This is a genomic window from Streptomyces sp. PH9007, assembly GCF_059813725.1.
Genome location: NZ_CM187440.1, coordinates 6,135,166 through 6,191,940 on the forward strand (window position 1 = coordinate 6,135,166; position 56,775 = coordinate 6,191,940).

49 protein-coding genes (2 of these 49 cut by a window edge) are annotated in these 56,775 nt (G+C 73.4%); 21 read left to right on the forward strand and 28 right to left on the reverse strand.

The annotated features are described in order from the left end of the window. On the forward strand, positions 1–69 hold the 3' portion of the coding sequence (locus ACTFAP_RS28020) for a heparinase II/III domain-containing protein (RefSeq protein WP_500467759.1). 1,896 nt of this gene lie to the left of the window's left edge; 69 of the gene's 1,965 nt are visible here — the last part of the coding sequence; its start codon lies off the left edge, out of view; it ends in the stop codon at positions 67–69. Between the two features lie 130 nt (positions 70–199). Here the strand turns inward: ACTFAP_RS28020 and rocD are convergent, their stop codons facing one another. The 4 genes from rocD to ACTFAP_RS28040 form a co-directional block, all read right to left on the reverse strand. Further along, the gene (gene rocD, locus ACTFAP_RS28025) at positions 200–1,435 is read right to left on the reverse strand and encodes an ornithine--oxo-acid transaminase (RefSeq protein ID WP_500467760.1); all 1,236 of its coding nucleotides are present in this window, start codon (positions 1,433–1,435) and stop codon (positions 200–202) included. Continuing rightward, the gene (gene ddaH, locus ACTFAP_RS28030) at positions 1,432–2,247 is read right to left on the reverse strand and encodes a dimethylargininase (protein WP_046725275.1); all 816 of its coding nucleotides are present in this window, start codon (positions 2,245–2,247) and stop codon (positions 1,432–1,434) included. The genes rocD and ddaH overlap by 4 nt, the downstream gene beginning before the upstream one ends. Positions 2,248–2,351: 104 nt before the next feature. Continuing rightward, on the reverse strand, positions 2,352–2,867 hold the full coding sequence (locus ACTFAP_RS28035; protein WP_030737728.1) for an Lrp/AsnC family transcriptional regulator: 516 nt from the start codon (positions 2,865–2,867) through the stop codon (positions 2,352–2,354). A 58-nt stretch (positions 2,868–2,925) separates the two neighbouring features. Continuing rightward, positions 2,926–3,441, reverse strand: a complete 516-nt coding sequence (locus ACTFAP_RS28040) for a DUF1990 domain-containing protein (RefSeq protein WP_500467761.1) — start codon at positions 3,439–3,441, stop codon at positions 2,926–2,928. Positions 3,442–3,553: 112 nt separating this feature from the next. On the opposite strand from ACTFAP_RS28040, the gene ACTFAP_RS28045 reads away from it, so the two are divergent. From ACTFAP_RS28045 to rhaS, 4 genes are read left to right on the forward strand one after another with little or no spacing between them, the layout of a single operon-like run. Further along, complete coding sequence (locus ACTFAP_RS28045; RefSeq protein ID WP_500467762.1) at positions 3,554–5,074, forward strand: sugar ABC transporter ATP-binding protein; 1,521 nt, start codon at positions 3,554–3,556, stop codon at positions 5,072–5,074. Further along, positions 5,071–6,075: an ABC transporter permease gene (locus ACTFAP_RS28050; protein WP_500467763.1), complete on the forward strand. Its 1,005-nt coding sequence runs from the start codon at positions 5,071–5,073 to the stop codon at positions 6,073–6,075. Before ACTFAP_RS28045 ends, ACTFAP_RS28050 begins: the two co-directional genes overlap by 4 nt. Beyond that, the gene (locus ACTFAP_RS28055; protein ID WP_495682901.1) at positions 6,065–7,057 is read left to right on the forward strand and encodes an ABC transporter permease subunit; all 993 of its coding nucleotides are present in this window, start codon (positions 6,065–6,067) and stop codon (positions 7,055–7,057) included. Before ACTFAP_RS28050 ends, ACTFAP_RS28055 begins: the two co-directional genes overlap by 11 nt. Before the next feature lie 60 nt (positions 7,058–7,117). Continuing rightward, the gene (gene rhaS / locus ACTFAP_RS28060; protein WP_500467764.1) at positions 7,118–8,206 is read left to right on the forward strand and encodes a rhamnose ABC transporter substrate-binding protein; all 1,089 of its coding nucleotides are present in this window, start codon (positions 7,118–7,120) and stop codon (positions 8,204–8,206) included. 52 nt (positions 8,207–8,258) lie between these two features. Here the strand turns inward: rhaS and ACTFAP_RS28065 are convergent, their stop codons facing one another. Then, positions 8,259–8,990 (reverse strand): GntR family transcriptional regulator, encoded by a 732-nt coding sequence (locus ACTFAP_RS28065; protein ID WP_495682903.1) that lies wholly within the window; start codon positions 8,988–8,990, stop codon positions 8,259–8,261. A gap of 203 nt (positions 8,991–9,193) precedes the next feature. Between ACTFAP_RS28065 and manD the strand changes: the two genes are divergently transcribed. The 7 genes from manD to ACTFAP_RS28100 all read left to right on the forward strand — a co-directional run bounded on the left by manD (position 9,194) and on the right by ACTFAP_RS28100 (position 17,238). Continuing rightward, a complete protein-coding gene (gene manD, locus ACTFAP_RS28070; RefSeq protein WP_390124703.1) occupies positions 9,194–10,402 on the forward strand; it encodes a D-mannonate dehydratase ManD in 1,209 nt (402 codons plus the stop codon). Then, positions 10,399–11,862, forward strand: a complete 1,464-nt coding sequence (locus tag ACTFAP_RS28075; protein WP_500467765.1) for a mannitol dehydrogenase family protein — start codon at positions 10,399–10,401, stop codon at positions 11,860–11,862. The genes manD and ACTFAP_RS28075 overlap by 4 nt, the downstream gene beginning before the upstream one ends. 71 nt (positions 11,863–11,933) lie before the next feature. Next, entirely contained in the window at positions 11,934–13,331 is a 1,398-nt protein-coding gene (locus tag ACTFAP_RS28080; RefSeq protein ID WP_495682905.1) for an MFS transporter, read from the forward strand. Continuing rightward, entirely contained in the window at positions 13,328–14,365 is a 1,038-nt protein-coding gene (locus ACTFAP_RS28085) for an L-idonate 5-dehydrogenase (RefSeq protein WP_500467766.1), read from the forward strand. The genes ACTFAP_RS28080 and ACTFAP_RS28085 overlap by 4 nt, the downstream gene beginning before the upstream one ends. Next, complete coding sequence (locus ACTFAP_RS28090; protein ID WP_500467767.1) at positions 14,362–15,351, forward strand: sugar kinase; 990 nt, start codon at positions 14,362–14,364, stop codon at positions 15,349–15,351. The genes ACTFAP_RS28085 and ACTFAP_RS28090 overlap by 4 nt, the downstream gene beginning before the upstream one ends. Beyond that, on the forward strand, positions 15,338–15,964 hold the full coding sequence (locus ACTFAP_RS28095; RefSeq protein ID WP_495682908.1) for a bifunctional 4-hydroxy-2-oxoglutarate aldolase/2-dehydro-3-deoxy-phosphogluconate aldolase: 627 nt from the start codon (positions 15,338–15,340) through the stop codon (positions 15,962–15,964). The genes ACTFAP_RS28090 and ACTFAP_RS28095 overlap by 14 nt, the downstream gene beginning before the upstream one ends. A gap of 146 nt (positions 15,965–16,110) precedes the next feature. Next, a complete protein-coding gene (locus tag ACTFAP_RS28100) occupies positions 16,111–17,238 on the forward strand; it encodes an NAD(P)-dependent alcohol dehydrogenase (protein ID WP_500467768.1) in 1,128 nt (375 codons plus the stop codon). Positions 17,239–17,247: 9 nt separating this feature from the next. On the opposite strand, the gene ACTFAP_RS28105 is transcribed toward ACTFAP_RS28100, so the two are convergent. Genes ACTFAP_RS28105 through ACTFAP_RS28115 form a run of 3 tightly spaced genes read right to left on the reverse strand, consistent with a single transcriptional unit; the run spans position 17,248 to position 20,338 of the window. Further along, positions 17,248–18,840, reverse strand: a complete 1,593-nt coding sequence (locus tag ACTFAP_RS28105) for a Na+/H+ antiporter (RefSeq protein ID WP_500467769.1) — start codon at positions 18,838–18,840, stop codon at positions 17,248–17,250. A 53-nt stretch (positions 18,841–18,893) separates the two neighbouring features. Further along, positions 18,894–19,937, reverse strand: coding sequence for an alcohol dehydrogenase catalytic domain-containing protein (locus ACTFAP_RS28110; RefSeq protein ID WP_495682911.1), 1,044 nt, complete (start codon positions 19,935–19,937; stop codon positions 18,894–18,896). Positions 19,938–19,960: 23 nt separating this feature from the next. Next, positions 19,961–20,338 (reverse strand): DUF2255 family protein, encoded by a 378-nt coding sequence (locus tag ACTFAP_RS28115; RefSeq protein WP_495682912.1) that lies wholly within the window; start codon positions 20,336–20,338, stop codon positions 19,961–19,963. Positions 20,339–20,593: 255 nt separating this feature from the next. On the opposite strand from ACTFAP_RS28115, the gene ACTFAP_RS28120 reads away from it, so the two are divergent. Next, positions 20,594–21,481 carry an MmyB family transcriptional regulator gene (locus ACTFAP_RS28120; protein ID WP_495682913.1) on the forward strand — a complete coding sequence of 296 codons (888 nt, stop codon included), beginning with the start codon at positions 20,594–20,596 and terminating at the stop codon, positions 21,479–21,481. Here the strand turns inward: ACTFAP_RS28120 and ACTFAP_RS28125 are convergent. The 4 genes from ACTFAP_RS28125 to ACTFAP_RS28140 form a co-directional block, all read right to left on the reverse strand. After that, positions 21,478–21,702, reverse strand: a complete 225-nt coding sequence (locus ACTFAP_RS28125) for a hypothetical protein (protein WP_386539094.1) — start codon at positions 21,700–21,702, stop codon at positions 21,478–21,480. The genes ACTFAP_RS28120 and ACTFAP_RS28125 overlap by 4 nt on opposite strands. A gap of 14 nt (positions 21,703–21,716) precedes the next feature. After that, a complete protein-coding gene (locus tag ACTFAP_RS28130) occupies positions 21,717–22,199 on the reverse strand; it encodes an ECF-type sigma factor (RefSeq protein WP_500467770.1) in 483 nt (160 codons plus the stop codon). A 206-nt stretch (positions 22,200–22,405) separates the two neighbouring features. Continuing rightward, entirely contained in the window at positions 22,406–22,558 is a 153-nt protein-coding gene (locus ACTFAP_RS28135) for a hypothetical protein (protein WP_386539098.1), read from the reverse strand. 538 nt (positions 22,559–23,096) lie between these two features. Further along, positions 23,097–24,293, reverse strand: a complete 1,197-nt coding sequence (locus tag ACTFAP_RS28140) for an RNA-guided endonuclease InsQ/TnpB family protein (protein ID WP_500467771.1) — start codon at positions 24,291–24,293, stop codon at positions 23,097–23,099. Positions 24,294–24,346: 53 nt separating this feature from the next. Here ACTFAP_RS28140 and tnpA point away from each other — a divergent pair, with 53 nt between their 5' ends. The 4 genes from tnpA to ACTFAP_RS28160 all read left to right on the forward strand — a co-directional run bounded on the left by tnpA (position 24,347) and on the right by ACTFAP_RS28160 (position 26,995). After that, positions 24,347–24,775, forward strand: a complete 429-nt coding sequence (gene tnpA, locus ACTFAP_RS28145; protein WP_500467772.1) for an IS200/IS605 family transposase — start codon at positions 24,347–24,349, stop codon at positions 24,773–24,775. A 21-nt stretch (positions 24,776–24,796) separates the two neighbouring features. After that, positions 24,797–25,432 carry an NACHT N-terminal Helical domain 1-containing protein gene (locus tag ACTFAP_RS28150; protein WP_500467773.1) on the forward strand — a complete coding sequence of 212 codons (636 nt, stop codon included), beginning with the start codon at positions 24,797–24,799 and terminating at the stop codon, positions 25,430–25,432. After that, positions 25,323–25,592, forward strand: coding sequence for a hypothetical protein (locus ACTFAP_RS28155; RefSeq protein ID WP_500469602.1), 270 nt, complete (start codon positions 25,323–25,325; stop codon positions 25,590–25,592). The genes ACTFAP_RS28150 and ACTFAP_RS28155 overlap by 110 nt, the downstream gene beginning before the upstream one ends. A 104-nt stretch (positions 25,593–25,696) precedes the next feature. Next, a complete protein-coding gene (locus ACTFAP_RS28160) occupies positions 25,697–26,995 on the forward strand; it encodes a glycosyltransferase 87 family protein (protein ID WP_500467774.1) in 1,299 nt (432 codons plus the stop codon). Here ACTFAP_RS28160 and ACTFAP_RS28165 read toward each other — a convergent pair. The 13 genes from ACTFAP_RS28165 to ACTFAP_RS28225 form a co-directional block, all read right to left on the reverse strand. Next, complete coding sequence (locus tag ACTFAP_RS28165; protein WP_500467775.1) at positions 26,928–28,196, reverse strand: acyltransferase family protein; 1,269 nt, start codon at positions 28,194–28,196, stop codon at positions 26,928–26,930. The genes ACTFAP_RS28160 and ACTFAP_RS28165 overlap by 68 nt on opposite strands. Positions 28,197–28,270: 74 nt before the next feature. Further along, positions 28,271–29,572, reverse strand: coding sequence for an SGNH/GDSL hydrolase family protein (locus ACTFAP_RS28170; RefSeq protein ID WP_500467776.1), 1,302 nt, complete (start codon positions 29,570–29,572; stop codon positions 28,271–28,273). Beyond that, the gene (locus tag ACTFAP_RS28175) at positions 29,569–30,906 is read right to left on the reverse strand and encodes an SGNH/GDSL hydrolase family protein (RefSeq protein ID WP_500467777.1); all 1,338 of its coding nucleotides are present in this window, start codon (positions 30,904–30,906) and stop codon (positions 29,569–29,571) included. Before ACTFAP_RS28175 ends, ACTFAP_RS28170 begins: the two co-directional genes overlap by 4 nt. Further along, positions 30,903–32,510 (reverse strand): GMC family oxidoreductase, encoded by a 1,608-nt coding sequence (locus ACTFAP_RS28180; protein WP_500467778.1) that lies wholly within the window; start codon positions 32,508–32,510, stop codon positions 30,903–30,905. The genes ACTFAP_RS28175 and ACTFAP_RS28180 overlap by 4 nt, the downstream gene beginning before the upstream one ends. After that, positions 32,503–33,294, reverse strand: coding sequence for a 4'-phosphopantetheinyl transferase family protein (locus ACTFAP_RS28185; RefSeq protein WP_500467779.1), 792 nt, complete (start codon positions 33,292–33,294; stop codon positions 32,503–32,505). The genes ACTFAP_RS28180 and ACTFAP_RS28185 overlap by 8 nt, the downstream gene beginning before the upstream one ends. Then, a complete protein-coding gene (locus ACTFAP_RS28190; protein WP_495682922.1) occupies positions 33,291–34,055 on the reverse strand; it encodes a thioesterase domain-containing protein in 765 nt (254 codons plus the stop codon). Before ACTFAP_RS28190 ends, ACTFAP_RS28185 begins: the two co-directional genes overlap by 4 nt. Position 34,056: 1 nt before the next feature. Then, entirely contained in the window at positions 34,057–35,082 is a 1,026-nt protein-coding gene (locus ACTFAP_RS28195) for a R2-like ligand-binding oxidase (RefSeq protein ID WP_500467780.1), read from the reverse strand. Between the two features lie 32 nt (positions 35,083–35,114). Continuing rightward, on the reverse strand, positions 35,115–36,155 hold the full coding sequence (locus ACTFAP_RS28200; RefSeq protein ID WP_495682924.1) for an HAD-IIIC family phosphatase: 1,041 nt from the start codon (positions 36,153–36,155) through the stop codon (positions 35,115–35,117). Beyond that, the gene (locus ACTFAP_RS28205) at positions 36,152–37,315 is read right to left on the reverse strand and encodes an acyl-CoA dehydrogenase family protein (protein ID WP_500467781.1); all 1,164 of its coding nucleotides are present in this window, start codon (positions 37,313–37,315) and stop codon (positions 36,152–36,154) included. The genes ACTFAP_RS28200 and ACTFAP_RS28205 overlap by 4 nt, the downstream gene beginning before the upstream one ends. Next, on the reverse strand, positions 37,312–37,578 hold the full coding sequence (locus ACTFAP_RS28210) for an acyl carrier protein (protein ID WP_364243013.1): 267 nt from the start codon (positions 37,576–37,578) through the stop codon (positions 37,312–37,314). Before ACTFAP_RS28210 ends, ACTFAP_RS28205 begins: the two co-directional genes overlap by 4 nt. 88 nt (positions 37,579–37,666) lie before the next feature. Further along, on the reverse strand, positions 37,667–38,518 hold the full coding sequence (locus tag ACTFAP_RS28215; RefSeq protein ID WP_500467782.1) for a 3-hydroxyacyl-CoA dehydrogenase family protein: 852 nt from the start codon (positions 38,516–38,518) through the stop codon (positions 37,667–37,669). After that, complete coding sequence (locus ACTFAP_RS28220; RefSeq protein ID WP_500467783.1) at positions 38,515–47,877, reverse strand: SDR family oxidoreductase; 9,363 nt, start codon at positions 47,875–47,877, stop codon at positions 38,515–38,517. Before ACTFAP_RS28220 ends, ACTFAP_RS28215 begins: the two co-directional genes overlap by 4 nt. A gap of 16 nt (positions 47,878–47,893) precedes the next feature. Continuing rightward, positions 47,894–49,732: an AMP-binding protein gene (locus ACTFAP_RS28225; RefSeq protein WP_495682928.1), complete on the reverse strand. Its 1,839-nt coding sequence runs from the start codon at positions 49,730–49,732 to the stop codon at positions 47,894–47,896. Between the two features lie 261 nt (positions 49,733–49,993). Here ACTFAP_RS28225 and ACTFAP_RS28230 point away from each other — a divergent pair, with 261 nt between their 5' ends. The 4 genes from ACTFAP_RS28230 to ACTFAP_RS28245 all read left to right on the forward strand — a co-directional run bounded on the left by ACTFAP_RS28230 (position 49,994) and on the right by ACTFAP_RS28245 (position 53,249). Then, a complete protein-coding gene (locus ACTFAP_RS28230; RefSeq protein ID WP_495682929.1) occupies positions 49,994–51,229 on the forward strand; it encodes a beta-ketoacyl-ACP synthase II in 1,236 nt (411 codons plus the stop codon). Further along, on the forward strand, positions 51,226–52,140 hold the full coding sequence (locus ACTFAP_RS28235; protein WP_495682930.1) for an acyl-ACP desaturase: 915 nt from the start codon (positions 51,226–51,228) through the stop codon (positions 52,138–52,140). Before ACTFAP_RS28230 ends, ACTFAP_RS28235 begins: the two co-directional genes overlap by 4 nt. A 33-nt stretch (positions 52,141–52,173) precedes the next feature. Beyond that, positions 52,174–52,422: an acyl carrier protein gene (locus ACTFAP_RS28240; RefSeq protein WP_200362399.1), complete on the forward strand. Its 249-nt coding sequence runs from the start codon at positions 52,174–52,176 to the stop codon at positions 52,420–52,422. Between the two features lie 227 nt (positions 52,423–52,649). Then, the gene (locus ACTFAP_RS28245; protein WP_495682931.1) at positions 52,650–53,249 is read left to right on the forward strand and encodes a VTT domain-containing protein; all 600 of its coding nucleotides are present in this window, start codon (positions 52,650–52,652) and stop codon (positions 53,247–53,249) included. Between the two features lie 54 nt (positions 53,250–53,303). Here the strand turns inward: ACTFAP_RS28245 and ACTFAP_RS28250 are convergent, their stop codons facing one another. The 3 genes from ACTFAP_RS28250 to ACTFAP_RS28260 form a co-directional block, all read right to left on the reverse strand. After that, a complete protein-coding gene (locus tag ACTFAP_RS28250; RefSeq protein WP_500467784.1) occupies positions 53,304–54,548 on the reverse strand; it encodes an Nramp family divalent metal transporter in 1,245 nt (414 codons plus the stop codon). Between the two features lie 19 nt (positions 54,549–54,567). Further along, positions 54,568–55,557, reverse strand: coding sequence for a phosphotriesterase family protein (locus ACTFAP_RS28255; protein WP_500467785.1), 990 nt, complete (start codon positions 55,555–55,557; stop codon positions 54,568–54,570). Between the two features lie 80 nt (positions 55,558–55,637). Then, positions 55,638–56,775, reverse strand: the 3' portion of a protein-coding gene (locus ACTFAP_RS28260) for an MDR family MFS transporter (protein ID WP_390124766.1). 404 nt of this gene lie beyond the right edge of the window; the window shows 1,138 of its 1,542 coding nt (coding positions 405–1,542); the start codon falls outside the window, past its right edge — the gene reads right to left on this strand; the stop codon is at positions 55,638–55,640.

Genomic DNA, 56,775 nt, shown 5'->3' on the forward strand with positions numbered 1-56,775 from the left:
CTGACCCGCCTCACCCTGACGGTGCGCGGCACGGGGGCGGCGACCGTCCGCTTCGAGCGGGCGGACTGACCGGGCGGCGCGCGGCGGCATACGGACCGGGGCGGCGGCCACGGCCCCGTGCGCCCGTGTCACCGCAGCCCACCGCCCGGTGCCACCCCTGGCCGACCGCCCCGGGCGGCGGGAGGGGGCCGCTCCTGGTTCAGCGCGGAGCGGCCAGCACCCCGGCCAGGGTGTCCAGCGCCCCGGTCAGTTCGTCCTCCTCGATGGTCAGCGGCGGTGCGATCCGGATCGTCGAGCCGTGTGTGTCCTTCACCAGCAGGCCCCGCTCCATCAGCCGTTCGCTCAGCTCGCGGCCGGTGCCGATCTCCGGGTCGATGTCGATCCCGGCCCACAGACCGCGGCTGCGGTGCCGCAGCACCCCGTGCCCGGTCAGCCGGTCCAGGCCCGCCGCCAGCACCTTGCCGAGCCGCTCGGCCCGCGCCTGGAACTCCCCGGTGGCCAGCAGCTCCACGACCGCGGAACCGATGGCCGCCGACAGCGGATTGCCGCCGAAGGTCGAGCCGTGCTCGCCCGGGCGCAGCACCCCCATCACCTCCCGGGTGCCGACCACCGCCGAGACCGGGACCAGGCCGCCGCCCAGCGCCTTGCCCAGCAGCAGCAGATCGGGGCGTACCGCCTCGTGGTCCAGGGCCAGGGTGCGCCCGGTGCGCCCCAGGCCCGACTGGATCTCGTCGGCGATGAACAGCACCCCGGCCCGCGCGGTCGCCGCGCGCACCCCGCGCAGATAGCCGTCGTCCGGGATGATGACGCCCGCCTCGCCCTGGATGGGCTCGATCAGCACGGCCGCCGTGTCGGCGTCGATCGCCGCCTCCAGCGCCGGCAGATCGTTGAAGGGCACCACCGTGAACCCGGGGGCGTACGGGCCGAAGCCCTCCCGTGCCACCGGATCGCTGGAGAAGCCGACGACGGTGGTCGTGCGGCCGTGGAAGTTGTTGGCGGCCACCACGATCCGGGCCCGGTCCCGCGCCACGCCCTTGACCTCGTACGCCCATTTGCGGGCGATTTTGATGGCGCTCTCCACCGCCTCCGCGCCGGTGTTCATCGGCAGGGTGACATCGAGTCCGGTCAGTTCGGCGAGGCCGGCGGCGAACGGTGCCAGCCGGTCGTTGTGGAAGGCGCGGGAGGTGAGGGTGAGGGTGTCCAGCTGGCGGTGGGCCGCGGCGACCAGCGCGGGGTGCCGGTGCCCGAAGTTGAGCGCCGAGTAGCCGGCCAGCAGATCCAGATAGCGCCTGCCGCGGGTGTCCTCCACCCAGGCGCCCTCGCCGCGGGCGATGACCACGGGCAGCGGGCGGTAGTTGCGGGCCACCAGCCGTTCCTCGGCGGCGATGGCGGCCGCCGGGTCGACGGCGTCGTCGGTGATCGGGGAGGTGGTCATGGGTGTCGGATCTCCTGTGTGCAGCACTTGATGCCGCCGCCGGCCTTCAGCAGCTCGGAGGTGTCGACCGGTACGGGGGTGTAGCCCCGTTCGGTCAGCCGGTCGATGAGCCCGGTGGCCCCGGGGGAGATGAGGACGTGGTGTCCGTCGGAGACCGAGTTGAGGCCGAAGGCCATCGCGTCCGCGCGGGTGGCGATCACCGCGTCGGGGTAGCGGCGGCGCAGCGCGGCGCGGCTGCCCGGGGAGAACGCCTCCGGGTAATAGGCGATGGTGGTGTCGTCCAGCGCGAACAGCGCGGTGTCGAGGTGGTAGAAGAGCGGATCCACCAGCCGCAGACTGATGACGGCGCTGCCGAAATACTCTTGTGCGGCGATATGCGCGCCGGTCGAGGTGCGGAATCCGTACCCGGCGAGAATGTCCCCGCCGACCGGCACCAGATCACCCTCTCCTTCGCACACGTCTTCGGGTTCCACGACGGGAAATCCGTTTTCCTTGAACCATCGGGTGAATTCGGCCGCCTCCGGCTGCCGCTGCGCGGCGCGGAACCGTGAGCCGAGCACCTTCCCGTCCAGGACCAGCGCCCCGTTGGCGGCGAACACCATGTCGGGCAGACCGGGTACCGGCTCCAGAAGTTCCACCGTGTGGCCGAGCTCCCGGTAGGTGCGCACAAGCGTGTGCCACTGTTCGAGAGCCCGTTCCCTGTCCACCCGGGAATCTTGTCGCATCCACGGATTAATGGCGTACGCCAGCTCGAAATAACGTGGCTCGCACAGCAGATATCGGCGTTCTCGGCCGACCGTGACAGGCGCCATCGAGGCACTTTTCCTTTCGCCGGAGAAGACGACTCCACGCTAAGGACAAAAGCACCGCGCGGACAAGCGTCAGTCCTTGCACGCCGTGCGCACAACGTTGCGTGTCAGCCCGGCTCCGCGGCGTTTTCCACCGCCCGGCTCAGCAGCGGGCGCAGCGCCGTGCCGCCACCGCCGCCCGGCAGCAGCTGGGTGAGGACGATGCGGCTGTCCGTGCGCCGCACGAACGGCTCCGCCCTGATCCGCTCCAGCACCCGCTCGAAGTGCTCGATGCCCCGGGCCCTGATGTGCAGCAGCGCGTCCGCGTCCCCGGTGACGGTCATCGCCGCCACGATCTCGGGATGGTTGCGCGCCACCTCCGACATCCGGCTCGGCGGCGCCGCGCTGTCGCAGTACACCTCGACGTACGCCTCCATGCCCCAGCCCATCGCGTCCGCCCGGACGGTGGTGGTGAAGCCGGTGATCACCCCGGTGGCGCGCAACCGGTCGACCCGGCGCTTGACGGCGGGCGCGGAGAGCCCCACCCGTTGACCGATGTGCACGAAGCTCGCCCGGGCGTTGGCGGTCAGCAACGCCAGAATGGTGCGGTCCAGCTCATCGACGACCGGCGGCAGATGCGTCATGGGGCGGCTCCGGTTCTCGTGATTCCTCACGGCGGGAACGGTGGTTCACCGCCAATGATCACTGCTCGGGGCGCCCCTGCGCACCGTCCAGTGCCCGGCGGACCGCCCGGCCGTAGCGGCGCGCGATCCACCGCTGTGCCGCGCGTCCCAGGGGACCCGCCGCCCGCGCGTACCAGGCGGCCGGCCGGCTCAGCGCCCGTACGGTGAAGGTGACGGCGCCGTCGGCCGACCGCTCGACGACGAACGCCTCCTCGCCGCACTGCGGATGCCCCGGCAGGGTGCCGTAGGCGAACCCGATCCGGTTCCGCTCGTGGACCGTCCACACCACCTCGCACGGCGCGCGCAGCGGCCCCACGCCGACCGTCACCCGGACCCCGGGGGCGGCGAACGGTGCCTTCGTGCGCACGGTGAACCCGGCGCCGCGGTGCGCGCCCCAGTGCAGTACGGCCGCGCCGGCGGCTTCCAGGGCGGCCGGGCCGTGGCCGAGCGGGGTCCGCGCCACCAGCTCCCGGAAACCGTCCGGCGCGGGACCGTCGTTCCGGGTCATCCCGGGGGTGGGGTAACTGAGCGTCATCCGGCGGAGTATAGGGAACGGACCATGCCACAGGAGCCCTTGACGCGTTCATGGCTTGCCTCTAGTCTCTTCAGTCTCCTCTTGAATCGATTCATCTGGAGAAGGGAGTGCCGTGCCCGGTCCCACCGAAGCCCCGCCCCCAGCCCTGCGACTGCGCGGCGTCGCCAAATCCTTCGGCGCCGTGACCGCCGTCCGCGACGTGTCCCTGGACCTGCGTCCCGGCCGCGTGCACGCCCTCGCCGGAGAGAACGGCGCCGGAAAATCCACCCTGGTCCGCATGCTGGCCGGCGCCCACCGCCCCGACCGGGGCACCGTGGAACTCGACGGCCGGCCCACCGTCCTGCGCGACCCGGCCGCCGCCCGCGCCGCCGGCATCGCCGTCATCCACCAGGAACCCACCCTCTTCCCCGACCTCTCCCTGGCCGAGAACCTCTACATGAGCCGCCAGCCCACCGGCCGGCTCGGACGCATCGACCACCGCGCCCTGCGCGCCGCCACCACCGCCCAACTCGCCCGGCTCGGCGTCACCCTCGACCCCGACCGGCCCGCCCGCGGCCTGTCCATCGCCGAACAGCAACTCGTCGAGATCGCCCGCGCGCTCTCCCTCGACGCCCGGATCTTCGTCATGGACGAGCCCACCGCCGCCCTGTCGGGCACCGAGGTCGAGCGCCTGTTCACCGTGGTGCGCGGACTGTGCGCACGCGGCGCCGCCGTCCTGTTCATCTCGCACCGCTTCGAGGAGATCTTCGCCCTCGCCGACGACATCACCGTGCTCCGCGACGGACAGTGGGTCTCCACCGACCCCGCCCACCGCCTCAGCCCCGACACCGTGGTGCGCCGCATGGTCGGCCGGGACATCGGCGCCCTCTTCCCCAAGACGCCGACCACCCCGGGCGAGACCGTGCTCGCCGTCGAGGGCCTCACCCGGCACGGCGCCTTCACGGACATCTCCTTCGCCGTCCGGCGCGGCGAGATCCTGGCCCTCGCCGGGCTGGTGGGCGCCGGCCGCAGCGAGGTGGTGCGCGCCGTCTTCGGCGTCGACCGGTACGACGCCGGTACCGTCACCGTGGCCGGGAAAGCGCTGCGCCCGGGCTCCCCGGCCGCCGCCATGGCCGCCGGGCTCGCCCTCGTCCCCGAGGACCGCCGCCAGCAGGGCCTGGTCCTCGAACTGTCCATCGAACGCAATACGGCGCTCACCCGGCTGCGCCGCCTCGCCCGCCGCGGCATCCTCACCACCCGCCGCGAACGCGCCGAGGCGCTCCACTGGAGCGAACGGTTACGCGTGCGGCACAGCGGTACGCACGCCCCGGCCGGCACCCTCTCCGGCGGCAACCAGCAGAAGATCGTGCTGGCCAAATGGCTGGCCACCGCACCCGCCGTCCTCATCCTCGACGAACCCACCCGCGGCATCGACGTGGGCACCAAGGCCGAGGTGCACCGGATGATGTCCGAACTGGCCGACCGGGGCATGGCCATCGTGATGGTCTCCTCCGAACTCCCCGAGGTCCTCGCCATGGCCGACCGCATCCTGGTGCTCCACGAGGGCCGCGCCACCGCCACCCTGCCCGGCCCCACCGCCACCGCCGAATCCGTCATGGCCGCCGCCACCGGCACCCCGGGGGAGGGGCCGTGAGCAGAGCCCACCCCCGCGAACTGGGCGTGCTGGCCGCCCTGTTGCTGCTGGTCGCCGTCACCGCCGCCGCCAACTCCCGCTTCCTGTCCGGCCAGAGCATCCGTGACCTGCTGCTGTCCGCCGCCGTCCTCACCGTCCTCGCGGCCGGCCAGACCATCGTCGTCCTCACCCGCAACATCGACCTGTCCGTCGGCTCCGTGCTGGGCCTGTCCGCCTTCGGCACCGCCGACCTGCTCTCCGCCGCCCCCGGCACCCCGCTGCCGCTGGCCGCCCTCGCCGGGATCGCCCTCGGGGCACTGTGCGGGGCCCTCAACGGCGCCCTGATCAGCTACGGCGGTGTCCCCGCCCTCGTCATCACCCTCGGCACGCTGTACGTCTTCCGGGGGATCGCGCACTCCTGGGCGGCCGGCCGGCAGATCAACGCCGCCGACCTGCCCCGCCCCTTCCTGGACCTGGGCACCGCCACCGTCGCCGGCATCCCCGTCCTGGCCCTGCTCGCCACCGCCGTGGTGCTCGCCGTCGCCGGGTGGCTGCACAGCTACCGCAGCGGACGCGAGCTGTACGCGATCGGCTCCGAGCCGGCCGCCGCCGAACGCGCCGGCATCCCGGCCGGCCGCCGGGTCCGTACCGCCTTCCTGCTCAGCGGCTCGCTCGCCGGGCTCGCCGGAGTGCTGTACGCCGCCCGCTACGGCACCGTCGACGCCACCGCCGGGCAGGGCCTGGAACTCCAGGTGGTCGCCGCCGTCGTGGTCGGCGGCGTCGCCATCTTCGGCGGCAGCGGCACCGTGCTCGGCGCCGCCCTCGGCGCGCTCCTGCTCACCTGCATCGGCAGCTCGCTGGCCGTGCTGCGGGTGGACCCGTTCTGGCAGCAGGCCGTCGTCGGCGCCCTGATCCTGGCCGCCATCGGACTGGACCGGCTGCTGACCGCCCGACTCGCGGCCCGCGCGGCCCGTACCGCGGGCACCGCCCGTTCCACTCCGGAGGTGTCCCGTGGCAGCTGATCCCCGCTCGGCGATACCGGGTGCCCTGCGCCGCTGGGACACCGCCCTGATCGCCACCCTCCTGCTCGTGACGCTCGCCGCCGCCCTGCTCGTCGACGGCTTCGCCACCGGCCGCAACACCCAGTTCCTGCTGCTGGACGCCGTCGCCGTCGGCCTGGTCGCCCTCCCGGTCACCCTGATCATCGTCACCGGCGAGATCGATCTGTCGGTGGCCAGCACCCTGGGCCTGTGCAGCGCCGTGATGGGCCAGCTGTGGCTGTCCGGCTGGCCGCTGGAACTGGTGGTCCTCGCCGTCGTCGCGCTCGGCGCGGTGCTCGGCGCCGTCAACGGCCTGTTCGTCACCGGCTTCGGACTCCCCGCGCTCGCCGTCACCATCGGCACCCTCGCCGCCTACCGGGGCCTGGCGTTCGTGGTGCTCGGCGATCGCGCCGTCGCCGACTTCCCCCGGGAGTGGACGGACGCGGCCGGCGGTACGGCGCTGGCCGGCGCCATCCCCGCCGCCATGCTCCTCACCGCGCTCGCCGCGGCCGGCTGCGCCGTGCTGCTGCACGCCACCCCCCTGGGCCGGGCCCTGTTCGCCATCGGCAACAACGCCGAGGCCGCCCGCTTCTCCGGCATCGCCGTGGCCAGGACCAAGTTCTGGCTCTTCGTCGGCTGCGGCGCCGTCTCGGGGCTGGCCGGGGTGTTCTGGACGCTGCGCTACGCCAGCGCCCGGGCCGACAACGGCCAGGGCCTGGAACTCGCCGTGGTCGCCGCCGTCCTGCTGGGCGGGGTGTCCATCTTCGGCGGCCGGGGCACCCTCGCCGGGGTGTGCGCCGGGGTGCTGCTGCTCGTCACCTTGCGCAACGCCCTCCAGCTCGCCGATGTGCCCGCCGACACGCTCGACATCGTGACCGGCTCCCTGCTGATCGTCTCGGTGATCGCCCCCCGGGTGCTCTCCGGACTGCGGCAGCGCCGGCGTTCCCGCGCCACCCGCACCTGACGCCCGCCTGACGCCCGGCGCCCCCGACACCGGGGCGCGAAGAGACGAAGGGAACCGGACATGCCCGTACCCACCCGCCGGTCACTCACCGGTACGGCGGCCACCGCCCTCGCGGCGCTGCTGTTGCTCACCGCCTGCTCGGGAACCACCCGCGGCGACGACGACGGCACCCCCGAACCGGGCGGCGCCGCCGCGCCCACCGGGAACGCCGACCCCGACGCGCCCCTGGTCGAGGGCCTGGCGGTGGCGTTCCTCCCCAAGCAGGTCAACAACCCCTACTTCACGGTGGCCAGGGGCGGCGGCGAGCGCGCCGTCGCCGAGTTCGGCGGCTCCTTCAAGGAGGTCGGCCCCTCGGAGGCCAGCGCCTCCTCCCAGGTGAGCTACATCAACACGCTCACCCAGCAGGGCACCGACGTGATCGCCATCTCCGCCAACGACCCGGGCGCGGTGTGCGGGGCGCTGAACAGCGCCCGGGACGCCGGGGCGCGGGTGGTGACCTTCGACTCCGACGCGCGCGCCGAGTGCCGCGACGTCTTCATCAACCAGGCCACCGCCGAGGACGTCGCGCGCACCCAGATCGAGTTGATCGCCGAACAGATCGGCGGTGCCGGGGAGATCGCCATCCTGTCGGCCACCCCCAACGCCACCAACCAGAACACCTGGATCGCGCTGATGGAGGAGGAGCTGGAGCGCCCCGAGTACGCGGACATCGAGATCGTCGCGGTGGCGTACGGCAACGACGAGGACGAGAAGTCCTTCCAGGAGACCCAGGGGCTGCTGCGCGCCCACCCGGACCTGGCCGGCATCATCTCGCCCACCACGGTCGGACTCGCCGCGGCGGGACGTTATCTGTCCGGCTCCGAGTACCGCGGGCAGGTCGCGCTGACCGGCCTGGGCACCCCCAACCAGATGCGGGAGTTCGTGCACGACGGCACGGTGGTGTCCTTCGCCCTGTGGAACCCGTCCGACCTGGGCTATCTGGCCGCCTACGCGGGCGCCGCGCTGGCCTCCGGGCAGCTCACCGGCGCCGAGGGCGAGACCTTCACGGCCGGGGACCTGGGCGAGTTCACCATCGGCGCGGACGGCGTGATCGCGCTGGGGCCGCCCACGGTCTTCGACGCCGCCACCGTGGACGACTTCGACTTCTGACGGCGGTCCGGCGGGGGAGCGGCGGTGGCGGGAGCGGCACGGGGGCCGTCGGTCACTCCCACACCACCACGCTGCGCCGCACCGGCACGGCCGCCGAATCCGTGGCGAACAGCTCGGGGGAGTGCGACCTGATGCGCTCGATGTCGTGGAAGACGGCGCGCAGATGGGTGCGCATGGCGGTACGGGCCAGCGCCGCGTCGCCGCCGGTCACCGCGTCCAGGATCTCGCCGTGCTGGGCGGCGAACCCGGCCGAGGTGGCGTTCTCGTACAGACCCAGACGCCGTGCCCGGTCCAGGTGCCCCTTGGCGGCGGCCACCGTGGTCCAGGCGGCGGCGTGTCCGCTCAGCCGCAACAGCCCCTGATGGAACGCCTCGTCCAGCTCGAAGAACTCCTCGAGACCGAGACCGGGGCGCCGCTGCCGTTCCAGATTGTCACGCAGTTCCGCGACCAGGTCCTCGTCCAGTGCGTCCGGCAGGTCCTCCAGCGAGGCGAGCTCGACGGCTTCGCGCAGGAACTGCGCGTCGGCGACCTGGGTGGCGTCGACCCGGGCGACGAAGGAGCCGATCTTGGGAAAGACCTGCACCAGGCCCTCCTGGGCCAGCATGATCAGCGACTCGCGGACGGGGGTGCGGCTGACCCCGAGGGAGGCCGCCAGCTCGTTCTCCGAGAGCGCGGCGCCCGGGGGCAGCTCAAGGGTGAGGACCATCTGGCGCAGCGTGGTGTAGATGGTGCGCCGTGAGGTCCTGGAGATCCGGGAGGGCCGCCGCCGGTCCGATTGAGGCATGTGCCCCATCGTATCGGTGGCGCCGGGCCGCCGGCCCGGGTCGCGGCACGCTGCCGCCGCCCCGGCGCCGACCAGGCGAAAAGCCCTCGGGAAAGTCCTCCGCAAAGTATTGCCGTCCTGCCCGACCAGTGCTTGTATACAAGCTCTGTACGACAGGATCGTCCGACAGAGATCCGCGATGACGCGACAAGGAGAAGGCTGCTGTGAGCACGATCGAGCGCGCCGAGGTGTTCGTCGCCTCCCCCGGACGCACCTTTGTGACCCTGCGCATCACCACCTCGGACGGGGTGACCGGCCTGGGCGACGCCACCCTCAACGGCCGCGAACTCGCCGTCGCCAGCTATCTGCGCGACCACCTCGTCCCCCTCCTGATCGGCAAGGACCCCGCCCGCATCGAGGACATCTGGCAGTACCTCTACAAGGGCGCGTACTGGCGGCGCGGCCCCGTCACCATGACCGCCATCTCCGCCGTCGACACCGCCCTGTGGGACATCAAGGGCAAAACCGCCGGGCTCCCCGTCTACCAGCTGCTCGGCGGGCGCTCCCGCGACGGCGTCCTCGTCTACTCGCACGCCAGCGGCACCGACATCCCCGCCCTCCTGGACGATGTCGACCGCTTCCTGTCCCTGGGCTACAAGGCCGTCCGCGCCCAGGCCGCCGTCCCCGACGTCGGCGGCACCTACGGCGTACGCAAGGGCAAGGTCTACGAGCCCGCCGCCACCGCCCTCCCCGACGAGCAGCCCTGGGACACCCAGGCCTACCTCAACTTCGCCCCCGGCTACCTGGAGGCCGTCCGCGACCGCTTCGGCTTCGGCTTCCACCTCCTGCACGACATCCACCACCGCCTCACCCCCATCGAGGCCGCCCGCTTCGGCAAGCGCGTCGAGGACGCCCAGCTGTTCTGGATGGAGGACCCGACTCCCGCCGAGAACCAAGAGGCGTTCCGCCTCATCCGGCAGCACACCACCACCCCCATCGCCGTCGGCGAGGTCCTCACCTCCATCTGGGACGTCCAGCACCTCATCACCGAACAGCTCATCGACTACATCCGCACCACCGTCGTGCACGCCGGCGGCATCACCCACCTGCGCCGCATCTTCGACCTCGCCGCCCTCTACCAGGTACGCACCGGCTCGCACGGCGCCACCGACCTCTCCCCGGTCAGCCTCGCCGCCAACGTCCACCTCGACCTCACCGTCCCCAACTTCGGCATCCAGGAGTACATGGGCCACCCCGACGAGGCCGCCGAGGTCTTCCACGGCGGCGTCACCTTCGCCGACGGCATGCTGCACCCCTCCGAGGAACCGGGCCTGGGCGTCGAGTACGACGAGGCCGCCGCCGCACGCTTCCCCTACCAGCCGCGCTACCTGCCCGTCGCGCGCCGCCTGGACGGATCGGTGCACGACTGGTGACCACCACCGCACCCCACCCCCGCACGCTCGGCCGGGCCACCGCGCACCGGCTGCCCCCGGCGCTGCGCCCGGCCCTGGAGGCGGGCGCGCTGCGCACCCGCGTCCTGCACATCGGCCTGGGCGCCTTCCACCGCGCCCACCAGGCCCTGTACACCGAGAACGCCGCCCTGCGCAGCGGCGAACCCTGGGGCATCACCGCGGTCGCCCCCCGCTCCGTGGAGACGGTGCGCGCCCTGCGCGCCCAGGACTGCCTCTACACGCTGACCGAACACCACCCCGAAGGGCCGCGCCCGCGCGTCCTGTCGGCGCTCACCGGCGCGCTGGCCATGACCGAGGACGCCGGGCGGATCGACGCGCTGCTCACCGACCCCGAGGTGACGGTGGTGACCCTGACCGTCACCGAGAAGGGCTACCACGCACGCGGCGGCACCCTCGACCGCACCGACCCCGCGATCGCCGCCGACCTGGCGGCGACCGCGGACCCGGCGCCGGCGCGGGCGCGGGCGCGCACCGTCATCGGCCGGCTCGCCGCGGGACTCGCCGCCCGCATGCGCACCACCGGCGCCCCGATCAGCGTCGTCTCCTGCGACAACATGGCCGGCAACGGCGCCGTACTGGGCGCCGTCGTCCGCGCCTTCACCGAGGCCAGCGGCTGGCCCGACCGGCACACCGTGCTGGAGCGCATGGCGTCCGCCGTCACCTTCCCCGGCACCGTCGTGGACCGGATCGTGCCCGCCACCACCCCTGCCGACCGCGCCGCCGCCGCTGCCGCGCTCGGTCTCGCCGACGCCCTGCCGGTCACCGCCGAGCCCTACCGGCAGTGGGTCCTCCAGGACACCTTCGCCGCCCCCCGCCCACCCTGGGAACACGACGGCGCCCTGTTCGTCGCCGACCCCGCCCCGTACCAGCTCACCAAGCTGCGCCTGCTCAACGGATCCCACTCCGCCCTCGCCTACCTCGGTCTCGCGGCCGGCGCCACCACCATCGACGGCACCCTGGCCACCGACTGGGGCGAACCCCTGGTCCGTGCCCTGTGCGCCGAGGTCGCCGGCACCCTCCCGCCCGGCGGCCCCGATCCCGCCGCGTACACCGAAGCGCTGGTGACCCGCTTCCGCAACCCCGCGATCGGCCACCGGCTGCGCCAGATCGGCTCGGACGGTTCGCTCAAGATCCCCGAACGCTGGCTGCCGGCCCTGCGCACCCTGCGCGCGGCCGGTACCGCCACCCCCGCACTCGAACTCGCCCTCGCCGGCTGGGTGCTCACCACCCGCCCCGGGGCCGGCACCACCGACCCGGCGGCCACCACCCTCGCCGCCCAGCACCTGCCGGACGACCCCGCCGGCACCGTACGCGCCCTGCTCACCGCCCTCGGCGCCCCCGACCTGGCGGGCGACCAGCAGCTGACCGCCGCCGTCGCCGCCCGGCTGCCCGCCCTGCGGGCCGGCCGCGTCGAGATCTGACCACACCCGGCACCCTTCTCTCCTCCCGTCCCCTCCCTCCCCAGCGCACCGCAGGAACAACGGAGTTCACGATGACGAACAGCGCCACCACGGAGCCCACCGGCGCCGTGCACAGAACCACCCGGGATCTCACCCGGGCCGCCGTCTCCGGATGGCTGGGCACCGCCATGGAGTTCATGGACTTCCAGCTCTACTCCCTGGCCGCCGCCATCGTCTTCAACAAGATCTTCTTCCCCGACGTCAGCCCCGCCATCGGCCTCATCGCCGCCATGGCCACCTACGGCGTCGGCTACGTCGCCCGCCTCGCCGGCGCCGTCTACTTCGGCCGCATGGGCGACCGCCTGGGCCGCAAGAAAGTCCTCATCATCACCATCGTGATGATGGGCGTGTCCACCACCCTCATCGGCGCCCTGCCCACCTACGCCACCATCGGCATCATGGCCCCGGTCCTGCTGGTCGCCCTGCGCCTCGTCCAGGGATTCGGCGCCGGCGCGGAAATCGCCGGAGCCACCGTCATGCTCGCCGAGTACGCGCCGCCACCGCGCCGCGGCCTGGTCGCCTCCCTCGTCTCCCTCGGCACCAACTCCGGCACCCTGGCCGCCTCCGGACTGTGGGCCATCCTGCTGGCCGTGCTCACCGAGGAACAACTCCTCGCCTGGGGCTGGCGACTGCCCTTCCTGCTCAGCTTCGTGCTGCTGATCTTCGCCCTGTGGCTGCGCCGCAACCTCAAGGAGAGCCCCGTCTTCGAGGAGCGCCCCGACGTGGTCGACGGCGTCGCCCTCACCCGGGGCGAGCTGGAGGCGACCGCCGCCGCCACCGGGGACGAGGACCGGCACGCCGGCACCCTGGAGGCCGGACTGCGCCAGCGCAAGGGCAAGGCGTTCTTCCTCGCTCTGGGCCTGCGCTTCGGCCAGGCGGGCAACTCCGGCCTCGTCCAGACCTTCCTGGTCGGCTACATCGCCACCACCCTGGCCGTGGACCGGGCCATCCCCACCGACGCCATCCTGTACGGCTCCCTGCTCGGCTTCGTCACCGTGCCCCTCGTCGGCATCCTCGGCGACCGCTTCGGCCGCCGCCCGATGTACATCGCGCTCACCACCGCGACCATGCTCCTCGCCTTCCCGCTGATGCTGATGATCGCCCACGGCTCCACCACCGCCCTCATGGTCGGCATGGTCCTGGCACTCAACATCGGCGTGCTCGGCCTGTTCTCCCTGGAGTCCGTCACCATGGCCGAACTCTTCGGCTCCCGCACCCGCTTCACCCAGCTCGCCGTCGCCAAGGAGATCGGCGGCGTCCTCGCCACCGCCATCGGCCCGGTGCTCGCCGCCTCCCTCACCGCCGCCACCGGCAGCTGGTGGCCGATCGCCGCCATGCTGGTCGTCTACTCCGCCATCACCCTCACCTCCGCCGTCCTGGCCCCCGAGACCCGGGGACGCGACCTGGTCCGACTGGAGGACGCGGCATGAAAGCGGTCGTCGTCCACGGCGCCGGAGACGTCCGCGTCGACGAACTCCCCGCCCCCGCACCGCCGGGCCCGGGCGAGGTCCTGCTGGCCCTCGAATGGGGCGGCATCTGCGGCTCCGACCTCGCCTACTGGAAACACGGCGCCTCCGGCACCGCCACCCTGAACCGGCCCATGATCCTGGGCCACGAGGTCGCCGGACGGATCGCCGCCCTGGGCCCCGGCGTCAGCGGCCTCGCGCCGGGACAGCCGGTCACCGTCCACCCCGCACAGCCCACCGCGGACTCGGTGCTGCCGCCGCGGCTCGCCGGGCGCACCAACCTCCACTCGCGGGTGCGGTACTTCGGCTCCGCCGCGTTCGACCCGCACACCGACGGCGGCTTCAGCCAGTACCGTACGGTCCCCGCCGACCAGATACGGCCACTGCCGGACGGAGTGGACACCGAACACGGCGCCCTGGCCGAACCGCTCGCCGTCGCCCTGCACGCCGTGCGCCGCGCCCCCGACCCGCGCGGGCGCACCGTCCTGGTCAACGGCGCGGGCCCCATCGGCTCCCTGGTGGTCGCCGCCGCGCTGCACCGCGGCGCCGCCGCCGTCATCGCGGCCGACCTCTGCGCCGACTCGCTCGCCATCGCCCGCGCCATGGGCGCCACCGACACCCGCGACCTGTCCCGTGGCGCCGGCCTGCCGCAGGACACCGAGATCGTCTTCGAGGCGTCCGGGGCACCCGCGGCGCTCGGGCCGGTCCTGCGCGCCACCGCACGCGGCGGCACCCTCGTCCAGGTCGGCAACCTGCCCGGCACCCCGGCCCCCGCCGCCCTGGGCGAACTGGTCACCCGCGAGATCAGCTGGGTCGGCTCCTACCGCTTCGCCGGCGAACTGGACGAGGCGCTGGCCGCCCTGCGCGACGGCCTCGACGTCGGTCCGGTCATCAGCCACCGCTTCGGCATCGAGGAGGCGCCCTCCGCCCTGGCGGTGGCCGCCGACCCGGCCGCCGGAAGCGGCAAGGTCATGCTCCGGCTGGCGGACGCCCCGTGACCCGCCCACCGGCCGACACCGGTGCCGACGTCGTGTGCCTGGGCGAGACCATGGCGGTCATCGCCCCCGCCGACGGTCGGCCGCTGGCCACCGCGGCGCACCTGTCCCTGGGTGTCGGCGGCGCCGAATCCAACGTCGCCTGCGCGGTGGCCGGGCTCGGCCACCGCGCCGCCTGGGCCGGACGGGTCGGTCAGGACCCGTTCGGCACCCGCATCCTGACCGAACTCGCCGACCGAGGGGTCGACATCAGCGGCGCGACGGTGGACCCCGAGCGGCCCACCGGCCTGTACGCCAAGGACCCCGGACCCACCGGCACCCGCACCCACTACTACCGCCGCCACTCCGCCGCGAGCCGGATGGGCCCAGGGCTCGCCTCCCACCCCGCCCTGCGCGCGGCCCGGATCCTCCACCTCACCGGCATCACCGCCGCCCTGTCCGACAGCTGCGCCGCCCTGCTGGACGCCCTGGTGGTACGGCGCGCCGCGCCGGGACCGCTGATCTCCTTCGACATCAACCACCGCCCGGCGCTGTGGCGCGGGGGCCCCCGGCAGGCGGCACCCACCCTGCTCGCCCTCGCCCGCGCCGCCGACGTGGTGTTCACCGGACGGGACGAGGCCCAGACGCTGTGGGGCACCGCCCGCCCCGAGGACATCAGGGACCTGCTGGCCCCCGCACCCCTCGTCGTGGTCAAGGACGCCGAACACGGCGCCACCGCCTACAGCACCCGTGAGGGCACCACCTTCGTCCCCGCCCGCCGGCTGCGCGTGGTCGAACCGGTCGGCGCGGGCGACGCCTTCGCCGCCGGCTACCTCGCCGGGCTGCTGGAGGAACGCGACCCGGTCGCCCGGCTGCGCCTGGGCCACCTCGCCGCGGCCGCCGCCCTGCGCACCGCCGCCGACCTGCCCACCCTGCCGCCGCGCACCGCACTCGACCCCTGGCTCACCCTCGACGACGCCGCCTGGAGCACCCCGGATGACCAGTACTGACCCGCTCGCCCCGCTCGCCGCCGACCGCGTCATCGCGGTCATCCGCGCCCCCGAGATCCCCGACGCCGCCGCCCTGTGCGCGGCGCTGCGCGAAGGCGGCATCCACTGGGTCGAGTTCACCTACACCACCCCGGATCTGACCACCCATCTGCGGCGCGCGGCAGCCGAGGCCGGGGCCGGGCTGGGCGCCGGCACGGTGCTCACCGCCGCCCAGGCCGAGCAGGCCATCGAGGCGGGCGCCCGCTACCTGGTCACCCCCGGCGTACGCCCCGACGTCGCGGAGGCCGCCGCACCGGCCGGCATCCCCGTGGTCATGGGCGCACTCACCCCCACCGAGGTCTCCCAGGCCCTGGACCTGGAGGCCGCCGCGGTGAAGATCTTCCCCGCCCACGCCCTGGGCCCGCGCCACTTCAAGGACCTCGGCGGCCCCTACCCTGGCACCCCCCTGGTGGCCTCCGGTGGCGTCAACGCCTCCAACGCCGCCGCGTTCCTGGCCGCCGGGGCCCTCGCCGTGTGCGCCGGATCCGACGTGGTCCCCCCGGCCGCCGTCGCCGCCGCCGACTGGCGGCAGATCACCGAGCGCGCCAGGGAGTTCACCGCGGCGCTGGGGTGACGGGAGCCGAAGGCCCGGCCGCCCCGGTCCGCCGTCAACAGCGGGGCGCGCGGGGCACCCGGTCGGCGGAACCCCGGGCCTGTCCCTGGATTTCGCGGCCCGTTCCGGCCCAGCATGGCGGTGGAAACCCAGCCGAGGGAGACACCATGTCCGCCACCACCACCGCCGCCGTGGTCAGGCCAGGTACCGGCGCCTTCGCGTGGGAGGAGATCCGGCTGGACGCGCTGCGCGCCGACGAGGTGCTGGTCCGGATCGTCGGCGCCGGCATCTGCCACACCGACCTCGCCGTACGGGACGGCCACGTCCCGCTGCCGCTGCCCGCCGTGCTCGGCCACGAGGGCGCCGGCGTCGTCCAGGCGGTGGGGGGCCGGGTGACCCGGGTCGCCCCCGGCGACACCGTGCTGCTGTCCTTCAGCTCCTGCGGCGCGTGCCGCGCCTGCGCACACGGGCGCCCCGGCCACTGCGACACCTTTCTGCCCCGCAACGCCTCCGGTTCCCGCGCCGACGGCACCAGCCCGCTCGCCGATGCCGGCGGCGAGCGGCTCTCCGGGCGGTTCTTCGGCCAGTCCTCCTTCGCCGCCCTCGCCATCGCCGACGAACGCTGCGCCATCCCGGTCGAGGTCGCGGACGAGGACGAACTCGCCCTGCTCGCCCCCGTCGGCTGCGGCGTGCAGAGCGGCGCGGGCGCCGTCCTCAACGTGCTGCGCCCGCAACCGGGCGACACGCTCGCCGTCTTCGGCACCGGGGCGGTCGGCCTGTCCGCCGTGATGGCCGCGGCCCTCACCGCGGCGGTGCGCGTCATCGCCGTCGACCTGCGCCCCGCCCGGCTCGCCCTCGCCCGCGAACTCGGCGCCACCGACACCATCGACGCCGGACAGGACGATGTCGCCGAGCGCCTGGCCGAACTGACCGGCGGGCGCGGCGTCAGCCACGCCGTGGAGAGCAGCGGGGTGCCCTCCGTCCTGCGCCAGGCCGTCGACGCGCTGGCCATCGGCGGCACGGCGGCGGTCCTCGGCCTGCCGCCGGCCGGCAGCGAGGTGGCGTTCGACGTCAACACCCTGCTGAGCGGCCGTACCGTGCGCGGCGTGTACGAGGGCGACAGCGACCTGGTCACCTTCATCCCCGCCCTGGTCGCCCTGCACCGCGCCGGACGCCTCCCCTTCGAGCGGCTGATCCGCACCTATCCGCCCGAGCGGATCAACGAGGCGGCCGACGCCGCCGCCCGGGGCGAGGTCATCAAACCGGTCCTGCGGTTCCCGGCCGCCCCCGGCTGAGACCGACGCTCACTCGGCGGACTCGCGGCCGGTCAGCCGGACCTCCTCGATGTCCAGATGGGCCTGGATCTGCCGCAGCACCGTGTCGTCGATGCGCCGCTCGTCGCGCAGCCGCAGCACCGTGGCCCGCTTGTGGGCGATCATGGCCAGCCGGAGTTCGCCGTAGTGCCGGTTGTACGTCAGCGCCATCTCGTCCTCCCCGTCGCCGTCCCCGTGGCCGGCCCGCAGCACCGCCAGATGCGTCTCGTACTCGCGCCGCGTCCGCTCCAGCACCTCCGGGGCGGTGCCGAGCCTGGCGGCCACCTCCGGGAGCGCGGCGAGTGCCTCCTCGGCGGCCAGCGTCTGGGCGAGATGCCGTTCCGCCTCGACATCGGTGTCGCGCGGCAGCCGTGCCCACCGCACGACCACCGGCAGCAGCAGCCCCTGTGTCACGAGGGTCACCGCGATCACCCCACAGGTGACGCAGATGATCAGATCGCGTTCGGGGAACGGCGCCCCCGAATCGAGAGTGTGCGGTACCGACAGCGCCACCGCGAGGGAGACCGCGCCCCGGAAACCCGCCGTCGCGCTGACCACCCGCATCCGGGCCCCGGCCCGGCGGGCCCGCTGCTGCGGGCGGCGGTCCAGCACCCTGATCACATAGGGGGAGGTGAACAGGAACGCGAAGCGCACTCCGACGACCACCGCCGAGACCACCAGCACGGCCAGTGCCGCCTTGGCGATCCCGGTGCTGGTCAGGCTCCGCACCGCGTTCTGCGCCTGGAGGCCGACCAGCACGAACAGCGAGCCGTTGAGCGCGAAGGTGGCCAGCGACCAGAACGCGGTCGCCTGCCGCCGGGTCTCGGCGCTCGCCACCCGCGGCCCCGCCTGGCTCATGATCAGCCCGCACACCACCACGGCCAGCACCCCCGAGGCGTGCACGGCCTCGGCCAGCAGGAACGCGGTGTACGGGATGAGCAGCAGCGCCACATTGCCCAGCAACGGATCGGCGAGCAGCGCGCGCACCCGCACCCCGACCAGGGCGACCAGCACCCCCGCCAGCACCCCGACCGCGTAGGAGAGCAGGAACAGGGCGCTGACGTGCGGGAGGGTGAAGTGTTCCGCGCCGACCGTGATCCCGGCCGCCAGCCCGTACAGCACCAGGGCGGTGCCGTCGTTGACCAGGCTCTCGGCGCGCAGCGTGGTCACCGTGCGGCGCGGCAGGGCGCGGGCGAGCACCCCGGTCGCCGTCGCGTCGGTGGGGGCCACGGCGGCGCCGAGCACCCAGGCCGCGCCCCAGGGCAGCCCCAGCGCGTGCCCGACCGCCGCCACCGCGCCGGCCGTGGCGATGACCAGCACGGTGGACATGAGCACGATGGCCCGCAGATTGCTGCGGATCTCCCGCAGCGAGGTGGTCAGGCTCTCCCAGTACAGCAGCGCGGGAAGGAACAGCAGCAGCACGGCCTCGGGCGGCAGTGGCACCTCGCGCAGCGCCGGGACGAAGCCCAGCAGCACGCCGCCCGCCAGCAGCACGATGGGCGGGGCGATGCGCAGCCGGTTCCCGATGACATGGCCGAGCACGAGGGCCGCGCCGAGGACGACGACGAGTTCCAGAGCGAGCACGGCGGTTCTCCCGGTGGTGTGTCCACCGGCCGGCCCGCCGCTCCGGGTCGGGCTCAGGCCATGGTCGACACGTCGATCACGAAGCGGTAGCGGACATCGGAGGCGAGGATCCGCTCGTAGGCGTCGTTGATCTTCTGCGCCGGTATCAGCTCGATCTCGGAGCCGATCCGCTGCACGTCGCAGAAGTCGAGCATCTCCTGCGTCTCGGGCAGCCCGCCGATCATCGATCCGGCGAAGGTACGGCCCGAGGTGAGCAGGGAGAACACGTTCAGCGACATCGGTTCGGCGGGCGCGCCCACATTGACCAGGGCGCCCTCCACAGTGAGCAGCGACAGGTAGGCGTCGAGGTCCAGCCGGGCACTGACCGTGTTGATGATCAGATCGAACGTCCCGGCCAGCTGCTCGAAGGTCTCCGGGTCGGAGGTGGCGTAGTAGTGGTCCGCACCCAGCCGCAGCCCGTCCTCCCGCTTCTTCAGCGACTGCGACAGCACGGTGACCTCGGCACCCAGCGCGTGGGCGAGCTGGACCGCCATGTGGCCGAGACCGCCCAGGCCGACCACCGCGACCTTCGTCCCCGGCCCGGCGCCGAACCGGCGCAGCGGCGAGTAGGTGGTGATGCCCGCGCACAGCAGCGGGGTGGCGGCGGCCAGGTCGACGCTCTCGGGCATCTTGAGCGCGAAGTCCTCGGTGACCACGATGTGGGTCGAGTAGCCGCCGTGCGTGAGGCGGCCGTCCGCCTCCAGCGAGCCGTAGGTGAGGGTGCCGCCGACCGCGCAGTACTGCTCCCGGCCGGACCGGCACGGGGCGCACGCGCCGCAGGAACCGACCAGACAGCCGATGCCCGCCTTGTCGCCGCGTGCGAAGCGGGTGACCTCGGGGCCGACCTCGGTGACGATGCCCGCGATCTCGTGGCCGGGAACGACCGGATAGTGGGCGTCCCCCCAGTCGCCGCGGACGTGGTGGATGTCGGAGTGGCAGATCCCGGCGTACCGGATCTCTATCAGGATGTCGTGCGGGCCGACCTCGCGGCGTTCGATGGTGGTGGGGGTGAGCGGCTCCGTCGCCGAGGTGGCGGCGAAGGCGTTGACAGTGAACACGTTGCTCCGTGGGTTCAGTCGGTTCAGGTGCGCGGCAGCAGCCGCATGGTGGTCGAGTGCGCCCCGTCGGTCAGGACGGAGTCGACGATGGACTGCGCGTAGTGCCCGTACTTCGTGCGGTACGCGCCGTCCACCTCGTCGTTCCGTGCCGGGTCGGCGTCGCTGAAGGTGACGTCCTTCTCCACGCCGCCGGCCCGGATCCGGCCCTCCTGGCGGATCCGGGTGGACCGGTACCAGTCGGAGTCGGTCCCCTTGACGGACCGCACGTACAGGTCGTCGTGGTCGCGCACCACCCAGATGGTGCGCCAGCTGCTGAGCGAGCCGTCCTGGCGCAGCGAGGCGATCCGCAGTTCGTCCGCGTCGCCGACCCTGGTCAGTTCGTCATCGGTCCATGTGCTCATCGGATGACCTCCTCGTGCCGCGCGGTCCCGCTGGGGGCCCGCGTGATTCCTGCCGGTAGCCAACGACCCCCGGACAGGGCCCGCCCGTATGACGGGGCGGTGCGACGCGAGCCATCACCCGTACGGACGTTCTCCACCCTGCCCGGCGCGGCAACCGGGTGGCAGACCGCGATGTGCCGGGGAGCGGCGTTCGGGGGTGTGACAGAGCCCCTCTCCCGCGTCCGTTCCGGCCGCCGGCGCGCGACACTGGAGGGCATGACGCGTGAGCCATCAGGTGGTACGGAGCTGGGCCGCTTTCTGCGGGCCCGCCGTACCCAGACCACCCCGGCCTCGGCCGGCCTGACGGTCGGCCCGGGCCTGCGCCGTACCCCCGGGCTGCGCCGCGAGGAGCTGGCGACCCTGGCCGGGGTGAGCATCGACTACTACACGCGCATCGAGCGCGGCCGTGAGACCCGGCCCAGCCCCGCCGTGATCGATGCGCTGGCCCGTGCGCTGCGGCTCGACGAGGCCGAGCACGAGCATCTGCGCGACCTCGCGACGCTCTCGGCCCGCCAGGCGCCGGAGGCCGCGGCCGTGCCGAGCCGGACGGTCAGCGCCGGCGTCAAGCTGCTGCTGGAGGGGCTGCGGCCCTACCCGGCGCAGGTGCTCAGCCGCAGCATGGACGTCCTCGCCTTCAACCCGGGCGGGGCCCGGCTGTACCCGGGCATGGAGGAGTGGCCGGCCAAGCAGCGCAATCTCGCCCGCTACATCTTTCTGCACCCCTCCTCGCGTCAGCTGTTCACCGACTGGGACAACCAGGTGCGCGGCTGCGTCTCCCGGCTGCGGACCCTGGCGGGCACCGACCCCGACGCCCCCGACCTGGCCGGCCTGGTCGGGGAACTGCTGCTGAAGAGCCCGGAGTTCGCCAAGCTGTGGGACCGCTACGAGGTCCGGCCGCACAGCCACGGCAGGAAGACCTTCCACCACCCCGAGGTCGGTGAACTGACCCTCGGATACCAGTCGATGCTGCTGGACGGAACCGCCGGGCACCGCGTCAACACGTACTTCGCCGAACCGGGCACGCCCGAGTACGACGCGCTGGTGCTGCTGGACATCTCCGCCCACGAGCGCCTGAGCGCGGCCGCGGGCGGGTCCGGCTGTTAGGGCTGCGAGGGCCGCTGGCTCCGATCCGGCGCCGAAGCGGGGGACGGGGCAGGGACGAGGGAGCGGGCCCAGGCGTCGTACAGGCGGGCGAGATGGAGCCGGTCCTCCGCCGACCACTGCTCGCCACGGCTGGAGACAAAGGTCCTGATGGCACGGTTGATGGCGTCGGAGGCGAGTTCCATCTGCGGTCCTGGGGAGGGCGGGGGAGTGGGTGCGGTCATGGTGGTGCTCCGGGCTATCCGCGAACGTCGGCGTGCGGTGTCGTCGCCGGGACGTCCGGTCCGCGCAACGCCTGGCTGAACGTGGTGGTGAAGGGCGGCCTCTCGTCCCGCTGACGGATGCGCCGTTCGACGGCCTCCCGTGACCAGCGCTTGCGTAACGTCTTGGCGCTCATGCCCAGGGCGTCGGCGATCTCCGCCGTGGTCAGTCCGTCGAGACGGGCCCGGCGGACGGCGGCGGCCACCAGATCCTCCCGGGGCAACCCGGAGGAACGCAGCAGCCTGAGCAACTCCCTTGCCGCGTCCGGGCCCGGGATGAGCGCGGTGGTCTCCGTGAGACGGGCGTGCCCGGTGAAGTCCGCCGCGACGGCGGCGGCGTAACCGTCCTCCTCCCCGGCACCGGATGTGTCGACGGCGCTGCGCATGCGGTACGCCGCGTCCCGGCAGCGCTTGTCGCAGTACTCCTTGGGGCGGCCGGAGTGGTTCGGGGTCACATCCATGCGGCACTTCGGGTTCTTGCAATGGGTCATGATGCCTCGGTGGGGCAGGGCGGGCCGGGGTACGGCCCGCCGTTCCGTCTTCGTGGTGGCGCCGGCGGCGGGGAGGCCGGTCCGGCGCCGGGACCGGGCGGGTCACGCGGCGGACGGCCGCGGTGGCGGTGGCGCGTGCCGCGCGGGCCCGCCCGGCTGTGCCGTGCGGTGCCGGATCAGCCGATGTGCAGGCGGTGCCAGCGCAGATGGGAGCCACGGGCAGCGGCCAGGGCGATGAACGCGGCCACCGCGTCCAGCAATCCCGGCCCGTCCCAGATCAGGACCAGGGGCAGGGCGATGACGGCGATCGCCACGGCGGCGGGCACCATGACGGTGGTTTCACGACGACGGGTGGTTTCGGGGGTGGGGACCTGCGGAATGCTACGGTCACCACGCCGCTCCAACGAGCCCGTTAACGGGAACACGAGGGTCGGCGGTACACGGTCGGGAGACATCGTCCTCCTAGATGCGTGGGTCACAAGTCGAAGGGGAGCCCGGGCTGGTTGGTCGCCTACCGGGCCCCTTCGCGTGCCTGGACGCTACCTGTTCAACCGTACGAGACGCCAGCACTACCAGACGTAATCACCATCATCGCGCCGGAGGGGCGGCGAAATTCGCAGTAATATGCCAGTGGCGGTCAAAAACGGTCAGGCTGCGGGGCGTTCCGGTGGAGAACCTTCGCCGTCCACGCACAACCCCGCCGGGCTGGCGTCCCGCCTCCCCCATCCGATAATGAACCTCCCCCGGTGCGCGGCTCGCTCGCCGTGATGGTCAACCGGGGTACGCGTGCCACGAGTAGAGGCATGACCGGGTGGGTCGGGGGAGGGCTCCGTGACTCCTCCACCCCGTAAACGGGGTGGCTTCTCGCTAAGCCGGGTTGGCGTCGCGACGGACCAGCCCGGCCCGTAGAACGTTCAGGGCGCCCACCGTGTCCGCGTGCGCGGTGTGGCCGCACGAGACGCAGAGGAACTTCTTCTGGGTGGGCCGGTTCTCCTTGGCGGTGTGCCCGCATGCGGGGCACCGCCGGGAGGTATTGCGGGGTTCCACCGCCATCACCACTCGCCCGGCGCCTTCCGCCTTGGCCGCGAGGATCGCGAGGAACACCCCCCAGCCGGCATCAGCTATCGAACGGTTGAGTCCGGCCTTCGCGCTCGCCCCGTTGGGGAGGAACGCGCCGGGCCGGTCGGCGTCAGGCTTCGGTGCCGGCGCCTTGCTCATGGTGCGGATCTTGAGGTCTTCGTGCGCGATGAAGTCGTTACCGCGTACGAGGTCAAGCGCGGTCTTGTGCGCGTGGTCCAGCCGCTGGCGCCGCACCTTGCGGTGCAGTCGGGCCACGGTCTCTACGGCCTTGCGGCGGCGCTTGCTGCCGCGCTTGCACCGGGACAGAGCTTGTTGTGCGGCTTCGAGCTTCGCGGCGGCCTTCTGGCCATGGCGCGGGTTCGCGACGAATTCGCCGTTGGAGTCGGCGAGGAAGTTGGCTATGCCCATGTCGATGCCGACTACGTCGCCGGTCGGGGGCAATGGCTCGGGGGGTGCCTGGTCGGCGGTGAGGACGACGTACCAGCGCCGTCCTTCACGCTTGACACTGATCGTCTTGACCCTGCCGACCACGGGACGGTGCTGGTGCACCTTGACGTGTCCCACGCCTTGGAGGCGTACGCGGGTGACGGGGGCGTGCGGGGTGGAGTCCCAGCGGCAGCCGTCGCCTTCCTTGGGGAAGTCCACCGTGTCAAACCGCTTGTTCGAGCGAAAACGGGGATAGCCCGGCGTTTCCCCGGCCTTGATGCGCCGGAAGAACGCGGCGAACGCTTTGTCCAAGCGGCGCAAGGTCGCCTGCTGGCTGGAGAACGACCACCTTGCGTGGTCCGGGTCGAAGCCCCGGATGTCTTTGAGCTGTCCGGACTGCTGCCCGTACTTGACGCTGGTCTTCGAGGCGTGCCGGTAGGCGTCGCGGCGTTCTTGCAAGGCCGCGTTGTAGAGGGTGCGGTGATCGCGCAGCATCGCCGCGAGGACGCCTTGCTGGCCGGTGGTGGGCCTCATGAGGAACTTGTAGGCGCGGATCACTGGTTCACCCCCCCCTTTCGCGGTTCGAGACAGCAAGATCCTAGCATTGGGTTATGTCACCACGCTGGGAACCAGATCCCGACGTACGGCGCGGCCGTCATGTCATCTACAACCTGCACGCACACTTGGTGTTCGTCACCAGGTGCCGGAGAGGCGTCTTCAACGACGCCATGCTGACCCGCTGCGAAGAGATCATGCGGAAGGTATGCGAGGACTTCGAAGCCGACCTGATCGAGTTCAACGGCGAAGAGGATCACGTACACCTGCTGATCCATTACCCGCCGAAGGTCGCCCTGTCCAACCTGGTCAACTCCCTCAAAGGCGTCTCCTCGCGCCGTCTCCGGCAGGAGTTCACAGGCCGCGTCAACCGGGCGATCATGCACGGCCGGTTCTGGTCCGGCTCCTACTTCGCCGGGTCCTGCGGTGGCGCACCACTGGCAGTGGTCAAGGACTACATCGAGAACCAGAAGCGGCCCGACTGAGCGCGGGCCGCAGGGGGGAACATGACGAAGCGATGCTGCGGCGCTCCGCGCCGCAGGACTCAGGATCGGATTCCCTCCCCGCCTGAAGGCGGGGACTCCCTCCGAAGACGAGGGACGGACGCCGCGACGACGGTGGGACTACGGCTGGGATCGGCGGCTCTCGCACCGCTGATCAAGAAACTGTTCCGCACCGAACCGGCGGGCGCCGCACTGGTGGAGGCGCCGGTACGGCTCTCCTCACTGGTCGCGTTCGGCCCGGAGAAGCGGGACCTGGGCCGGCGTGAACTGGAAATGCTCGTCCGGGAACTGGTCGACCGGGCGGTCCGCGCCGCCGGTCCGCACGACACGCCTGCCCCGGAGGAACACGAGGCCGTCGCGGCGGCCCTGACCGACACCCTCACCGCACTCGGCGCCCTGGACATGGACGATGTCCAGGCCGTCGCCCTCGGCCCCGAGGGGCTGGCCCTGGCCCCCGGAAAGCCTGGCGGCCATTGCCGGACTGCGTGCACTGACGAACCTGGTGCTCCCCGCACGTGTTCTGCGCGCCATGAGTCGCCACGGGGTCAGTGTTCCGCAGGTCAAGCAGGCGTATGTGTTCCAGATCGAGGAGGAGGCGGATCTGTGGGACCTCGGCCACGTCCTGCCGGGTCTGCGTGACCTGATCCTGTACACGGAATTCGAGCTGAGGGTCGATGCCCGCGTGCGGGCCACCGTGGAGGGTCTGGCCTCGGTGGAGTGCCGGGGCCGCACGCGTCTGACACACTCCGACCGCCTGCCCCACGTCACGGTGGACCAGCCCCTGGAGTCCCGCTACTAGCGTTCAGGCCCTCCCCTCGTCCCTGTCCGGCAAAAGAGTGGCCGCCGGTGGTGACCTGCGGCGACGCGCCGTGCGGCCGGGAGTGCCGCCCTAGGGTGGCGCGCGTGGGTTCGGTTGGGAACGGCCTCTGGGCGTCGCGAGCGTCCGGGATGGGCGCGACGGCGCCGCTGCTCGTCGCGGTCGCCTGTGCCGTGTCCTTCGCCGGGTTCGCGCTCGCCCAAGTGGTCCTCGGGCTGCCGATAGGGGATCTCGACGTCTACCGCGCCGAGGGCTGGGCCGTGCGTGACGGCAGCGATCTCTACGATCTCGCCGTCAGCGCGCACGCCCTCCAGGCCACCTACCCGCCGTTCGCCGCGCTGTTCTTCGTGCCGCTGACCCTGCTGAGTGTCGAGGCGATGCGAGTCGCGGTGCTCCTGCTGAACCTCGGCCTCGTGCTCGTCCTCGCCCGGCTCTCCCTCCGGCTGGCCGGCCTCCGCCCCCCGGGGCACTGGCGGTGGGCCGCGCCGCTCGCCGTCGCCGCCGTCGCCGTGTGGTGCGAGCCGGTGTGGGCCACCGTCCGGTACGGGCAGATCAATCTGCTGCTCGTCGTCCTCGTCCTGTGGGATCTGACCCGGCCCGCCCCGCACCGGCTGGCCGGGTTCGCCATCGGGATCGCCGCCGGGATCAAACTCACGCCCGCGATCTTCGCCGTGCTGCTCACCGTGGCCGGGGTCATCGTGCTCCTCCGGCGGCGGGAGAACGGGTTCCTGCTGATCGCCACCCGGGCCTGGGCGGCTTTCGCCGGGACCGTCCTGCTCGGCGCGCTCGTGCTGCCCGGCGCCTCCCGGCAGTACTGGACGGAGCTGGTGCTGGCCGAGGACCGGGTCGGGGCGGCCGAGGCGTCGGCCAATCAGTCGTTGCGCGGGATGCTGGCCCGTTTCCTGCACACCGGCGACCTCCCCGCCTGGTGGCTGCCGGTGGCGGCCGGCGTGTGCTGCGCCGGGCTGACCGTTTCCGTCGCCGCCCTGCTGGCGGGGGAACGGGCCTGGGCCGTGATCGGCTGCGCCACCACGGCGCTGCTGGTCAGTCCCGTCTCCTGGTCGCACCACTGGGTGTGGGCGGTTCCTGCGGTGGTCCTGCTGGGTGCCGAGGCCGCCCGGCGGCGGTCGCGGCCGTGGTGGGCGGCCACCTGGGCCGCCGCGCTGCTGTTCTGTTCCTACGTCAGCTGGCTGCTGCCGCACGACGCGTCCCGCCCCGAACTGGATCTCTCCCTCGGACAGCAGTTCCTCGCCGCCGGCTATCCGCTGGCCGGTCTCGTGCTGCTCGCTGTCGCCGCCACCCTCACCCGCGCCGCTCTCACAGCACCGCCCGGAAACCGGGCAGCCGCCGCAGCCATCCCGCGAGCGGGAAACTCAGCGCGATAGCCGCCGCCGTCACCAGCACCCACGCGGTCAGCGGCGCCGGGTCCAGCGGGGAGAGCGCGAACTGGAACGCCACCACGATCGGCAGGTGGACGATGTACACGGTGAAGGCGGACCCGGCCAGCGAACCCAGCACCGGCCCCTCGTGGTTCAGCCGCTCCCGGAACAGGGTCAGCAGACCCAGGCACAGCGCCGTGCACAGGAACGTCTCGTACACCGCCCACAGCGCCGCCTGCACCGTCAGCCCGCCCGTCCCGTACCAGAAGGCCCCGGTGCCGCCGGCCGCGAACAGCAGCAGCGAGCCCGCCACGCCGCCCGCCAGCCACACATAGCCGGTACGGGCCGGGATCGCGGTCAGCCAGCCGTGCCGGTGGGCGAGGATCCCGGCGGCGAAGAACGCCGCGTACTGCGCGAGCCGGGCCGGTTCGGTCTGGATGAACTCGGCGAGCGGGACCCACTCGTCCAGCGGGTACGCCACCCGGAGGGCGAAGGTAGCGGCGGCGACGGCGAGCGTGAAATACACCAGGGCGCGGTGCCCCGGCGCGGGAAGCACGCGGTGCCCCTCCGCCCGGCGCCGCCGCCGGACCCCGTCGCCGAGCTTGCGGGCCAGCACGTACAGCAGGCAGTAGACCAGCAGGTTCTGGATGAACCACAGGTGCCCGAACTGGAGGTCGGGCCAGATGGGGCCGGTCCAGTCGGCCGGGCGTTCACCCAGGCCCAGGAAGACGTCCGCGTAGTACTGCGGGAAGGACAGCGCGGGCTGGTCGCGGTACACCAGGTAGTACACGTACAGCAGCACCGGGATGATGGTGACGGTTCCCGCGAGGAACGGGACGCCCAGCCGGCGCAGCCGCCCGCGCACGAACGCCGCGACGCCCCGCCTGTCCACCGAGGCGGGGACGAAGCAGGCGGAGACGAAGAAGAACAGGCTCATGAAGAACGTGCCGTTGAGCGTGGAGAACGCCGCGAGCGCGCCGCTGCCGCGCTGGTCCTCGACGTACCACCAGTCGGCCGGTCCGTACGCCTGCGCCGCGTGGTGGGCGACCACCAGCATGATGAGCGCGATCCGGAGGTTGTCCAGATACGCCGTCCGCCGCCGGGGCGTGTGCTCCCCGGGCGGCTGGGGGTCCCTCCCGGACGACGTCCGGGGGACGGTCGTTGTCGTGGTGGGCGTGGGCCGGGTCGGCGGCCTGGTGGTGTCCATGTATCTCAGGCTAGGAATTCCGGTGGCTCACCGTAATGATGCTGGCTACCGGGCCCTGCTGTGCTACTCCGCAGTCAGCTGAGGGTGCAGTCCTCCCGTTCGCTCAGGTGTGCCCCCACCTGCGGTCCGACCGACAGGCAGCGCAGGTCGAGGGCCTCGGCCAGCGCCCGGTAGCCGGCGTCGTTCGGATGCAGACCGTCACCGGAGGCGTAGGCCGGGTTCAGCCGGACCGGGTCGGCGGGGTCCTGCCACACCGCGTCCGCGTCGAGGATGCCGTCGAAGCCGCTCGCGTCCCTGATCCAGGCGTTGAGGGCCTGCCGGGTGGCCTCACCCTCCGCGGTCCACTCCGCCGCGTCCCGGAACGGGGGCAGGGTGGCGCCGATGATGCGCAGGTCGCGGGCGTGGGCGCGGTCGATCACGTCGCGGTAGGCGTCGATGATCTCGGCGGCGGTGGGCGCCTCGTCGGGGAAGTACGCGGCGCCCAGGATGTCGTTGAGCCCTTCGAGCCAGATGATGTCGCGCACCCCCGGCTGGGTGAGAACGTCCTGCTCGAAGCGGCCAAGGGCGCCGACGCTGCCGTACTCGGTGTCGTTGATGACCTGGTTGGCGCCGATCCCGGTGTTCAGCACGCCCACCTCGCCGCCCAGCCGGCGGGCCAGCACGCTGGGGTAGGAACGCGCGGCGTCCAGGGAGGAGCCGACGCCGTCCGTGAGCGAGTCGCCGAAAGTGACCACGGATCCGGGATCGACGTCCGTGGCGACCTCCAGGCCGCTGACGAAGAAGAACGAGGTGGTGGTTGCGGGGAAGGGCGCCGCCGTCACGGCCTCGGTGTGGTCACCGGGGTCCGACAGGTACACGGTGCGGTTGGCCAGCCGGTGCCAGGTGGTGGGTCCGGTCGGTTCATCGACATACAGACTCGCGATGACGTCCATGTCGGGCCGCACGGCGAAGTCCACCGGGTCGCTGGTGACCTCGGTGCCCGGCGCGATGGTGACAGAGCCCGACCCGCCGAAGGTGACGGTGGTGCTGGAGCCGGGCGCGATACCGCCGTTGCCGCGCGGCAGGGCCACCGACAGCGCGTCGATCGTCAGCGGCGTGCTGCCGTACACGTTGGACAGCCGCACCCGTATCCGCTCCCCGCCCTTGCTCACCCGCAGCGGCTGACGGATCGTGCGGTCCTCGAAGCCCTCGGCCGAGACGCCCGCGCCGAAGGGGACGGTGGGCGCGGCGGACCAGCTGCCGGTCCACGCCTGCGCGCCGGCGTGCGGTGCGCGCGGCGCCTCGCCCTGCCGGTCGGCCGCGCTCGCCGCGGTGCCCAGCGGCGCCAGCAGGGCGAGCAGGGCGAGGGCCAGGGGCGCGGTTCTGCGGATGTTCATCGGGTGCCTCCGGTCGTGGGCAGGGGGGTGCAGTCCCGGCGCTCCCCGGACGGTTCGGATGGGGCGGCGGTGCCCCGCGGGCCCACCGACAGACAGCTCAGATCGATGGCCTCGGCCAGCGCCCGGTAGCCGGCGTCGTTCGGGTGCAGCCCGTCGCCCGAGTCGTAGCGGGGGTTCAGCGCGGACGCGTCAGCCGGGTCGCGCCACAGCCGGTCCAGGTCGATGACCCCGTCGAAGCCGCTGTCCTCCCGGATCCACCGGTTGAGCGTCTGGCGCATGGCCTCGCGTTCCTCGGTGAACTCCGTGACTCCCCGGAACGGGCCCAGCGTCCCGCCGATGATCCGCAGCCCGTTCGCGTGGGCGCGCTCGGTCAGCTCCTGGTAGGCGGCGATGACCTCGTCGGCGGTGGGCGCCTCGTCGGGGAAGTAGTGGGCGCCGAGAATGTCGTTGATGCCCTGGATGAGGATCACGTCGCGCACCCCGGGCTGCCCCAGCACGTCCCGCTCGAAGCGGCCCAGGGCGCCGACGCTGCCGTACTCGGTGTCGTTGATGACCTGGTTGGCGCCGATCCCCGCGTTGAGCACGCCCACCTCACCGCCCAGCCGGCGGGCCAGCACGCTCGGGTAGGAGCGGGCCGCGTCGCGGGTGGAACCGACCCCGTCCGTGTGCGAGGCGCCGATCGCCACCACGGAGCCGGTGTCGCCGTCCGTGGCGACCTCCAGGCCGGTGACGAAGAAGAACGAGGGGTGGGTGGTGGGAAAGGCGTCAGCCGTCACATCGGCCGTGCGGTCACCCGATCCGGGCTGCGACACGTACACCGTGCGGTTGGCGAGCCGGTGCCAGGTGGCCGGCCCGGTCGCCTCGTCGACATACAGACTCGCGACGACGTCGGTGTCGGCGCGTACCCGGAACCGCACCGGGTCGCTGAGCCGCTCCTCGCCCGCGGGGATCGTCACCGACCGCTGCCCGCCGAAGGTGACGCCGGTGCTGGACCCGGGCCGGATGCCGCCCGGCCCACGCGGCTGGGCCAGGGACAGCGCGTCGACGGTCAGCGGGGTGCCGCCGTACACGTTCGACAGCCGCAGCCGTACCCACTCCCCGCCCCGGGTCGCCCGCAGCGGCTGACGGATCGTCTGGTCCTCGAACCCCTCGGCCGAGACGGTCCCGGCGAACGGGACGGTGGGCGCCGTGGCCCAACTGCCCGTCCACCCGCCGCCCGGCGCCCCCGGCCCACCTGGCCCCGCGGCGTGCGCGCCGGGTCCGGTCACCGGCGCCAACAGGGCGGTCAGCAGCGCGGATACCACCATCGCGGCCCGCGCCGTGCGTAATCTCATGTCGCTGTCTCCATTTCCGGCCGCCGCGCCGGGCGGCTGCCGATCAGCTGGGCGGCGCGCAGCCCGACCACGATGGACGGCGCGCAGGTGTGGCCACGGATGATGTGCGGCATGACCGAGGCGTCCGCGATCCGCAGGTCCTCCACCCCGCGCACCCGCAGCTCCGGGTCGACCACCGAGGCCTCGTCCAGGCCCATCCGGCAGGTCGACACCGGGTGGTACAGGGAGTGCGAGCACGTCTCCACGACGGCTTCCGGATCCGTCACCCCGGCCGCCGGCTGCAGGCTGTGCGCCGCGTATCGGGCCAGCGCCGGGGCGGACAGCACCCGCTCGCTCCACCGCGCGCCCGCCACCAGTGCCGCCCGGTCCGCGCCGCGCGGATCGCTCAGATAGCGCGGGTCGATCACGGGCGCGTCGGCCGGGTCCGGCGAGTTCAGCCGCACCTCGCCCCGGCTGTGCGGCTGCAGCAGCACCGCCCCCACCGAGAACGCGTGCCGGTCGCCCAGCGTCAGGCCCTCGTCCAGATAGGGGCCCGGCGCGAACAGCAGCTCCAGATCGGGCAGCGCCAGCGACGGATCGCTGCGCGCGAAGGTGTACGCCTCCCCGAGGTTGGAGGTCAGCTTCCCGCGCCGGTACCGGCCGTAGCGCACCATCTCCCGCGCCGAGGCGGCGTCGAACAGGGTGACCGGTTCGCGGCTCGCCACCACCCGCATGGTGACCAGATGGTCCGCCAGGTTCCGGCCCACCTCGGGGCGGTTGGCCACCACCTCGATCCCGAACCGGCGCAGTTCCCTGGCCGGGCCCACCCCCGACAGCTTCAGCAACTGCGGGGTGTTGACCGCGCCGCCGCACAGCACCACCTCGGCGCGCGCCGCCGAGGTCACCAGCGCGCCGTCGTGCAGGTACTCGACGCCCACCGCGCGCCGCCCCGCGAACACCACCCGGCGGGCGGCGGCCCCGGTGCGCACCGTCAGATTCGGCCGCCCGGCGGCCGGGCGCAGGAACGCGTCCGCCGTGCTGAACCGGGCACCCTCGCGCTGGGTCACCGCGGTACGGCCGCCCCGCTCGGCGGTCGCGTACCCGTCCACCGACGCCTCGCTCAGCCCCACCTCCTGGCACGCCGCGAGGAAGGCGGCCGTCAGCGGGTTCGGGTCGCGCTGCATCCGCACCGGCATCGGCCCGCCCGCGGTCCTGCGGCCCGCCGACAGCGGATCCTCGCGGTCCTCCAGCGACTCGAAGCACCGGGTGACGGCCCGGCGCCCCCAGCCGGGGCCGGCCAGCCGCTCCCAGGTGTCGTAGTCCTGCGCGAACCCCCGCACCCACATCATGGCGTTGACCGAGGACGAGCCGCCCAGGGTCCGCCCGGCGGGCCAGTAGATCTCCCGACCGCCCAGCCCGCGCTGCGGCACCGTGCGCCGGGCCCAGTCGTACGGGCTCCCGAACAGCGACAGATAGGCCGCCGGAACCCGGATCGCCTGGTCGCTGTCGACCGGCCCCGCCTCCAGCAGCAGGACGCTGCGGCCCGGATCGGCGCTCAGCCGCTCTGCGAGCGGCGCCCCCGCGGCGCCCGCCCCGACGACGATGTAGTCGAACGAATCATCCATGGTGCGAGATACCTTCCGGTCGGGTCGTGGTCGCCGCGCCGGGCGTCCACGACCAGGTGCGCAGCCGGGTCAGCGGCCCGCGTACGGTCACCGCGCCCGCGTAGCCGGCGGGCAGATCCAGGCGCCGCACCCGCCACCCCTCGTGCCGCCGCCCGCCGCGGAAGACCGCGGCGTCGGCGGTGGCCTCGGCGAACCGGACCTCGAACCGGTCCAGCGGGTGGGTCAGCCCCAGGCCCAGGGCCTTCACATAGCTCTCCTTGCAGGTCCAGTACGCCCAGAACGGGGAGGGACCGCCCGCGCGCCCGGCCTCCGCGCGCCCGGCCCCCGCCCGCACCGCCGCGGCCTCCGCCGGCGCGAACCACCGCTCCGCCATCGCGGTGCGGTCCGACGCGGTGATCCGCTCGATGTCCACCCCGACCGGCCCCGGCGCCGCGAGCGCCAGCAGCGCGGCGCCCGCCGTGTGCGAGAGGTTGAACGCCAGCCGGGTGTCCTCCAGATACGGCTTGCCGTACCGTCCCGCGCCGAAGCGCAGCGCGGCCGGGTCGCGGTCCAGATAGCGGCCCAGGATGTCCCGCAGCGCGGTGCGGGCGACGGTGAACGCCGTCCGGTCCCGCTCGGAGACCATCGCGGCGGCCCTGGCGCGTTCGCGGGCGTCCAGCAGCGGCGGCAGCCCGCGCACCGCACCGGCACCGTCGCCGGGCAGCCTGATGTGCCACACGTCCACCGTGCCCGCCGCCAGGCCCGTACGGTACGGGGCGCGGGTGGCCGCCGCCACGGCGCTCACCGGACCTCCTCCAGCGCCGCCCCGATCGGCCCCAGCACCGAGGCCGGGTCCTCGTACGGGAAGAAGTGCCCGCCGGGCACCACCCGCAGCGCGAACGCGGCGCTGGTGTGCCCGGCCCACGGCCGTACCCAGCGCACCGGCACATTGCTGTCCAGCGCACCGGCGAACGCCGTCAGCGGCACCGGCAGGGCCGGCTCCTCCCGGTACGCGTACGTCAGGTTCACCGCGATGTCGGCGCGCAGCAGCGGCACCATCATCTCGGTGAACGCCGGCTTGGTCAGGATGTGTTCGGGGATGCCGCCCAGCGAGTGCAGAAAGCGCAGGAAGTCCGGCGCCGGCAGCTCGTGCACCGGCGGCCCCGGGGCCCGTACCTCGGGCGCCACCCGGCCGGAGACGAACAGCGCCACCGGCAGCGGCGCGCCGCGCCGCCGCAGCTCGCGGGTGAAGGCGTACGCCAGCAGCGCGCCCATGCTGTGTCCGAACACCGCGAACGGCCCCCGCAGCACCGGGATCAGCGCATCGGCCGCCGCGCTCACCACCGCCCGCGCGTCGCGCAGCGGCGGCTCGCGGAACCGGCTCTCGCGGCCCGGCGGCTGCACCGGGCACAGCACCGTGCCCGGCGGCAGCCGGCCTTCCCAGGCGTGGAAGACCGAGGCGCCGGCGCCGGCGTGCGGAAAGCACACCAGCGGCAGCGCCCCCTGGGGCGGCGGGCCGGCCGGCAGCCAGTCGGCGGCCCGGCCCACCGAGGTGATGGCGTCCACGTCAGCCCGCCACCGCGTTCTCGCCCGCCACCGCGTTCTCGCCGGCCGCCACGCCGAACGCCCCCTCGCCCGGCGCGGCCAGCGCCCGGCGCTCCTCGTCGGCGATCTCCTCCTCCAGGTTCTCCGAGACGGTGTCCAACCGCAGCCCGCCCGACGTCTCCGACAGGGCGGACTCGATGGCGTGCAGCCGCCGCCCCGCGCACTCGGTCGCGTACTCCAGCAGATCGCGCATCACCAGACCGAACAGGTCGGCCGGGTAGTCGCGGGTGGCGTGCTGGATCTGCCGGATGGCGTGCGGCAGCAGCTCCCGCATCCGGTGCGTGACGATCTGCCAGTTGTCCGGATCGGCGGCCACCAGCCGGCGGCAGGTGTACGTGCCCCACGCCATGTGCCGCCGCTCGTCGTCCCGGATCCGCGCGATCATCTGCCGCATGCCCGGGAAGATGTTCAGCTCCGTGCAGATCCGGGTCCAGGCGAAGTAGCCGGTCAGCGCCAGCACACCCTCCACCACGTGGTTGTAGGTGACCGAGGCCCGCACCTGGTTCTGCGGCGTCGGGGCGTGCCGCAGCCGGTCCAGGGACTCCGGCAGCGCGTCGAAGAAGATCCGCCGGTAGCCGGGGTTGTCCGCGACCAGCCCGTTCAGGTCCTCGTGCAGCCCGACGGCGTCCAGCCACATCCGGAACACCTCGGTGTGCTTGGCCTCCTCGTAGCAGAACTGCGTCAGATACATCTCGTCCGCCAGCCGGCCCTCGCTCGACATGGCGGCCATGAACGGCTGGAGATCGTGGGTGACGGCCTCCTCACCCGCCAGGAACATCGCGCACAGACCGGTGAACGCCTCCCGCGAGACGTCATCGAGCCGCGCCCAGTCCTCGGCGTCGCGCGAGAAGTCCAGGTCGGCCGGGTTCCACGCCTTCGCGTGGCCCTTGCGGAACAGCCGCAGCGGCAGACTCTCGAAGTCGAGACCGCCGGAGGCCAGCGCCGAGAAGTCCTTGCGCTGGGGCTGCCGTACGTCGTACGCGGTCATGGTGGCTCCTTCCAGCCGGATGGGGGACGCGGTCAGCCGCCGACGCGCAGATCGAGGTAGGCGGGCGGCTCGGGCACATCGGCGTCCGCCGCCGTGAGCACCAGGGTGTCGCCGTTGCGGCCGGTCTCCTCGAAGCCGGCGAAGCGGTAGGTCACATACATCACCCGGTTGCGGTCGGTGGGCACGAACTCCGCCGTCAGCCGGGCGCCGTGCTGCCGGGCCAGCCGCATCACGTGGTGCAGCAGGACGGTGCCCACGCCCCGGTTCATCACCCGGCACGACATCAGCAGCAGCTTCAGCCGCCACTGGGTGCCGGCCGTCTCCACCAGGGCGAGACCGATCCGCCCGTACGCCCCGAACCGGTCGTCCAGGCCCGCCATCAGCAGCAGATGGCCGGGGGAGGCCGACAGCCGCTCCAGCTCCTCGTAGGAGTACGTGGCGCCGGTGGAGTTGAGCTGATTGGTGCGGACCGTCAGTTCCTCCGCCCGCTGCAGATCGCTCACCTGCGCGCGGTCGATGGTGAACACCATGCCGAGCGTGGCCAGGAACTCCTCGCCCGCGCCCTCGAAGCTCTCCTCCGCCCGCACCCGCGCCTCGCCGCTGCGGTACATCTCCCGGCGGCGGGCCGCGTCCTGGGTGCGGAAACGGGGGGTGAACTCGGGACGGCCGGTCAGCTCGCCCACCTCGTCGGCGTTCACGCACAGCACCGAGGGATGGGCGAAGGCCACCTCCTCCAGCTCGAAGGGCTGGTCGTCGATGAACGCCAGCGCGTCGATCCCGATGTTCAGGGTCTTGGCCACCGCCTCCACCGACACCGACTTCGGGCCCCAGGTGATCTGCGGGGCCAGAAAGTACTCGGCGACGCCCAGCTCCTCCAGCCGCCGCATCGCCGCGTCGTGGTCGTTGCGGCTGGCGACCGACAGCAGGATGCCCCGCTCGTCGAGCGCGCGCAGAGTCTCCAGCACACCGGGACGCAGCGCCACGTCGCCGTCCTCCAGCAGCACGCCGTCCCACACCGTGTGGTCCAGGTCCCACACCACGCACTTGACGCGGCCACGGGCGTCCTTCGTCACGACGCTCCCCCTCCGGGTGTCCGCGGGCGGCCGGCGCCGGCGGTGGTCAGCGCATGCTGCGCGATGAGAATTTCCTGGATCTGGGAGCTGCCCTCGATGATCTCCATGATCTTGGCGTCCCGGAACCAGCGGTTCGCCGGATGCCCCTCGCCACAGCCCACCGCGCCGTGGATCTGCACCGCGTCGGCCGCGGCCCGCATCGCCGCGGTCGACGCGAAGTACTTCGCCGCGCAGGTCTCCGTCAGCGTCGCCGGGTCCCCGGCGTCCTTGAGCGCGCCCGCGTCCCGGCACAGCGCTCGCGCGGCCCGCAGATCCACCGCCATGCGGGTGATCAGCCGCTGGATCAGCTGGTGTTCACCCAGCAGCGCACCGCCCTGGCGGCGGGACGCGGCGTGCCGCACGCTGCCCTCCAGGGCCGCCGCGATGATGCCGGTGCTGCCGGACGCCACACTGTGCCGGCCGATGTCCAGCACGCCGGTGGCGATCGCGGTGCCCATGCCCTCCGCGCCCAGTAGCGACTCGGCGGGCAGCCGGGCACCGGTGAAGCGGATCTCGGCGGTGAGCGCGGCCCGGGTGCCCAGCAGGCCACGCACCGGGGTGCGTTCCACCCCGGGCGCGTCGGCCGGCACCAGGAAGGCGCTCACCCCCCGGCCGGTGCGGGCGAACACCAGCAGCACATCGGCGCGTTCGCCGCCCGTCACCCACTTCTTGTGTCCGTCCAGCAGCCAGCCGCCGTCCGGCGCGGGCCGGGCGGACGCCTGCACGGCGGTGAAGTCGCTGCCCGCCGCGGCCTCCGTCAGGCAGAAGGCGCCCAGCGCCGTTCCGGCCGTCAGCCCGGTCAGCCAGCGCTCGCGCAGCGCCGTGCCGCCCCAGCGGTCCACCGCGTACAGGGCCATGCTGTGCACGGTCAGCAGGCTGCGCAGCGAGGAGCAGCCGCGGCCGATCTCCTCGTGCAGCGCGGCGAACTCCACCATCGATCCGGTGCGCACCGCGCCCCACCAGCCGTGCTCGGCCACCGAGCGCAGCAGCCGTTCGGGGATGGCCTCGTCGCGGTCGAACGCGTCCGCGTACGGAGCGAGTTCGGTGTCGACGAAGGCACGGGCGCGGTCACGGACGGTGCCGCCGCCGGGCGGCGCGGCGGTGCGGGAGGCCGTGCTCACGCCTCACCCACCGAGGCGGTGTCCGGCGACCGCAGCCGCCCGACGAGGGCGGTCATGGCCGCCACGGTGCGGAAGTTGTCCAGGGACATGTCCTCGTTGGGAATCCGCAGCGCGAATTCCTTCTCCAGGAACATCACCAGCTCCATGGCGAACAGCGAGTTGACGAACCCCAGGGTGAAGATGTCCACGTCGTCGTCGAGTTCGACGCCGGGGAAGCGGGTGAGCACGAACTCCCGGATGGTGCGGGCGGTCTGATCCGACATTCCTCGTCTCCTTGCGCGCGTGATCGGTGGGCGGGGGCGGTACGGGGAGGTGCGGGCGGGGCCGGGGGCGGAGCGTGGCCGGCGCGGCTCAGGCGGCGTCGGCGTAACGGAAGAAGCCCTCACCCGACTTGCGGCCGTGCAGGCCCGCGTCGACCATGCGCTGCAGCAGCGGGCACGGCCGGTACTTGCTGTCCTGGAAGTTCTCGTACAGCACGTCGATGCTGTAGAGGATGGTGTCCAGGCCGATCAGGTCGGCGGTGGCCAGCGGCCCCATGCGGTGGCCGAAGCACTCGGTGAAGATCTTGTCGACCTGCTCCGCCGTGGCCACCCCGTCGGCCACCAGGAAGACCGCCTCGTTGATGGTGAGCATCAGCACCCGGTTGGAGACGAAGCCCGGGGAGTCGTTGACCAGCACCCCGTTCTTGCCGACGCCCGCCAGCAGGGCCAGCGCGGTGTCGATGGTCTCCTGCGAGGTGTGCCACCCCTTGATGACCTCCACGGTGGACTTCATCGGCACCGGGTTCATGAAGTGCATGCCCAGCACCCGGTCGGGCCGGCCGGTCCTGGCGGCCACCTTGGTGATCGGGATCGCCGAGGTGTTCACGGCGAACACCGTGGACGGCGGGCACACCTCGTCCAGCCGGGGATACAGCTCGCGCTTGAGCTCCCAGTTCTCGGTGATGTTCTCCACCAGGAACTCCACGTCGCCCAGCTCCTGGAGATCCGTGGAGTAGGTGACGCGCTGCGTCATGTCCTCGCGGCGCGGTCCGGTGGCGCCCAGCAGCGCGCCGAACCGCTCGTACCGCTCGATCTCCGAACGCGCCCGGTCCAGCGCCTCCTTGCTGCGGTCCGTGAGCACCACCTCGTGGCCGTGCTCCGTCAGGTTCTGGGTGAGCCCGGTGCCCATGACCCCGGCACCCACCACTCCGACACGTGTCATACCGATGCTCCTCTCAGCGTTGCGGGTTTCGTCGCGGCCGGCGCCTCCGAGGCACCGTCGGCCGAACGGGCCAGCCGCACCACCTCGCGTACGGTCGGCGCCTCGTACAGCACGTGCGGCGGCAGCCACGGGCACTCCAGGGCGGACCGCATCCGGTGCACCAGATCGACGCCCAGCAGCGAGTTGCCGCCCAGTTCGAAGAAGTCGTCGTCGGCGCCGACCCCGGCCACGCCCAGCACCTGGCCCCACAGCGCGGCCACCGCGCTCTCCTCGCCCTCGGCGGGCTCGGCGTAGGCCACGGCCAGTTCGGGGCGTGGATGCCGGGCGCCCGAGGCGTCCCCGGCCCGGCCGGCCAGCTGCGCCAGATCGAGACCCGCGGTGATCGAGGCCAGCTCGCCGATGTCCTGCGAGCAGACCACCACCTGCTGGTCCTCCCCGGCCAGCACCTTCAGCAGGGCCTGCCAGCCCTCGTCGAAGGTGATGCCGATCCGCTCCCGGTTGGCCCGCAGGAAGGCGGTGGTCGACTCGTCGAAACCGGCCAGCGCCATGTCCCAGGCGTTCCAGCGCCATTCGCCCCAGTCGATCGTCACCACCCGCGTCCCGCCGGGGGAGTTGGCCGCGTCGCTCGCGTGCGCGCCGAGCGCCGCGTTCGCCGCGCAGTAGTCCGCCTGGCCCGGGCCGCCGCCGGTGACGGCGGCCGTCGAGGAGAACAGCGCCAGGAAGTCCACCCGTTCGCGGGCCAGCCGCTCGCGCAGCGCCTGGGCGCCCGCCAGTTTGGGCCGCAGTACGGCGGTGGCGTCCTCGGCGGTCTTGAACTGCATGACGCCCAGGCCGGGTACGCCCGCCGCGTGCAGCACGCCGTCCAGCCGGCCGAAGCGCTTGAGCGCCGCGTCCACCGCCCGGTCCACCTGGTCCGGGTCCGCCGCGTCCATCGCCACCACCAGCACCTGGGCGCCGGCCGCCTCCAGGGCGCGCACCTCCTCGATCCGGCGCACGACCTCCCCGGGGGTGTCCGGGTCGGCGACGAGCCGCTCCCACCGGTCGCGCTCCGGCAGCCCGGAGCGGCCGGCCAGCACCAGCCTGGCGCGTACCGAGGTGGCCAGCCGGTGGGCCATGGCCCCTCCGATGCCGCCCAGACCACCGGTGATCAGATAGACGCCCTCCTGCCGCAGCACCTCCTGCGGTGCGGGCGCGGCCCGGGGCGGCAGCGGGGTGTGGCCGGCCGCCCAGCGGCGCCGGCCGCGCAGCGCCAGCTGCCGCTCGCCGGGCCCGGCCGGTGCCGAGGTCAGTTCGGGCAGCAGGCGCTGGGCCAGCGTCGCCGCGGCTTTCTTGCCGCGCGGCGCGGTCACATCGATGTGCCGTACGTCCAGCCCGGGGTACTCCAGCGGCGCCACCTTGCAGGGGCCGGTGACGGTGGCCTTGGCCGGGTCGACCGGTTCGCCGCCGGTGACGTCGAACGCCCCGGTGGTGATGACCGTGACCGCCGCCGGTGCCGCCGCCCCTGCCCCGCCGGCCGCCTGGAGAAGCGCGAGCAGCGAGTGGAAGGCGGTGGTGGCCCGTTCGGTGCCGCGCAGCGTCTCCGGTATCGGGTCCACGCCCCACAGGTGGGCGACCCGCAGGGGTGCGTCGTCCTCGGCGCGCAGCGCCGTGAACAGCTCGCTCCACTGCCCGGCGTCGGTCGGATCGAGGGTGAAGGCGTCGGCCGCGGTCCTGGCGAACCCGTCCCCCGGGGTGGCGATCACGGTGCTGCCGCCGGCCGCCCGGATCCGGGTGGCCAGGGCGGGGGTGAGACCGCGGGCGTCGGTGAGCAGCAGCCAGCGTCCGGTGTCCGTGCCCGCCGCGCGCGGCGGCAGCTGCCGCCAGCCGGGCACCGAGAGCCACTGGTCGGTGGGGAGTTTGGGCAGCGCCGCCAGCCTGCTGCCCGGGGTGCCGCCGGAGGCGGGCAGCGGGCGGCCGCCGCGCGGGGCGCGCTCGGGGGTGTCGATCCAGTACCGGGAGCGCTGGAACGGATAGGTGGGCAGCGGTACCCGGTTGCGGATCTCGCCGTCGTGGTACGCGGCCCAGTCGACCACCGCGCCCAGCACCCAGGCCCTGGCCAGCACGGTGTGCGCGGCGGTCACCGCCTCGTGCCGCCGGGCGTGCTCCGGAAGGACGGGCAGGATCGTTTCCCCGTCCGGCTCGCCAGGGCCCTCCGCCGGGCCCAGGACCAGCACCATCAGGTCCGGTTCGGCGGGCGGTTCGGTGCCCGCGCCGAGCGGCGCGTCCCCGGTCCCGGCGTCCGGTCCGGCGCCGAGCAGCAGCCCGGCCCAGTACGCGGGATCGGTGGCCCGTGCCGCGTCGGGCGCCGCCCCGGGCAGGGCCGGGGCCGCCAGGGTCACCTTGGCCCGGATCCAGGACGTCAGCGCCTCGGCCGCGTCCCCGGGGCCCCCGGCCTCCTCGGCGCGGATCCGCGCGTACTCGGCCAGCACGCCCAGCGCGTCCTCCGGCGAGAGCACCCCGGCCACCACGGCGGCCGTCAGCGCCCCGGTGCCCCGGCCGTGCGCCGTGTCGGGGCGCAGCCCCCACCCGGCGAACAGCGCGGCCAGCGCGTATTCCGCGGTGAAGGCGGCGCACGCGGTCACCCCCGGGGAGAGGTCCTCGTCGGCGGCGCCGGTGATCACCTCCAGCACATCGGTGCCCAGCAGCGGACGCAGAACGGTACGGCAGTGCTCCACGGCGGCGCGGAACGCCTCCTCGGTCCGGTACAGACCGGCCGCGGCCCCCGGGTACCAGGCGTCGCCGCCCGGGAACGCGTAGCCCACCGGCCGCTCCCGCAGCCGCTCGCGCCGCTCGTAGCTGCCGCTGCCGCCGCTCTCCAGCAGCCGCAGCGCGTCCTCGGTACCGCGCACCACCAGGGCGCGCCGCTCGTCGAACCGCTGCCGCCCCACCTGGAGCGTGAACGCCACGTCGGCCAGCGGCTGTCCGGGGTTCCGGCGCAGATGGCGGGCCAGATCGCGGCCCGCCTGTGCCAGCGCCTCGCGTCCGCGCCCCGACAACGTCAGGATCTGGGTCTCGCGTCCCGGGGAGCTCGCGCGAGCGGGCGGCGCCTCCTGGAGCACGACGTGCACATTGGTGCCGCCCATGCCCAGCGAGTTGATGCCCGCGATCCGCGGCCGGCCCGCCGGGGACTCCCAGGGCGTCAGCGCGGTGTTGACCCGGAAGGGGCCGTTCTCGAAGTCGATCTCGGGATTGGGGGTGGTGAAGTGCAGACTCGGTGGCAGCTGCCGGTGCTGGAGCGAGAGCACGGTCTTGATCAGCCCGGTCGCCCCGGCCGCCCGGTCCAGATGCCCCAGGTTGGTCTTCACCGAGCCGACCCGGCAGTTGCCCACCGGGGCCCCGGTGAACGCCCGGCCGAGCGCCGACATCTCGATGGGGTCGCCCAGTTCGGTGGCCGTGCCGTGTGCCTCCACGTAGGAGACCTCGGCCGGACGCACCCCGGCGTCGGTCAGCGCCCGGCTGATCACCTCGGCCTGGCCGCGCACGCTGGGCGCGGTGAACCCGACCTTCAGCGAGCCGTCGTTGTTGACGGCCGACCCCCGGATGACCGCGGCCACCGGGTCACCGTCCTCCAGCGCCCGCGACAGCCGCTTGAGCAGCACCACCGCCGAGCCGTCACCGAAGATGGAGCCACGGGCGGCGGCGTCGAAGGTACGGACGTGCCCGTCGGGGGACTCCATCCCGCCCTCCTGGTACACATGCCCCACCCGGTCCGGCACCCGCACCGACACCCCGCCGGCCAGCGCCATGTCGCACTCGCCGGCAAGCAGGGCGCGGGCCGCCAGATGGGTGGCCACCAGGGAGGTCGAGCAGAACGTCTGCACACCCAGGGAGGGGCCGGAGAGGTTGAAGCGGTAGGAGACGTTGGTGGTCAGCGCGTCCTTGTCGTTGCTGATCACCACCTGGTACTCGTTGACGGAGGCGGCCGTCTCCGGGTCCTCGTACAGCTTGCGGATGTAGGTGGAGATGTTGGCGCCCCCGTACACGGCCACCGAGCGCGGCTTGTCGCCGTCGCCGTACCCGGCGCTCTCCAGCGCCTCCCAGCAGCACTCCAGGAACAGCCGCTGCTGCGGGTCGAGGAGCCGGGCCTCGCGCGGGTTGTAGCCGAAGAACTCGGCGTCGAACATGGCCACGTCCTCCAGGACGGGGCGGGCCCGTACGTAGTCGGGCCGCGCGGCCTGTTCGGCCGGTACCCCGGCGGCGACCATCTCCTCCTCGGTGAAGAAGGAGATCGTCTCCTCGCCGTCCCGCAGCACCCGCCAGAACCGCTCCAGGTCCGCCGCGCCGGGGAAGCGCCCGGCCATGCCGATGACGGCGATCGCGTCGTCCCCGGGCAGCTCCGCACGCGGCGGTGCGGCGGGCACGGGTACGGGGGCCGGTACGGAGAGGGCGGCTGCGGGTGCCGCTTCGGGTGCCGTCGCGGGGACGGGTGCCGCCGAGGGGACGGGGGTGGCCGCTGCCGCGGCCGGCGGCGCGCCCGCCCCGCGTTCGCGCAGATAGGCCGCCATCGCGCCGATGGTCGGCGCCTCGAACAGCGCCACCGCCGGCAGGGTCAGCCCGAACTCCTTGCCGATGGAGTTCATCAGCTGCATCCCGATCAGGGAGTTGCCGCCCAGGTCGAAGAAGTTGTCGTGGGTGCCCACCTCGGCCGAGCCCAGGGCCACCCGCCACAGGGCGGCCAGCCGCCGCTCGGTGTCAGGACCCGCCCCGCCCGCGGCGGCGTCCGGCCGGGCGAACAGTGCCGCGCCGGTGGCGGGCAGCGCCGGCTCCGCGCCGCCGGTCCAGGCCGCGAGCCGGGCGGCCAGGTCTCCCTGGGCGACCACCAGCCGGTCCGCGGTGCCGAGCACCCGGTCCAGCACCGCGAGCCCCTGCCCCGGTGTGAAGGAGTACCGGTTGAGGGAGTCGCCGAGCCCGGCCGCCCCCGGCCCGTCCACGGTCGAGCGCCAGGTGTCCCAGGCGATGCTCTGCCAGCCGGTCAGGCCCGCCGCGCACTGCTGCTGCGCGAACCGGTCGAGGAAGGCGTTGGCGGCGGCGTACGCGGCGAATCCGAGGCCGCCCAGCACCGCCGACATGGACGACATCAGCAGCACGAAGTCCGGCCGTTCCCCCGTCAGCGCCTCGCCGAGCGCGACCGTGCCCCGTACCTTCGCGTCGAAGTGCGCCGTCACCTGGGCGTCGGTCAGCGAGGCCAGCGGCGCGAACACCTCGGCGTCGGTGAGCCCCGCCGCGTGCACCACGCCCCGCAGCGCGCCGAACTCGGTACGGGCCGCCGTCACCGCCGTGCGCAGCGCGTCGGTGACGGCCGCGTCCGCCGCCAGCACCCGCACCCGGGCGCCGCGCCGCTCCAGATCCAGCACGCCGCGCACGCGGCGCGCCACCGGGCTGTCCGGACGGTCTCTCAGCAGGGCGTCCCACTGCGGACGCGGCGGCAGCCCCGAGCGGCCGGTGAGCACCAGGCCGATGCCCGGCGCCCGGTCCGCCAGATGCCCGGCGATGACCAGGCCGAGCGAGCCGAGCCCGCCGGTGATCAGCACGGCGCCGTCCGCGCGCGGGGCCACCGGCGCGGTGACCGGCGGCGCGGCGGGGCGGTGGCGCTGCACGGAGCGCACCCCGTCCCGCACCGCCACCACGTTCTCCCCGCCGGTGTGGGCGAGTTCGGCGGCGACCGTCCGTGCGGCGAGGTCCGGCGCGGCCGGGTCACCGGCGTCCACCGGGGCGAGGTCCAGCAGCCGGCACGACCAGCCCGGATACTCCTGCGGGATGGTCAGCACGGCCCCGGTCACCGTCGCCTTGCCCGCCTGTACGGGCTCGCCTTCGCGGACCGCCTGGGCGCCGTCGGTGACCACCAGTAGCCGTACTGGCTCCCTGACCCGGTCGGCCAGGGCGGTGGCGGTGCGCACCAGCGCGGTGAAGCCGAGGGCCCGGGCCCGGTCGGTCCCCGGTGTCGCGGCGCCGGTCACCGACCACAGCTGCGCCACGGTGCGCGGCAGCCGGTCGGCGGGGAGTTCGCCGAGCAGCCGCGCGTGGTCCTCCGCGACATCCGGGCGGATGGTGTAGGTGTCGGGGCCCGTCCTGGCGTACGCGGTGCCGGCGGTGACCACGACGCAGGGGCCGGTCTCCCGCAGGCTCCGCGCCAGCCGTTCGCCCACGCCCAGCGTGTCGGCGTGGATCAGGAACGGGCCGGCCGGCGTGCCCGGGGTGCTCTGCGCCGGTTCCCACACCGGGGCCCAGACCTCCGGGGCCGGGGGAGTGGCGGGCACCTCGGCGGCCGGTGCCGCCGCCCGCGCGGCGGGCCGCGCGGCCGTCTCCCCGGTGGGCTCGGGCCAGAACCGCCGGTGCTCGAACGGGTATCCGTCCAGGGTCACCACCCGGTCGTCCTCCGCGCCGGAGACCGGCTCCACCCCGGCACCGCGCTCCCACAGCCGGGCGAGCGAGGCCGCCACCAGCGCCCCGGGCCCCCGCCGGTCGGCCGCGCCCGGCAGGGTCGGCAGCGCCGTCAGCTCCGCCGCCGCGCCCTCGGCCGTGGCGATCTGCGTGGCGAAGCTGGCCAGTTGGCCGGGCCCCGCCTCCAGCAGCACCCGGGGCCCGCCGTCCGTCGCCAGCCGCCGTACGCCCTCCGCGAAGCGGACCGTGGAGCACAGATGCCGCGCCCAGTACCCCGGGTCGCGGGCCTGCTCGTCGGTGATCCAGTCACCGGTGACGTTGGACAGATACGGCACGGCCGGCGCGCTGCGCGGCAGCGAGGCGACCAGCGCCTCCAGTTCGGCGCCCTGTCCGGCCAGCAGCGGGTGGTGCATGGCCCGTTCGGTGGCGATTCGCAGGAACGCCACCCGTTCCGTGCGCAGCCGCTCCTCGAACGCGCTCACCGCCGCCACGGGTCCGCTCACCACGCAGGTCAGCGGGCCGTTGGTGGCGGCGAGCGCCACCCCCTCGGTGAGCAGCGGCGCCAGCCGGTCGGCGGCCAGCGCCACCGTCGTCATCGCCCCGGGCGCGGCGGCGGCCACCAGCCGGGCCCGCCGGATCACCAGCAACAGCGCGTCGGACAGCGAGAACACCCCCGCCAGGCACGCCGCCACGTACTCGCCCAGGCTGTAGCCCAGCAGCGCGGCCGGGGCGACCCCGCGCTCGCGCCACAGCGCCGCGCAGGCGTAGTCCACGGCGAACACCGCCGCGTGCCCGACCTCCAGCCGCTCGTGCAGCGGCGAACCGGCGTCCGCGCCGTCGAGCGCCGCCGCGGGGCCGAACGCCCCCGAGGGCGCCTGTTCCTGAACGCCCGCCGGGTACAGCACCTCCCGCAGGTCCAGGCCGAGTTCCCGCCCGGCGGCGTCCGCGCACGCGTCGAACGCCTCGCGGAACGCCGTGCTGCTCTCGTACAGCGCCCGTCCGGTGCCCACCCGCAGCTCGCCCGTGCCCGGCAGCAGCAGCGTCACCGGCACCGCCGGTCCGCCCGGCGGCACCGCGCGCACCGTCCCACCGGCCGCCAGCCGTTCCAGGGCGGCGGCCAGTTCCTCGTGGCTCGCGCCGCTCACCGCCGCCCGCTGCTCCAGCACGCTGCGGCCAACTGTCAGGGTGTGCGCCACATCGCCGAGCCGCGGCGCGGGCTCCCGCCGCAGCCGGGCGGCCAGTTCACCGGCGGTCGCCCGCAACGCCTCCGGCGTGCGGGCCGACAGCGGCAGCACCCGGTCCCGTACCGGCTCGGCGGGCCGCTCGTCCTCCGGCGCCTGGGCCAGCACCACATGGCTGTTGGTGCCCGACCAGCCGAAGGAGCTGACCCCCGCGATCCGGGGCCCGCTGCCGCCGGGCCACTCGGTCAGCCGGTCGGGCAGCAGGGTGGGGCAGCCGTCCCAGTCGATGGCCGGGCTCGGCTCCTCGTGGTGCAGATTCGCCGGTATCCGCCCGTGGTGCAGCGCCAGCACCGTCTTGATCAGCCCGGCCATGCCGGCCGCGCCCGTCAGATGGCCCACGTTGGTCTTCACCGCGCCGACCACCAGCGGCCGTTCCGGGTCCCGGTCCACGCCGAACACCTCGTGCAGCCCCGTCATCTCGATGGAGTCGCCCAGCAGGGTCCCCGACCCGTGCGCCTCCACGAAGTCCACATCGCCCGGGGCCAGCCGCGCGTCCGCCAGCGCCGCCCGGATCACCGCGCGCTGCGCCGTGCCGTTGGGCGCGGTCAGCCCGTTGCTCGTGCCGTCCTGGTTGACGGCCGAGCCCCGGATCACCGCCAGCACCCGGTGGCCGCGCGCGGTCGCCTCGCTCAGCCGCTCCAGCACCACCACGCCGCAGCCCTCGCCCATGAGGAACCCGTCGGCGGCGGCGTCGAACGTCTTGCAGCGCCCGTCCCTGGCGAGCATCCGCATCTTGGAGCCCTGCCGGTACGTGTCGGGGTGCAGGATCGCGCTCACCCCGCCCACCAGCGCCAGATCGCTCTCGCCCGACCGCAGGCTGCGGGCCGCCAGGTGCAGCGCCACCAGGGAGGAGGAGCACGCGGTGTCCAGCAGCAGCGCGGGCCCGCGCAGATCCAGCAGATACGAGAGCCGGCCCGCCACCACACTGGAGGAGGTACCGAGGCCCAGGTACGGGTCGTCCAGCACGCCGGGGCCACCGCGCTCGCGCTGCAGCGAGGCGTACTGGCTGCCGGGCATCATCCCGACGAACACGCCGGTCGCGGAGGAGCGCAGCCGGTCCGGGGCACAGCCCGCGTCCTGGAGCGCCTGCCAGGCCACCTCCAGCAGCATCCGCTGCTGCGGGTCCATCCGCAGCGCCTCGCGCGGCGAGATGCCGAAGAACGCGGCGTCGAACCCGGCGAGATCGTCGACGAAGGCGCCCTTGGTGGTGTACGCGGTGCCCGGCGCGTCGGGGTCCTCGGCGTACCGGGCGTGCGCGTCCCAGCGGTCCGCCGGCACGTCGCGGGCGGCGTCGTACCCGGCGGACAGCAACTCCCAGAACCGCTCGGGGCTGTCGGCGCCGCCGGGGAACCGGCAGGCCATGCCCACCACACACACCGGGTCCTCGTCCGCCGCAGGCCCCGTGGCGGCGTCCGGCACCGCGACCCGGTCGGGTCCGGCGGGCACCAGATGGGCGACCAGCGCGTCGATGGTGGGATGGTCGTACAGGGCGGTGGGGGAGAGCGGGAGCCCGAACCGGTCCGCCAGCTCTCCCGACAGGCTCACCGCGTCGGTGGAGTTGACGCCGTAGACGTCGAACGGGGTGCCCGCATCGACCTCTTCCGGCTCCACTCCGCTCATCTCCGCGACCCGGCCGGCCAGCCAGGCACGCAGCGCCCCGGCCGGGACGGGCACAGATGTTCCGCTGTCGTCGCTCATGGCTCCCCAGTCCGGGTCAGGCGAGTTGATCGGCATCGAAGCTCCCCGCGCTCCAGCGCTCGCGGCACTCGGCGCGCTTGATCTTGGCGCTGGAGGTGTACGGCAGGACGCCGGGCCGCAGCAGCCCCACCTCGCTCACCCGCACGCCGTGCTCGGCGGTCACCGCGCGGCGTACCGCCGCCTCGATCTCGGTGGCTCGCACCGCACCGCGCGGCACCTCGGCGCCCTCCGCGACCGGGCCGCGCAGCACCGGGTTGCGGCGCTGGATCTCCACCAGCACCACCAGCTTCTCCTTGCCGCCGTCGTCCACCGAGAACGCGGCGCAGCGGTCCTCGCGCAGCGCGGGATGGCTGCGCGAGACGGCCGCCTCGATGTCGTGCGGGTAGTAGTTGAGGCCGTCCAGGATGATGACGTCCTTGCGCCGGCCGGTGATGAACAGCTGGCCGTCGTACAGGAACCCCAGGTCGCCGGTGCGCAGGAACACCAGATCCGGGTCCTGCGGCAGCCGGGCCCGGAAGGTCTCCTCGGTGATCGCGGGCGCGTCCCAGTAGCCGGAGCCGACGCTGTACCCGGAGACGTAGACCTCGCCGATCTCGTCGTCCGCGCACGGCTCACCGGTCGCCGGGTTCACCACCCGCAGCGTCAGCGACGGCTGGATCTGTCCGCAGCCCACCAGCTGCCGCGCCCTGGCACCCCCGGCGGCCGGCCGCACCCGGCCCGCCACCAGGGCGTCCGCGTCGAAGGACCGGATGACCGGCTCCTCGGGCGCCGGGCCGCCGCTCACCATCACCGTGGACTCGGCCAGCCCGTAACAGGGGAAGAACGTCTCGCGGCGGAACCCGGCGGGCGCGAACTTCTCGCTGAACCGCTCCAGGGTCTCCGGGCGCACCGGCTCCGCGCCGACCGCCGCCAGCCGCCAGCCGGACAGGTCCAGCTTCGCGATCTGCTCCGGGCCGATCCGGCGCACACACAGCTCGTAGGCGAAGTTCGGCGCCACCGAGATGGCGTCGCCCCGGTCGGAGATCGCCCGCAGCCAGTTGAACGGATGCTGGACGAACGCCAGCGGCGGCATGAGGGTGGCCTCGAAACCGGCGAACAGCGGCTGGAACACCGCGTTGACCAGACCCATGTCGTGGAACAGCGGCAGCCACAGCACCACCGGCGGCGGCTGCTGACCCTCCTCCAGGTCGCCGCGCGCGCCGTTGGTGTGAATCAGCGCCAGGTTGTCCAGCACGTTGGCATGGGTGAGCATCACGCCCTTGGGCAGTCCGGTGGATCCGGAGGAGTACTGGAGGTACGCCACTGTCTCGCGGTCGATGTCCGGCGCGCGCCACTGGCTCGCCGCCGCCGGGTCCACCGTGTCGGTGGCCAGCCGTACGACGCCCTCCAGCGCCCGCGCCACCTCCTCGGAGCCGGCCAGCTTCGCCAGCACGCCGGTGGTGCTCAGGAACACCGCCGGGCGCGAGGATGTCAGCACCGCGTCGAGCCGGTCGGTCCTGGCGCCGTCCCGGGCGAACTCCACCGGCGGGATCGGCACCGCGATCATGCCCGCGTACAGCGCGCCGAAGAACGCCGGGACGAAGTCGAGCCCGGGGCCGTAGTTCAGCAGCACCCGGTCGCCCGGTTCGGCGAGCCGCAGCAGTTCCACCGCGATGGCCCGGGCCCGCAGATCGACCTGCGCCGGGGTGAGGGACGCGCTTTCCTCCACCCCGTTCTCCAGGAAAGAGAAATAGACGCGGTCGGGCTCCTCGGCCGCCCGCGTGCGGCACATGTCGACCAGGGTGAGCCAGCCCGGTTCTTCGTCCTGCGACGCGGGTGCGCCGGCGACATCGGGGGAAACAGTGCCCTGCACCATGCCTGACCTCTCTCCGAGGAGCGGTGAATTCATATCGACCGGAATTCCGGGGGCGAGCGGTGGCCATCTTAGGCAAGCGGCACAGGGACCCGGCAACCGTCCTTGGAAGAGGTTCGGATCCGTCTTTGGAATGAGCCGAAAGCCTTCTGCGGGAGGGGCGTTATTCGTCCTTGAGCGGCTATTTTCCGGACGCCGCCGTCCGTACGCTTCTGGGTCACAGGCGCACCGGTCGACACGGAATTCCCGAGAAAGGGTTGTGCTGTGCTGGACCAACGTGAACACGTACGCCCCGAAGTGGTGGTGACCGGCGTGGGAGCCACCACCCCGCTCGGCGGGGACGTCCCCACCAGCTGGTCGGCGCTGCTGGCCGGCGAATCGGGCGTCACCGCCCTGGAGACCCCCTGGGCCGAACAGCTGCCGGTGCGGATCGCCGGCGTGCTGCGCAAGGACCCGTCCGAGATCGTCGACCGGGTGCAGCGCCGCCGCCTGGACCGCAGCCAGGAGGCCGCCCTGGTGGCGGCCCGCGAGGCCTGGGCCGACGCGGGCGCCCCCGAGGTCGACCCCGAACGGCTGGCCGTCGTGGTGGGCACCGGCATCGGTGGCGCGCTCACCATGCTCGACCAGGACGACCGCCTCGAAGAACTCGGTCCCCGGCTGCTGTCCCCGTTCACCATCCCGCGGCTGATGCCCAACGGCGCCGCCGCCGTCGTCTCCCTCGAACTCGGCGCCCGGGCCGGCACCCACGCGCCCACCAGCGCCTGCGCCTCGGGCGCCGAGGCCCTGGCGGTCGCCGCCGCCCTCATCCGCTCCGGGCGCGCCGATGTCGTCGTGGCGGGCGGCACCGACGCCTGTCTGCACCCGCTGTCCATCGGCGGCTTCGCCCGGATGGGAGCGCTGTCCACCCGCAACGACACCCCCGAACTCGCCTCCCGCCCCTTCGACCGGGACCGGGACGGCTTCGTCATGGCCGAGGGCGCCGGAATCGTCGTGCTGGAGCGCGCGGAGTTCGCCCGCGCCCGCGCCGCCCGCCCCTACGCCGTGCTGGCGGGCGCCGGCCTCACCTCCGACGCCCACGACATGACCACCCCCGACACCCGGGGCCAGGTCAGGGCCATCGCCGCCGCCCTGGAGGACGCCGGCCTCACCCCCGCCGACATCACCCACGTCAACGCGCACGCCACCGGGACCCCGGCCGGCGACATCACCGAGGCCCGCGGCATCGCCCAGGCCGTCGGCACCCACCCGGCCGTCACCGCCACCAAGTCGGCCACCGGCCATCTGCTGGGCGCAGCCGGCGCCGTGGAGGCCATCTTCACCGTGCTCTCCCTGCGGCACGCACTGATCCCGGCCACCCGCAATCTCACCGACACCGCGCCCGAGGTGGAACTCGACCTCGTCACCGGGGACCCCCGCCCCGCCCCGGTCGCCGCCGCGCTGTCCACGTCCTTCGGCTTCGGCGGCCACAACGTGGTGCTGACCTTCAGGAGCGCATCGTGAAGCTCGACGTACTGGCCGAACTGGAACCGGTCGTCGCCCGGAACCTCGACCGCCATCTGTCCATCGCCAAGGAGTGGATGCCGCACGAGTACGTCCCCTGGGAGGAGGGCCGGGACTTCGTCGAACAGCCCTGGCACCCCGACCAGTCCCGGCTCACCCCGCAGGCGCGGATCGCCCTGGAGGTCAACCTCCTCACCGAGGACAACCTGCCCAGCTACCACCGGGAGATCGCCAACCGGTTCGGCCGGGACGGGGCCTGGGGCACCTGGGTGGGCCGCTGGACCGCGGAGGAGGGCCGGCACGCCATGTGCATCCGGGACTATCTCCTGGTCACCCGGGCGCTGGACCCCGACCAGCTGGAGGCGGAGCGGATGGCGGTGATGCAGGCCGGCCACCACAGCGAACGGATGGGCGCCGTCGAATCACTGGCGTACGTCTCGTTCCAGGAGCTCGCCACGCGTATCGCCCACCGCAACACCGGACGGTTCGTCAACGACCCCATCGCCGACCAGCTGCTGACCCGGGTCGCCGCGGACGAGAACCTGCACATGGTGTTCTACCGCTCACTGGTCTCCGCCGCCCTGGAGATCGATCCCTCGGAAACGGTGCGGGCCATCGCCAAGGAAATCACCTCCTTCGCCATGCCGGGCACCATGATCCCGAATTTCAGCCGCAAATCGCTGGTGATCGCCAAATCCGGAATCTACAACCTGCGCATTCACCACGACGAGGTGGTGCGCCCCATGCTGAAACACTGGCGGATCTTCGATATCGAAAAACTCGACGCCACCGCGGAACAGGCCCGCGAACAGCTCGCCGTCCATCTCGACATCCTCCAGGCCCAGGCCGAAAGGCAGCAGGAGCGATTCGCCGAATCCGCGGCATCGCGCAGGGCCCGTACCGCGCCCTGAACACACCACCCACGGCAGAACCGGGAGCACATCATGTCCGAGCAGTCCATCCTCACCTCGGTGGCCGGCATCGTCGAGGAGATCGGCGGCGTCCCCGCCGCCGACGTCACCCCCGACAAGGACCTCGTCCAGGATCTGAACATCGACTCGCTGGCGCTCATCGAGATCGCGGTCGCGGTGGGGGAGGAGTTCAAGATCGAGCTGAGCGACGACGAACTGAAGGAACTGCGCACCGTCCAGGACGTCGTCCAGCACATCGAGAAGGGCCTGGCCGCCCTGTGACACCCGCCCCCCACTGACCACCAGCACCGTTCACGAGCGGCCGGCCTTCCGCCGGCCGCTCCGCGTTTGCCCTCCCCACCCGCACCGCCGGAGCGGGCCTGTGGATCTCCGCAATCCGGCCGGGGAGCTGTCCGCAGGGCGCCCGCGCGTGACGATGCGTAGTCTGTCGGTACCGGAAGGGGGCGGCCGGCCCCCAGGGAACCGACGACGTCACGGAGAGACAATTCGTGAGCCATAGCGGTGGATTCATCCCGATCGTGGCCGTGTACCTGCTGGTGGGGCTCATCGTGTACGCCGGAAGCACCGGTCTGCACAGCATGGTGATTCCCGCCGAGGCCGCCGCCCTGTTCGCCGGGGCGGCCGGCGGCGGCGCGCTGGCCCCAGCCGTCGACGTCCCGATCGCCGCCATGGTCGCCCTGGTCGGGCTGTCGGGCATCGCGGCAAGCGCCGCCGCCTACACGGCCGGCCACCGGCTGGGACCGCCCGCCCTGGGCTGGCGGGTGCTCATCGTGCGCCGTGAACGGCTGCTCCAGGCCCACCGGTTCCTGGACCACAGCGCCCGGTCGGCGCTCTTCCTGGGCCCCTTCACCGGCTTCCGCCGCCGGGTGCTCCCGGCGCTGGCCGGCATCACCGCGCTGCCCTACCCCCGCTTCCTGGCCTGGACGGGTCTGGGGACCGCAGTGTGGACGGTGCTGTTCGTGGGGCTTGGCCGGCTCGCCTCCCACCACGCGCAGGGCGCCACCCGGATCACCGTCACGCTCTTCCTGTTCGCGGTGCTCTCGCTGGTCGCCGCCGACATCACGCTGTGGCGGCTGCGCACCCGGTGAACGCTCCGCTGCCCGGGACACCGGGCCCGGCCGGCTACCGGCCGCCGGCCCCGCTCAGGGCACCAGGACCAGCCACAGCAGGAACACGTTCAGCGCGATGATGGCCGCCGCGATCCCCCCGTACACCACCGTCACCGGCCGCGAGTTGGCGAACCGCCCCATCACCGAGCGGTCCCCGGTGATCAGCAGCAGCGGCACCAGCGCCGGGGCGATCCCGAAGGACAGCACCACCTGGGACAGGATCAGCGCCTGCGTGGGATCCCACCCCGCCATGGCGATCAGCACCGCCGGCGCCATCGTGATGCCGCGCCGCACCACCAGCGGAATCCGCGCCCCGGTGAACCCCTCCATGACGATCTGCCCGGACAGCGTGCCGATGCCCGAGGAGGAGAGCCCGGCGGCCAGCAGCGCCAGGGCGAACACCAGCGCCGCCAGGGGCCCCACCCACGCGCCCAGCACGGCGTGCGCGTCCTCGAGCGAGGCCACCTCGAACAGCCCGGAGCCGTGGAACGCCCCGGCGGCCACGATCAGCATCGACGCGTTGATCACCCCGGCCAGGGTCAGTGCCACCAGCACATCCAGCCGCTCGGCGCGCAGCGCCCGCTCGATCTCCCGGCCGTTGCCGGCCACGTGGCGGTGCCGCACCAGCGCCGAGTGCAGATAGATGGCGTGCGGCATGACCGTGGCACCCACGATGCCCAGCGCCAGCAGCGTCGCTCGCTGATCGGCGGCGCCCGGCACCAGGCCCGACACCAGCGCTCCGCCGTCCACGCCCGAACGCAGCATCAGATAGCCGAAGCCGGCGCACATCAGGCACAGCATCGCGGCGATGGCCATCTCGAACGGGCGGTGCCTCCTGGCCTGGATGCCCAGCATCAGATACGACAGGGCGCCGGTGAGGCAGACCGCGGCCGGCAGCGGTATCCCGAACAGCAGGTCCAGCGCCACCGCCGTCCCCATGAACTCGGCGATGTCGGTGGCCATCGCCATCACCTCGGCCTGCAGCCACAGCGCGCGGGTGGTGCGCGGCCGGTACCGCTCCCGGCACGCCTCGGGCAGCGAACGGCCGGTGACGATGCCCAGCTTCGCCGACAGGAACTGCACCGGCATCGCCACCAGGCCCGCGGCGATCACCACCCACAGCAGGCTGTAGCCGTAGCTGCTGCCGCCCTCGATGTTGGTGGCGAAGTTCCCCGGGTCCACATAGGCCACCGCGGCCACGAAGGCCGGGCCCAGGGCCCGCAGGGCCGTCACCGGTACGACGGCGGGCCGCCGCCGTACCGGCCGTGGGGTGCTCATCGCCGGCTGCCCGCCCGTCTCAACCGGCCAGGAAGCGGCGCGGGTTGTCCACCAGCATCCGCTGGATGTCCGCCTCCTCGACCCCCAGCTCGCGCAGCCGCGGCAGCACGTTGTCGCTCAGGTGGGTGAAGTTCCACTCGGGCAGGCCCCTGGCCTTCACCGCGTCCGGGTCGGGCGCCAGGTAGTCGGGGAAGCAGTGCGCGTCGTGCGAGAGCACCATCCGGTCCGCGTAGCCGCGCGCCGCCAACGCGGCCACGGTGGCGGCCCGTTCCTCGGTGCCGCCGAACAACGACAGGCCGAACCGGTCCATGCCCAGCGTCGCCCCGCGGTCCGCCAGCTCCATCAGATAGTCCAGGTCGGTGCTGTCCCCGGCGTGGCCGATGAGCACCCGGCTCAGGTCCACCGACTCCTTCGCGAACAGGTCCAGGGCCGGCAGCCCGGCCCGGCTGCCGCTGTCGGTGTGCACGCTGATCGGCGCCCCGGTCTCCTGGTGCACGGCCGCCACCGCGCGGGCTACCCGCTCCACCCCGGGCACCAGGCCCGGCGCCTCCACACAGCACTTGAGCAGCGCGGCGCGCACCCCGCTGTCCGCGATCTGGTCGGTGACGTCCTTGGTGAAGTCGGCGATCATCGGGTCCGGCTGGTCCAGCAGCAGCCCGGGGCCCCGGAAGGCGTAGTGCTGCGGCACCGCGTCGAAGGTGTACAGGCCGGTGGTCACCACGATGTTCAGTTCCGGCACCCGCTCGGCGACCCGCCGGATGAGCCGGATGTCCCGGCCGATGCCCTGCACCGTCTGGTCCACCAGGGTACGGATCCCGCGCGCCGCCAGTTCCCGCAGCTTGCGCGCCGCGTCCTCGACGCGTTCCTCCTCGTCCCACCAGGCGCCCACGCCGTAGTCACGCACGTACTCCGGGGACAGCACGAACAGATGCTCGTGCATCAGGGTGGGGCCGAGGTCCTCGGGTGCGACGGAACCGAGCACGGTGGGTATGCGGGACACACGGGACATGCGGGACTCCTTGGCGGTGGGTGAAGGACAGCGCGGGGAACGGGGGAGCGGGGCGGCGGGCGGGACGGGTCGGACAGGACCTACGAGCCGTCGCGCACCGTGCGGCGCAGCGGTACCGCGGGGATGAACCAGGCGAGCAGCAGCATCGCCGCGGCGAACGGGATCGCGGCGGCGAACACCAGATGGATCGAGTCGGCGAACGCCTCCGCCACCGCCGGGCGCGCCGACTCCGCTATGCCGCCGGTGTGATGGGCGATCGCGTTGTACGCGTCGTCGGGGTCGATGCCCGGCGCGGCCTGCGGCAGCGAGTCCCGCAGCCCGCGCAGCATCAGCGCGCTGAACAGCGCGGTGCCCACCGCGCCGCCCAGCGCCCGGAAGAACATGGTGGCGGCCGTGGCGGTGCCCAGATCGGCGTGCGGTACGGCGTTCTGCACGATGAAGACCATCAGCTGCATGTGCAGCCCCACCCCCACCCCCAGCAGCGCCAGCGGGATGAACAACTGCCACAGCGGGGTGTGCGCCTCCAGCAGCGTCAGCCCGCCGAACCCGGCCAGCACCAGCAGCGAACCGGCGATGGGGAACCGCCGGTAGCGGCCGGTCGCCGACACCCGGATCGCGGCCGTCATCCCGGCGCCGACCGCCAGCCCCATCGTCGGCACCAGCACGAGGCCGGCGACGGTCGGCCCGGTGCCCCGGCTCACCTCGACGAACTGCGGGACGTACACGATCGTGCCGAACAGCGCGATGCCCAGCAGCCCGGAGGACGGCACCCCCAGCGCGAACACCGGGTTGCGGAACAGCCGCGGCGGCAGCACCGGTTCGGCCGCGCGCCGCTCCTGGAACCAGAACAGCGTCCCCAGCAGCACCGCCGCCGCGCCCAGGCCCAGGATCTGCGGCGACCCCCAGGCGTACTCGGTGCCGCCCCACACCGTCACCAGCAGCAGCGCGGTGACGGCGGCGGCCAGCAGCGCGGCCCCGGTGTAGTCGATGGCGGGGCGTGGTCTGCGCGGAGTGTGGCTCACCCGGAAGAAGAGATAGGTGATGACCAGGCAGAGCACCCCCAGCGGCACATTCACGTAGAAGATCCAGCGCCAGCTCAGATGCTCGGCGAACACCCCGCCCAGCAGCGGCCCGCCCATGCTGCCGATCGCGAACACCCCGCCCGTGTACCCCTGCACCCGGCCGCGCTCGGAGGCGGGCACCAGATCGGCGAAGCCG

What these genes read in the sequence shown, in the direction of transcription:
- ACTFAP_RS28125 (WP_386539094.1), bottom strand. Translation starts at nt 21,702, where the DNA reads ATGACCGCACCCACTCCCCCGCCCTCCCCAGGACCGCAGATGGAACTC.
- ddaH (WP_046725275.1), bottom strand. Translation starts at nt 2,247, where the DNA reads ATGGCGCCTGTCACGGTCGGCCGAGAACGCCGATATCTGCTGTGCGAG.
- ACTFAP_RS28215 (WP_500467782.1), bottom strand. Translation starts at nt 38,518, where the DNA reads ATGACACGTGTCGGAGTGGTGGGTGCCGGGGTCATGGGCACCGGGCTC.
- rhaS (WP_500467764.1), top strand. Translation starts at nt 7,118, where the DNA reads ATGCCCGTACCCACCCGCCGGTCACTCACCGGTACGGCGGCCACCGCC.
- ACTFAP_RS28240 (WP_200362399.1), top strand. Translation starts at nt 52,174, where the DNA reads ATGTCCGAGCAGTCCATCCTCACCTCGGTGGCCGGCATCGTCGAGGAG.
- ACTFAP_RS28210 (WP_364243013.1), bottom strand. Translation starts at nt 37,578, where the DNA reads ATGTCGGATCAGACCGCCCGCACCATCCGGGAGTTCGTGCTCACCCGC.
- ACTFAP_RS28080 (WP_495682905.1), top strand. Translation starts at nt 11,934, where the DNA reads ATGACGAACAGCGCCACCACGGAGCCCACCGGCGCCGTGCACAGAACC.
- ACTFAP_RS28040 (WP_500467761.1), bottom strand. Translation starts at nt 3,441, where the DNA reads ATGACGCTCAGTTACCCCACCCCCGGGATGACCCGGAACGACGGTCCC.
- ACTFAP_RS28135 (WP_386539098.1), bottom strand. Translation starts at nt 22,558, where the DNA reads ATGGTGCCCGCCGCCGTGGCGATCGCCGTCATCGCCCTGCCCCTGGTC.
- ACTFAP_RS28195 (WP_500467780.1), bottom strand. Translation starts at nt 35,082, where the DNA reads ATGACCGCGTACGACGTACGGCAGCCCCAGCGCAAGGACTTCTCGGCG.
- ACTFAP_RS28115 (WP_495682912.1), bottom strand. Translation starts at nt 20,338, where the DNA reads ATGAGCACATGGACCGATGACGAACTGACCAGGGTCGGCGACGCGGAC.
- ACTFAP_RS28100 (WP_500467768.1), top strand. Translation starts at nt 16,111, where the DNA reads ATGTCCGCCACCACCACCGCCGCCGTGGTCAGGCCAGGTACCGGCGCC.
- ACTFAP_RS28255 (WP_500467785.1), bottom strand. Translation starts at nt 55,557, where the DNA reads ATGTCCCGTGTGTCCCGCATACCCACCGTGCTCGGTTCCGTCGCACCC.
- ACTFAP_RS28150 (WP_500467773.1), top strand. Translation starts at nt 24,797, where the DNA reads ATGACGAAGCGATGCTGCGGCGCTCCGCGCCGCAGGACTCAGGATCGG.
- ACTFAP_RS28165 (WP_500467775.1), bottom strand. Translation starts at nt 28,196, where the DNA reads ATGGACACCACCAGGCCGCCGACCCGGCCCACGCCCACCACGACAACG.
- ACTFAP_RS28095 (WP_495682908.1), top strand. Translation starts at nt 15,338, where the DNA reads ATGACCAGTACTGACCCGCTCGCCCCGCTCGCCGCCGACCGCGTCATC.
- ACTFAP_RS28180 (WP_500467778.1), bottom strand. Translation starts at nt 32,510, where the DNA reads ATGGATGATTCGTTCGACTACATCGTCGTCGGGGCGGGCGCCGCGGGG.
- ACTFAP_RS28175 (WP_500467777.1), bottom strand. Translation starts at nt 30,906, where the DNA reads ATGAGATTACGCACGGCGCGGGCCGCGATGGTGGTATCCGCGCTGCTG.
- ACTFAP_RS28225 (WP_495682928.1), bottom strand. Translation starts at nt 49,732, where the DNA reads ATGGTGCAGGGCACTGTTTCCCCCGATGTCGCCGGCGCACCCGCGTCG.
- ACTFAP_RS28170 (WP_500467776.1), bottom strand. Translation starts at nt 29,572, where the DNA reads ATGAACATCCGCAGAACCGCGCCCCTGGCCCTCGCCCTGCTCGCCCTG.
- ACTFAP_RS28220 (WP_500467783.1), bottom strand. Translation starts at nt 47,877, where the DNA reads ATGAGCGACGACAGCGGAACATCTGTGCCCGTCCCGGCCGGGGCGCTG.
- ACTFAP_RS28250 (WP_500467784.1), bottom strand. Translation starts at nt 54,548, where the DNA reads ATGAGCACCCCACGGCCGGTACGGCGGCGGCCCGCCGTCGTACCGGTG.
- ACTFAP_RS28120 (WP_495682913.1), top strand. Translation starts at nt 20,594, where the DNA reads ATGACGCGTGAGCCATCAGGTGGTACGGAGCTGGGCCGCTTTCTGCGG.
- ACTFAP_RS28155 (WP_500469602.1), top strand. Translation starts at nt 25,323, where the DNA reads ATGAGTCGCCACGGGGTCAGTGTTCCGCAGGTCAAGCAGGCGTATGTG.
- ACTFAP_RS28035 (WP_030737728.1), bottom strand. Translation starts at nt 2,867, where the DNA reads ATGACGCATCTGCCGCCGGTCGTCGATGAGCTGGACCGCACCATTCTG.
- tnpA (WP_500467772.1), top strand. Translation starts at nt 24,347, where the DNA reads ATGTCACCACGCTGGGAACCAGATCCCGACGTACGGCGCGGCCGTCAT.
- ACTFAP_RS28130 (WP_500467770.1), bottom strand. Translation starts at nt 22,199, where the DNA reads ATGGATGTGACCCCGAACCACTCCGGCCGCCCCAAGGAGTACTGCGAC.
- rocD (WP_500467760.1), bottom strand. Translation starts at nt 1,435, where the DNA reads ATGACCACCTCCCCGATCACCGACGACGCCGTCGACCCGGCGGCCGCC.
- ACTFAP_RS28085 (WP_500467766.1), top strand. Translation starts at nt 13,328, where the DNA reads ATGAAAGCGGTCGTCGTCCACGGCGCCGGAGACGTCCGCGTCGACGAA.
- ACTFAP_RS28065 (WP_495682903.1), bottom strand. Translation starts at nt 8,990, where the DNA reads ATGCCTCAATCGGACCGGCGGCGGCCCTCCCGGATCTCCAGGACCTCA.